Below are 57,671 nucleotides of genomic sequence, written 5' to 3'. Positions count from 1 at the left end.
TTTTGATATATCGAAAGAAAGTAAAAAACGTGTCATTGATATTTTTGAATTATTAATGGATACCGAAAGTTTTGTCCATCACACTCCTAAAAAACATGATATTCATTTCAATAAAATTGGTAGCATTGACGCTTTGATCGATATCACTAATATTTGCCTACTACTAGAAATATTAGATATTGAAACAATCGTGGCATCTTCAGTGAATACTGGTTACGGACAAGTTAAATACAATCAAAAAGTATTCTCCGTACCCGCTCCTGCAACAAAAAAAATTCTTGAAGACATTCCGAATTTTCATTCTGATATTTATGGTGAATTATGTACTCCCACCGGAGTCGCTGTCCTAAAAAAAATCACATCAGAATATATGAATTGGAATTACAGTAAAAATAACATTAAAAAAATTGGAATAGGATTTGGACAAAAAGAGTTCAATAAACCGACATTCGTAAAATGCATTCTTTACTAAAAAAGCGCCCCATATTTATTAGATAGACAAAAATCTAATAAATATGAGGCGTTTATTTTATATCTCTTTTTTCACGTGCTTTACATCATCATCAGTCGCTAAAAGTGCATCTGTCACAATATCTTTAAAATAAGAAGTTCCCATCACACCGACCATTGATCCCAATTCGGCGTCAATTTCATCGATGTAAGACCAATCATCAAAGTGACAATCTAGTAAACCATTACCATTCTTTGTTCGAACCATTCCAGCAATATCACTCGATTGACGAATTTTGGCCGTACCACCAAGTTTTTCGACTGCAGCGATAATTTGTGGCATAGCTAAGTCCAAAACTTCTAAAGTTAATTGAATATCTGGATTTAAAACTTTAGTGAAACGCATCTCTGGAGCCAAAATAATGTAGCGTTTGGACAAGTTAGCATAAAGTTTTTCAAAAACATGGATTCCACCATTACTCTTCAAAGCATTCAAATGATGATCCAAGCTGTCGCAACCATCGAAGGCTAAATCAAAAGTAGTTACCTCTTCCAATGAAGTTACTGGCAAATCCAACTCCTTGCATAGCGCTCTAGTGGCTTCAGAAGGACTAGCAATCTTAATATCTAATTGACTATCCTTAACTGCACGAATCAATCTACCAACCGTTCGTCCACCCCCAAAACTAACAGTCATCTTTGGTTCAATCATTTTTAAAGCTGAATCAATTAACTTTTCCATGATAATCTCCTTATTTTTTAATTCAGTTACATTTTACCAATTAGACGAAAAAAAAGCCTGCCAATAGGCAAGCTAATGTGATATTCATAAGTATGATAAATATCGCTTCTTTCTTTGAGAGTTACGGGGAATAACTCTGTAATTGACTTCATATCTATTAGGGGGGAGATATTTGAAGTTATTTTTAGGGGATTAAATTTTTATATATGTTTTAAGGGTTTATCTTCTATTCATTGTTTTCAATAATTATCTTTTTAAAAGGGTTATCTCTATTCAGGAAGTTATCTAACCATCCGGTCACCTCTTTGCTTTTTGACTATGGTTAAATAATAACTTACAAATACGAATAAATTTGTAATAAAATGTGAAGAATTCTTGAATAGAGGGTGGAGAGATACGGTCAGATGTTGAGTATTTGCCTAGCTATGGGAATTTCTCCATCAAAAAAGGACCACCCAAATAGGTGATCCAATGCGAATGATTTTAATTTTGAATGTATATTATAGAACCTTAACAGCGAATGAAGGCATGAAGTAACCTGAGATTGTTGAAATCTTAACTGATTCGCCTGGTTGTGGTGCAGCGATGTATTGGTTGTTACCTAAGTAGATAGCTACGTGGTAAGTTGAACCTTTGCTACCCCAGAACAATAGATCTCCGGCTGATGCTTGAGAAACAGCTTCTTGTGTACCAGCAGATTCTTGAGCTACTGTGTAACCACCGATGCTCTTACCAGTTGCTTGTTGGTATACGTATGATGTGAAACCTGAGCAGTCGAAACCTGAAGGTGTCTTACCACCCCATACATAAGGTGTACCTAAGTATTGCTTTGCAGTACTGATAACACTGTCAGAAGTTGAAGCAGTGTTTGTATTTGTGTCAGCAGCAGCTTGTGTAGTAGCTGTTTGTGCAGTTACGTCGCTACCCTTAACCCATTCGTTTGTAGCTACAAGGTACCACATGTTACCTTCGTCATCTCTAGCAGCTTCACCAACGCGCCATGAGCTGTTTGAAGCCAAAGCACGACCAGCACTCTTAGCTGCTGATGATGGTGATGTATAAAGCATTGACATGTTCTTTGTTGTTACAACTGAAGGAACGTTGTCTTTAACAATTTGTGTTGCGGCTTTAGTTGTAGTAGCGTTTGATAGACCTAAACCTGTAACTGCTAATGCTGCAGCTGCTGTAAATGAAACTAGACTTTTTTTAACGTTTGTATTCAAAATTGAAATCCCCCGTAATGGTTTACTTTTTTTAATTTTTAAGTTTTTATTAATTATTAATTTCTCTTATCACTCAACGATGAATATAATACTCTATGAATATTGCAGAATTGTTACAACAATTGTATAAGAATGTTACACTTTGTTATTCACAAAATAAAAAGCGCTAATCACTGATATATCAATGATTAGCGCTTTCTTGTGAAATTAAATATTAACCGATTTTTTCGATTTTTAGTATTTTGTTGACGTTTTCTTTGGTTTTTTCGATATTTTTGTTAATAATCTTATAGCATTTGCCTGATAATTCACTAGGAATTTGCAGATCTCGCTGGAATTCATCACTGTTGATTCGAGCCTTGAGTCGATGTTTTTCATCCCCACGACTCTCTAGACGTTTCGTCACAGTTTCCAAATCGACTTCTAAGAAAATCACTACTGCATCTTTGCCATACTTCTCTTTGTACGAGATAGCTCCCTTAGTGTCGACAACAATACTAGCTGCATCATATTTTTCCCAAGTTTTATTAAGACTTTCTTCTGAAGAACCATACCAGTTGCCACTATACTCGACTTTTTCTAGATAATGATTCTTTGCAAAACTTTCTTTTGTCTCAAAATAGTAGTCAATCCCACTTTTTTCGCCCGCACGTGGTAATCTAGTAGTGTGAGTAATAACACTTGGTATATGATAAGTATCTTGCAGATATTTACTAATGGTAGTCTTGCCGGTCCCGCTGGCACCCGTTATAACAATAATCTTTTTATCCATCTTGGACTCCTATAATTTGAAATATTTCTTCTACTATATTATTATACTAATCTGTTAATTAATTAATCCGAGGAGACTTTACATATGAAAATTGAAGACCTAAAAGTTGGTAATGTTTACGATTGCTCCGTTGATGAAGATATGGATTATCCATTCCAAGGTAAAGTTGAAAAGATCTATGAACATTCAGCTTTGATGGAAATTGTGAAAAACGATCCTAAAGACAACTCTAACAAGATGGAATTGAATAATAAGATTGTTGTCAGCATCAAAAAGATCAAAAAAGCTAAATAGTTAATACCTAGGCAGTGTTTCCATTTTGGGAATACTGCTTTTTTAGTCGCCTTCGTTTAAATCAAAGTCATCATAAGTATCATAATAATCGTCATCTCGGTCGTCTGCAAAATCATACGTCTTAGATTTCTCTTTGTTATCTTTTGATTGATGATATTCAGTAATTGAATCTGCAATCCCCATCTTTTTTAAAGCCTGCTCTTTGGGATTCTCCGCTAAATAATACAATTGATTCGTCAGATCATCTTTTAAACAAGTAGCTGATATTTTAGAAAAAGTAACCTCATGTTCAGCCGTAATATCATTCAGATTAAACGTTTTTAAAACATACTTCCTACTCTTAATCAAAATCTCTGGATGAAAATAACGTGGAAACTGTAGCGAACCGTCACTCTGAACTATTGCCTCGTAAGAATTTCGATATCCTGTATTGAAGCTAATATAATCGCGAAAATCCAAACTATTAACGTAATATTTATTATCCAAATCTTTGGGGGATAAACGCAAATCAACCGGCAAAGAGCCTAAGTGATACAATTCTTTATCTAAGATTTTTAGAGCCGTTTGATAATCATCATTACTATCGAATAACTCCAAATCCTGATTATCCAATAAACGAATTTTTTGAAACAGATTACCATTGTATAGTACATAAGTATTATTTTTCAAATGACGATATGAAACGTCAGATAATTCATCAGTTTCTTGACCACTAGCTAAGTCGTTGAGCAATATTTCATTATCTTTGATCGTCAATTCCGACAATTGGTCACTTTCATCTGAACGATTACTTTTAGAATATTGATAATAAGTATTTTGGAGTTGGTCTGGAATTCCCTTGGTAAAATTTAAAGTCTGCTCGGTACTCTTTTTAATGACCTGAGGTTTCTTTTGTGGATGATGCTTTACTTGCGAACATCCCCCAACAAAAAATACCGCAATCATTACTACTAAACCCCACTTCTTTCTCATTCAAAATCCCTCTCGCGTCAAGATAAACAATAGTCTAGCATGAGGTACGAGAATTTTTACCATAAATAACTATTTATATCAAAATCGAATAAAAATCCCACTAGAACACAATCTAGTGGGATTTCTCAATTATTTTTCAACTTCAATAAACGATCTGGCTGGAACCCTCAAAACACGATATTCCATCGCATAACGGTTAGCTTTCAAACCTAAACCATTAATGAAATTATTCTTATATTTAGCTTGTACAGTTATTACGTAAGCATATTGATATTTAGAATCTAGTTTTTTAATCTTCTTCATTGGCCAATCCAAATGGATACCTGAAACCGTAAATGGCAATGTAGCATCTGAAATAGTTGAATCACGACTAGAAACTGTATAAGTCGTATTGTTCAACCAATATTGATATACATCGGTACTGGAGTTGGATTGCTTCTTATCGATTTTTACATAGTAGCCTTGACCGTCATCAGTCGTCTGTACAATCATCGGATCATACTTGTAAGATACTGACACAGCTTCCTTATCAGTCAAATCAACTCTTGTAAATAAACTCGTATATAAGAGCCCACTGACCATTAAAATTATTACTACAATTTCTAGTAGATCTGTCAAAATCGTCTTCCAAGTAATTTTTCCCTTTTTAACAACTAAAATATTTAAATGACGATTTCTAATATTGAATACAACAAAAATTAAGAGCGCAATTACAATGATCCACGCTATAATTCCTACAAAATTCCAAGAATTCATAGTCTTCTCCCAACTAAAATTAATTGTCTTAAACACTTCATAACTTTATAATAGTCATTACGCTAATTTTACCACGAATCGAAAAAATAATTGAAATAGAGATGCAAAACGATACAAATTGTGTGGGCATACTAGTTTGCGCGTTTTTTGTAATGACAGTATAACCACGCTATATCGTGTATACATCCGTTACAACGAGCACAATATATTGTGTTTATATTTTTTAATGATTATACTAAATGAGAATATGAGAGGAAGTAATACTATGAACAACGTAATCGTCTATAGCAAAAACAATTGCATGCAATGTCGCATGACTAAAAGATATCTAAAGGAACATAACGTACCTTTTGAAGAAAGAAATATCAATCAAGATCCACAATATCTTGATTCCCTAAAGCAACAAGGTTTCCAAAGTGTTCCTGTCGTTATGAATGAAGCAATGGACCCAATCGTCGGTTTCCGTCCAGACAGCTTGAAGGAACTAGTTGGATAAAATGAACTTAGCTTACTACTCTATCACTGGCCAAACTAAGCGTTTTGTTGAGAAATTGGGAATAGATGGATATGAAATAACCGATGCCGATCCGTTTTATAAAATGGGTCGGTCATTTATTCTCATCGTGCCTTCTTATGACGACGACATGATGGACCCAGTGATCGATTTTCTTCAATATGAAGATAACGCCAAAAACTGCGTCGGCGTAGCTGGTGGAGGAAACCGCAACTTCAACACCCTCTACAACCATACAGCCAAAGACATCGCTGCCGCTTTGAATGTTCCTGTCGTCTTCGAATTTGAATTCAACGGAACAACTAAAGATGTCGAAAATTTTAAGAAAGTAGTGAATGAAATTGGGATTAAATAACCTCGATGCAACTAAACTAAGTTATTTCAAATTGAATAACGAAATCAACATCCCCGTTGATGGCAAGATTCCTTTGAATAAGGACAAAGAAGCAGTTCAAGCCTTCTTTAAAGAAAATGTTCAACCTAATACGAAAAAATTCGATACTTTCAAAGACCACATTGATTTTCTAATTGATGGCGACTACATCGAAAAGCCCGTCATTGATAAGTATCCTTTAGCATTTATCGAAGACTTATACCACGACTTATTAGATCAACATTTCCAATTTCAATCATTTATGGCAGCATACAAGTTTTACAACCAGTACGCTCTCAAAACAAATGATGGCGACCTTTATTTGGAAAATTACGAAATGAGGATTCTTTTTAATGCCCTTTTGTATGCCAATGGCGATCAAGATTTAGCCAAAGCCTTAGCCACAGAAATGATTGCTCAGCGTTATCAACCCGCTACACCTTCATTCTTGAATGCCGGCAGAAAGCGTCGTGGCGAATACGTCTCTTGTTTCCTATTGCAAGTAACTGACGACATGAACAGCATCGGTCGAACAGTCAACAGTGCCTTACAACTATCACGTATCGGTGGTGGCGTGGGGATTACTTTGTCTAACTTGCGTGAATCTGGTTCACCTATCAAAGGTGTCGAGAATTCATCATCCGGTGTCTTACCAGTCATGAAATTGCTCGAAGATAGCTTCAGTTACAGTAATCAACTAGGCCAAAGACAAGGTGCCGGAGCCGTTTATTTGAACGTCTTCCATCCTGATATCATCGACTTCTTATCTGCTAAAAAAGAAAATGCCGATGAAAAGGTCCGTGTTAAGACTCTATCCCTTGGCGTAATCGTTCCTGATAAATATTACGAATTAGTTCGTAACAACGCTGACATGTACTTATTTAGCCCTTATTCAGTCGAAAAAGTCTACGGTGTACCTTTCTCATACGTCGATATCACTAAAGAATACGACAACTTGGTCAACGACGACCGTATCAAGAAATATAAGATTCCTGCCCGTGAACTAGAAGACGAAATCAGTAAACTTCAACAAGAATCTGGTTACCCTTACGTCTTGAACATCGACACTGTCAATCGTGCTAACCCTATCGACGGTAAAGTTATCATGAGTAATCTTTGTACCGAAATTCAACAAGTCCAAGTTCCTTCTGAATTGAATGATGCTCAAGAATATTTGAAATTAGGTACTGATGTCAGCTGTAACCTCGGTTCAACTAACATTTTAAATATGATGGAAAGTCCCGACTTCGGTAAGTCAATCCGTTCCATGACTCGAGCACTTACTTTTGTCAGTGACGCCTCAAATATCACCGCCGTTCCTCCAGTTGAAAATGGAAATAAACTCAGTCACGCTATTGGTTTGGGTGCCATGGGCTTGCATACTTTCTTAGCTTGCCACCACCTTGAATACGGCTCACCCGAAGCAATCGAATTCATCAACGTTTATTTCATGTTGCTCAATTACTGGACTTTAGTTGAAAGTAACAATATTGCTAAAGAACGTCACGAAACTTTTGCTAACTTTGAAAAATCTAAATACGCTGACGGTTCATATTTCGACAAATATTTGGCTAACAGCTACGCTCCAAAATTAGATACAGTTAAGGACCTCTTCAAAGATATCTTCATTCCATCAACAGCTGATTGGGCTGACCTGAAGGAAAATGTTGCTAAAGATGGCCTTTACAACGCTTATCGAATGGCTGTTGCCCCAACTGGCTCTATTTCTTACATCAACAATACTAGTGCCAGTTTGCAACCAGTAACTCGTCTAGTTGAAGAACGCCAAGAAAAGAAAAATGGTAAGCTATACTTCCCAGCTCCTTTCTTAAGTAACGATACGATCAAGTACTACAAATCAGCTTATGACACTGACATGCGTGAAGTTATCGATACTTACGCCTCAGCTCAAGAACACATCGATCAAGGAATGAGTTTGACCTTATTCATGCGCTCTGAAATTCCTGCTGGTTTGTATGATTGGAAAGGCGCCACTGAAACTAAACAAACAACTCGTGACCTAAGTATTTTGCGTAATTACGCTTACTACAAAGGTATCAAGTCACTCTATTACGTCAGAACTTTCACTGAAAATAATGACGAAATCGGCAGCAACGAATGCGAAAGCTGCTCAATCTAGGAGGAAATTTTTAATGGTTGATACATATTACAAGTCAATGAACTGGAACAAGCTTGAAGACCAAATCGACAAGGAAACTTGGGAAAAGTTAACTTCACAATTTTGGCTCGATACAAGAATTCCTCTTTCTAATGATTTAGACGATTGGCGTACCTTAAGCCCTGCCGAACAAATAGTCGTTGGACATGTTTTTGGTGGTTTGACATTACTAGATACTTTGCAATCCCAAGATGGTATTCAAGCCATGTTAAAAGATGTTAGAACTCAAGCTGAGACTGCTGTTTTCAATAATATCGAATTCATGGAGTCCGTTCACGCTAAGAGTTATTCTTCTATCTTCAGTACTTTGAACAGTGCCGAAGAAATTGAAGAGATCTTCGATTGGACCGACCATAATGAATATTTACAAAAGAAAGCTAAATTCATCAATGACATCTATCAAAACGGCGATCCACTTCAAAAGAAAGTTGCTAGTGTTTTCCTAGAAAGTTTCCTATTCTATTCAGGTTTCTACACACCTTTGTACTATTTAGGCAATAATAAGCTAGCTAACGTTGCTGAAATCATCAAGTTGATTATTCGTGATGAATCCGTCCACGGAACTTACATCGGTTATAAATTCCAACTCGGTTTTAATGAATTAAGCGATGATAAAAAAGCCGAAATGAAAGACTGGATGTACGATTTACTGTATACACTTTACGATAATGAAGAAAAGTATACCCGTGACCTCTATAAAGAAGTTGGTTGGGTCGATGAAGTTATGGTTTTCTTGCGTTATAACGCTAACAAAGCCTTGATGAACCTTGGTCAAGAGCCACTATTTCCTGATGGAAATGCTGAAGACGTCAATCCTATCGTTATGAACGGTATCTCGACCGGAACTAGCAACCACGACTTCTTCTCACAAGTTGGTAATGGTTACTTGATGGGTAAAGTTGAAGCTATGAAGGATTCTGATTACGACATTGGAAGAACTGGCGACAACAAAACACCTAATGGTAGTTCTCTCTTTGATAAAGTTAAAAAATTAAAATAAAAATAACGTCACTCCTGCACTCACAGGAATGACGTTATTTTTTTAGTCAGTAATATTCTTAAACATTTTCTTAGATAGAGTTTCTAAAGTATTCCACTCTTCATCGGTGAATCCACTCTTTTCAATCATAATCTTAGGGAGATCATTAACGGATTCACGCTTTTTGATTCCCGTATCAGTCAAATGAACATTAACTACTCGTTCATCCGACTTGCTACGTTCACGAATTACTAGATTTTCTTTTTCCAAACGCTTCAAAAGTGGCGTTAAAGTCCCAGAATCCAAGGACAACAACGCACCTAATTTCTTAACTGTTAATTCTTTATATTCATACAGAGCCACTAAAACTAAATATTGCGGATAAGTTAGTCCATTCGCACTCAACCCATCATGATACAATTTCTGAATTGCACGTGATGTCGCATATAAAGAAAAACACAAGTGATCATTCAGAGGGATTGGCCGACTTACGTTTATATCAGGCATAACCACGCCTCCTTATCATTAATTTATAGTCCATATTCTATTCCTTTGTAAAGAAATTGTAAATAATTTGATTTGGTACAATTTAATTGTTCTCCAAAAAGTCATTTTATCAAAATATCAGTAAATAATTATTTTGTTTAACAATATAAATGATATATTTTTATACTTTTATTTAATATATTTTATATCATAATATAATGGTTATTTTATGCTAAAACAGTAACTATTATTCACAAACCTGTTACAATCTGAATGAATAATGACGAAATGTCTTTGATGTGAGGGTTTTATTATGAATAAGCATAAAATTAAATCAAATATACTTTATATTTCTTTATTTATTTTTTTTGAGGGTTTATTAATGATTTCCACTTTGAACCAAATTGTTTTTGCGGCTACCGACCCTACTGCCACTAACAGTGTCATCGATGCAGGTAATCAAGCTAACTATGAAAAAGCTCTAGAATCTACCCCTAAAGGGCTACATTGGAGTGATCAAGATTTTACCAAAGCCAATTTCAAGAATAATTCAGCCGAAATTGTTAGTTCAACTAATCCTGCTACTTTAAATACTAGTGTTATCAAAATGACTAATACCAACTATCAAGTTGGGGGGATTTGGAGTAATTTATCCGAAGATAATTTCTTCAATATTAATGAAAATCAAACTGCCTCTACGTGGCTTTATTTCGGTTCATACAAAAATTCAAACTATCCTGACAGTCTCTTCCCTGGTGATGGAATGGCTTTTGTCATGCACAATGATCCAAGAGGAACAAATGCTCATTCACTTGGAAAAGATAAAGATGGTACAATCGTGCCCGGTGATGGTGAAACTTTAGGTGTTTGGGGAACAGATTGGGACTGGAATGAAACTAACCCCGCTAACATTGCTAAAAATGCCGTCCAAAATAGTTTGGCGATTGAATTTGATACCTTCGTCAACAAATTAACAACTTATAAAGATATTTCTGGAGAAGGTGTCTCCTTTGATGCCCAAGGAATTAACGGTCAACACATCGCCATTGGTTATCCTGGGAATCCCTCTGATGGAACTTTTCCAATAAATACCTATTTTCATAACTCTATAAAAAAAACTGCTGGCGATACTAGCACTGGACCTGCAACTAAAAATTATTTTACTATGCTGCATCTGGCTGCAACCGATGGTCTAAATTTAGTCGATAACAATTGGCATCATTTAACAATTCAATGGACTAAACCTGCCACCAACAGCAACCTTGGAACTATTACCTACAAATATGATGATAAGAATCCTGACGGAACACCAACTAATTCGACTAAAACAGCTTCAACCGTTATTGACACTAATCAATTCAAGAGTACTGACGGCAAATTATATTGGGGTTTTACGGGATCAACTGGTAAATACACTGAAAACAATCTATTAGTCTTCGAATCTTTACCATCCTTCGTAGATGCTCAGGCAACTTCTGATATTCACAACGACACTGAAAACACCGAAGTAAAAGCTGGTGGTCACGTTAACGCCAATGATGATATTACTTACAATTACAATTTAAAATATATCGGTTGGACTAGAGAGTGGACCAATATCAAAACTAGAATGCAAGTACCTCAAAACATGACTTTTACCAGTGGCGAAATCAACTATGCCAATGGCAAAAAAGAAACCATCCCTGATAGCGTATTTGCTGATACTACTGATCCAGGACATTTAAATTACCAATTGCTCCAAACCTTAAATAAAGATAATCGAACGGCCACAATTTCTCTTCATGGTAAAGCTGCCAAAACTACAACTAGTACTTTAACCGTGCCATCTGCTCACGCCCACTTTGACGGGGATAATTTAATTACCGATACCGATGTACCTTCATTTGTTATCGATCCTAAATCTATCACGCTCGAAAGTTCTACCCCTTACATTATTAAGGTTAAAAAAGGTGAAGACGCCCAGATCAAAGCTCACGTTAATTATCTAGGATCAAGCACCGTTGACTTAACTAAACTTACCGTTTATCAAAAAATTGGTAGCCAAGATTACATCGCCCAAAAAGGACTTATCGATACAGCTGGAGATTTCACTCTAAACATCCCTAATTCCCAATTAAATGAATCCTCCACTCCCGTTTCATTTTACGTTAAAGATGATTCTGGAATTCTCGGTCAGACCAATACTTTGGAACGAACAATTCAATTTGGTGGAACAGTTTCTTTTGGAGAAGTTTCCAGCAATGTAAAATTCCAAAATATCAACTTTGGTAATAAAAATAAATTAGTGCCAAGAATCGACGATTGGAATGTCCATGTCATCGACAGCCGTGAAAAAGGAGCCAGTTGGATTGTTCAAGCCTCAGCCTCTCAACTAATCAATTCGGCCACTAAAAAACCTTTTGATGGCAATTTAATTTTTAAAGAAACACCTGACAGTCATCCTATAAATTTGAATAACGTTACAAATATTGCTCAATATACTAAAACTGATGATTCAACGGAGACAAACAACATCACCTTGCCATGGACTAATCAAAATGGAATCCTGTTATCCTTAGATAATAACGTAAGTCCCGCTGGTCAGTATAACGGCGTTATAAGTTGGATCTTATTGGATTCAATTGCTAATCAATAAAAAAATAAGTTATGCATTCTTCATCGCATAGCTTATTTTTTATACCTATTAATAAATATTATTTTTAAATAAATTTGTAATCATTTTATATAAAATTAAAATACATAAAATGGCTTTTTTTGCTGTTAAAAAAATATAAGCTTGTTAAACTTTGGTGGAGAAAATAGTATCCGACAAGTGGGGAAAATCATGAATAAAAAAATAGCTCACATCATCGTCTTCTTTATTTTTAGCTTACCTATTATAGTCATTTTTAATACCCAGCAAATAATTGATGCTGCTGAAAACAAAGATTTTGAACAGGCTCTTAAAACTGCACCTAAAGGTCTTCATTGGGACAATGCTTCCTTTAGTATAGCTGATTTTAAGCAAGCGGCTATAAATCGTTATGGTAAAGCGCCTAGTCCTGATGACTCCCTAAACCTTACTAACAATGCCAAAATTTTTGACGTTGATCCAACTGACCCCGAAAGCACTAGTGTAATTGAAATGACTAATGCTGGACATCAAACCGGTGCCGTTTGGAGCAATATGAACAATGAGAACTACTTCGATATTAGTAAAGATCAAATAGCTTCAATGTGGTTATACTTGGGTACAATCAATCATAATGAACCTGGTGATGGCATGGCTTTTGTTTTACAAAATGATAAAAATAAGAATAATTCAATTGCCTTGACTGCCGATGGAATTCCCGTCAATGGTGAATCACTAGGAGTTTGGGGAGCCGACTGGATTCATAATGACGACAATCAAGATCGACTAACGAAAGCAATTACAAGCTCCGCTATTCAAAATAGTTGGGCACTGGAATTTGATACTTTTATTGATAAAGAAGAAGCAAATTCTTCAACTAAAGAAGGTAGGTCATTCGATTATGATCCCTTTAAAACGCTCGAAAAACACATTGCTGGAGGCTATCCTGCCCTTAAAGACACTTATAAATTTGTAAGTTACTATCCTCATTACTTCACAATGAACCATACTAATTACCAAGCTGTTCCTGATTTAGCTGGTACTATTACGAAAGAAAAAGACGGTACTATATCTGATGTTATTAACAGATGGCGTCATGTAACAATCTCTTGGTCACACGAAAATAATCAACTGACTTACGCTTACAACGACAAAGATCCAAATACTAGTAAACCCATCACAGGATCTCAAAGAATCACTTCCACTTTCAATATTGATCCGAAAAATTTTGGCTTAACTGATGGAAACACCAAACTGTACTGGGGTTTTACCGGCTCAACTGGTAATTATTCCGAAAACAATCTACTGATTTTTGAATCCATCCCTTCATACGTTGATGCTCAAGCCACTACTTCAATTTATAATGATTCAACCAGTACAGCTGTTCCCGATGGCGGTTCTGTTGATGCCCTAGACGACCTTACTTACAATTACACTTTAACTTATAAAGGTTGGAATAAAACTTGGTCACAAATTAAAGCCAAAATGAAAATACCTAAAAATATAACCTTTACTAGTGGTGAAGTTATTTACTCTAATGGCGATAAAGAAGAACTTCCTACAGAAATTTTCAAAAATGCTACTGATTCGATTGACTATCAACTAAAAGAAACCTTAAAAACTGGAAACAATTCCGCCATTATTCAATTACATGGTCATGCCAATGCCCCTAGTAACAACCTAAAAGCCACTGTTCCCTCCGCTCATGCCCACTTTGCTGGTGATAATTTAATTACTGATACCGATACTGATTCTTTTACAATTATTCCCAGAACAATTACTTTGGACAGTGAAACTTCAAATCCGATTGAGATCAACAAAAATCAGGATGTCGATATTCCCGCAAAAATTTCCTTTCACGGCTCTAATTCAATTACACCAGACTTATCAAAATTATCTGTTTATCAAAAATTAAATAATCAATCCATGCCGACAAAAGTTAACATTACAATCAATTCCAATGGTGAATTCGTTCTCCATCTTGATAAATCTCAATTAAATCAATTTTCAACAACGATTTCTTTTTATGCTAAAGATGATACCAATACTACAAAAAATCTTGGTGAAACCAACACTATTTCACGAACTATTCAAATTGGTGGTAGTGTCTTCTTCAGTGAAATTTCTAATAACGTTTCTTTTTCTCCCATAAATAGTGTCAATGATAAACAATTAATAACTCGTTCTGGTAATTGGCATGTTAAAGTTACCGATACTCGAGAAAAAGGCAGTGGCTGGATAGTTTACGCTAAAGCATCAAAATTAATAGATAACTCTAAACACTATTTAAATGGCGACATCGTCTATCGTTCCGATTCCAACGACATCCTTCACGACTTACAAGAATCTACTAATATTGCTCAACATATCAAGCAAGATGATAACGATCAAAATACAGATATCACATTATGGACTCCACAAAATGGGATTCTTTTAGAAACGAACTCTGAAAATAATTCGGGACTTTATAAAGGCACTATTTCATGGAGCTTAATAGATTCGATTGATCAAAAAAAATAAACCTCAGAGACTTTTCTCTAAGGTTTATTTTTTAACTCCGATATCCCATAAACATGGCGAACATCAGAATAACTAAAACGATTGTAGTAATAATAACGTACAAATTATCGTGCTCTTTATAAAAAGCGTAAATTGAAACAACGACCCGCAAAACTGGTGTCAAAATCAATAGAAATACGCCAAACATAATTACAGCATAGGATTTACCAGCCATGATACCAGCAAAAATATCTGAAAATCTTCGTGGAAAATCAACCATAGCCTTACCATTTTGCATAACAGTCGGATAACCAGAACCATTCATAAAGTATAAGCCCATACCAATCAAAATAACGATGGCCGAAGCAACAACACCGATCCGCAAAATTTTACCAATAACTACTTCAACTTCTCGAGTCTCTTTATGTGTATCCATTAGATGTTCACCCCGAATCCTTTAAGAGCCATTTGCACTCCCATGTAGAGAATAATTGGAATAAAGATCATTCTGATTACTCTTGGTTTCAAAACTTGCATCAATCTAGCACCAATCGTAGCACCAACTAAAACACCGATTGCCAAAGGTGCCGCAATATCTGGACGAATTGAGCCGTTAAAGAAGTACACTGTAGCACTAGCAGCAGCCGTTACACCCATCATCAAATTACTAGTAGCACTAGATGGTTTCAAAGGCATTTTCATAATTGTATCCATAGCGATAACTTTAAAAGCACCACTACCAATACCTAATAATCCACTAGCTAAACCGGCAGCCCACATCATAATAAAACCACCAGGAACGTTCTTCATTGAATAGTCGATTTGCTTTTGTTCTGACTTATCATAATAAGTACTTGCCAGCTTAAACTTATCAACGATTGGATCATGACCAGTGAAAACTTGTTCACCTTTCTTATCAAACAATTTTCGAATCATATTGTAAGTTGAATACAATAAGAAAAATCCAAACAAAACATATAAGAAACTACTTGAAAATACTCCTACCAGCAAAGCACCCATAATTGCCCCAACGGTAGTAGCAATTTCCAAAAACATCGCAACACGCAAATTAAGCATGTCATCTTTCAAATAGGCAATAGTCGAACCGGAACTCGTTGCAATAACAGAAATGATACTAGCACCGATGGCATATTTGATGTCTAGACCCATCATAATAGTCAAAACCGGCGTGATGATCATTCCACCACCAATACCTAAAATTGCACCAAGAACTCCAGCTCCCACTCCCATTATTAAGAGTAGCAACATTGAATTCATTATTTTTCCTCTTTTTCTTCTTCCTTGTTATTAAAATTCTCTACGGAAGTTTCATAGTTACTTTTCATTATATCCATTGTATGTTTAATTTCAGCATTTTCAAGCAAGTTTTCTGAAATTAAATCGATATGGAATTTCGAGGCATTTAAATAATCACAAGCTGTTGAAAGATAAATTTTAGTATCCACTTCCGCGTCGTCATCGAAGAAATGAGTGACTTTCTTAGCATCATCGAATGGTAAATTAATAACACCAGTTTCTAGATAAAAGTTGATTTCAAATTCAGCATCAGCTACATGGATCAAAATTTGAGAAAGTTTATTATCGGTAGCATCCTTTTCCAATTGTTCCTTAGCCTTGTTCAAAGACCAAAGATCTTCTTGCAATAAATCATCCTTACTAATTTCTAAACTAGTTTGGTTGAATTTTCCTTCTTGAACGTTCTCGATAAAATCAGTAATTTTTATTTTCATTCTTCTTCTCCTAAAGATACTTTTTGAAAAACTTATCCACAGCCTGTTGGTAGTTTTTTGAATCAACATAGTAGCTGCGAATGTGAACACCTAGGCTTCCGTACGACATTTTTGGGAATTGTCCACATGTGGATAACTCATCTCTCATGTTGAAAGGTACCGTGAAATCATTTTTTCCATGCATGAACAATATCGGCAAATTATTTTTCTCCAATGCCTTGCGACAATCTGTCTGTCGATATGAAAAACCAGCCCTTAAACGGGACATCAATGAGATACCAGCAATTAATAATTTACCTTTAATATGGTATCGCTTTTGGCAGTGATAACTCAAAATATCTGCTGCACTAGTATAGCCAGAATCCTCGATTATTAGTTTAACATTTTTCGGTAAATCATTACCGGTTGTTAACATAACTGTTGCTGCTCCCATTGAAGCTCCAAACAAAACGATTTTATCAGTTGGATGTCTGCGTAAAACTTCTTGAATCCAATCTAATAAATCCTGACTTTCTATGTAGCCAAAGCCAAGATACTTCCCTTCGCTTTTTCCTGCTGCTTGGTCGTCGATTTGTAAAACATTGCAACCGAGTTTATCAAACAGCTGTGCATGAACATTCAACGAATTGTGATCAACACCAAAACCATGCACTAGAATAACAGTCGTTTGCGCATCATTATCAGTGAACCAACCATACAATTTGCTTCCATTATAGTGTGACTCTATTTGCCACTCATCCTTGTCCTTTGCTAAGAACCTAGCCGTACTCTCTTCTAGACCTTCATCCATCTTTACTTTGGGTGCTTCTGAACCTAAGGCCTTGGAACCCCTCTGCTGAATATACAAAAAAAAGGCGTTCAGAATTAGAACGACTAGCAATAACAATATCAACAAAATAATTATCATGATATTACCTCACTTATCCTAATTCTTTCACACCTACCATTGCGATAGCAACAATAATCATTGAAATAGTGATACCAACGAACAATGTTGAAAAAGACATTGCTGTGATGATCAAACTACCCGCATAAGGTCCAATCGCTCTTCCTAACGAACCAAAGATACTATAAAAACTTTGGAAAGTTCCACGATTTCGATTAGTTGACATCTTACTCAATAAAGCTGGAATAGTTGGGAAAACCATTGATTCACCAACAGTCAAAACTAGCATACTAATAATGAAAGCTAAGTAAGTCTTGGCTCCTGGAAGCAATAAGAATGATAATCCCATAATAATTGTTCCTAAGAAGATTTGATACTTCAATAGTTTGAAAACTCTTGAAACTACACGATTCATTACCGGTTGAATAATCAATAATGAAGCTGCATTTACTGTAAATACCAAACCATATTCACGAGTTGTATAACCTTGGTTCAACATATAAGCTGACAAGTTACTGTCCCATTGAGAATAACCTAGCCAAACGATAAAAATCGATGCACAGATCACAAAGATATTTAATCTAAAGCGATTTAATCCAATTTCAATTCTTGGATCTTTAACGTCACTACTTTCATAACGCTTAATATCCTCATCGTCTTGTTCATGAACGTGATCCAAGACGTTAGCTTTTAACAACAATATAACGGCACTGATTACAAATAATAACATTGGAATGAAGAAAGTTAAAAAGATACTCCACTTAAAGATAAATCCAACTGCCGTTGAACCAATAGCAATTCCGATATTAGCAGCTAAATACATGTTATTAAAAATCACTCGACTATTACCAGTCATTTGTTCCGCTATGAAGGCGGTATAGGCATTAACGGCCGTATAGACCAGTCCCATTCCAAATCCTAACGTGAACAACATAATCGCATATGTTGGCCACACATGATGTACTGACATACCTAATAACGATATAATTGATATCCCATAACCAATGTATAACGTTCCACGCTTGGAGAAACGATCAAACATAAATCCCCCCAAAGCATTTCCAACCATCATAAAAGCTGAATATACCATCAAGGCAAATCCCGCTGTTACCAATGATTCGTGTAGATTCTTGTGAATAAATATTGTATTCACTGGCAAAATAAATCCCATTACTAAATTAAATGTGATATTTAAAATTAATAGCCACAATCTTTGAGCGCGCATCCTTTTCACCTCTTCTATTTAATTTTTTCAATAAAAAAACCATGGCCAAAAAGATCAACCATGGTTTTAGTTGGTAGTACTCAGATGAGTAAATAGTTTGCTGTTCACATCAGCGCCCTATAGATATCCCTCACAATCCGGTGAGTAGTGCTTGATACCCTACCATCATAAGTGCCGTCCAAACTCGACGGCTCTCGACTCATCGCACAACCTGTATCATAATATATTCTGAAAATAGTTGCAACACTTTTCACTTAAAGATTTGGATTTTCAGTAACCTTTTCTTCAGTCCAGATCTTATAAATCAAGTTCAATAAGCCACCCATTTGACCATCAACGCCATTATACATCCAACGATAGATGCAGACATCTTTTTTCATTTCATCAGCTGGTGGGTTAGCACTATTAGCCGTTACAACGATATCAGCCTCTTTAGGATCACTAACGATCTTAGCATATGGCAATGATTGTAGAGTGACTGCCAAGTCTGAATATACCAAGAAGAATGATTCTAATTCCAAATAAACTTTAACTTGAATGTGCTTGTTATAAAGTGAGAAGAAACGATAAGCAATTGCATAAATCGCTTCTGAAATTTGTTTAGCTTTGCCATTTAATGATTGATACTTATCACGCAACATCAAATGTTGAACAGTTGAATAAATCTTGCTCTCTAGTCCTTCATCATTCAACTTGCTGATAGCATCTCCAAAGCCTGAGTACAAGTTCAAAATCTCAATGTAATTGTGATCTAGAGCTAGAACACCGATGATACATGTCGTCAAATTATACTTGTATCTCAAAAATTCACTATGTGACATAGCCATATCTGAAACAGTCTGTTCCACGTCAATTGGAATAAGTTCCAAGAAATCGTCGATGAAGTTGGCAAATAGTGGATTATATCTAACTAGTTGCTTAGAAACCGATTGTAAATAATCTTCTGAAACTTCAAAGGTTGCTGGTACACACATTAATAGGATGTAAAAGTCAGCTGATTGGAACATTTGCTCTTCATAACTGACATCTTCCTTAATGGCACGTTTCAATTCCCTTACCTTTTTACTACCAGTATCCCCTTCAAGCATTGAGCCAGCGCTCTCAAAAATATTAGGGAAAGGATAATTAATGACATTCAAAGCGTCCATGTTTTGAACGTGATTACCTTCGATAATTCGATACAAGTGAGCCATAACGACGTAAGCATAGAACATCTTCGTAATATGGTTAGTTGGTTTCAGACGATACTTGTCTAAAGCAATATCGACAACTTTGAAAGCTGTGCTTTGTGTGAAATCTTCAAATGGCCATACGTATCCCCTAGTAGCATTCCAATACAATGCTGCGATAGCCAAACGAATTGATTCCTCATCACCTACAAAACGCATTGGTTCGTAAGCAATTCTGACACCAAAGCGTTTCAAATAGCCTCTCATAGGCTTTAAATGACGTAAAACAGTTGCCTTGCTGCTTTCTAAGGTCTCATAGAAATGTTTAAAAGAAGTTTCCTTATTCTTAACAATAGCATCTAAGAACAAGTAACCATCAGAGTTAGTCGTCAAAAAGGCATGATAAGCATCCCTAGTAACATCAAACATCTCTTCTGTACTATATTCATCCTTATCTAGGATTCTCTTAAAGTCTTCTTGAATCCCCAAAAAAGTATTATAAACGCTGCCGTAACTCTTATTCATTTGATAAGCAGCCTTACGCAAATTGATATCCTTAACTTGAATATCACGATTACGATACGTTCCAATCAAATTAGCACTTGCCAATTGATTAGTTCTGATCAATTTAATCTTGTTAAATAGTTGTATCTTTTCTATTTCTGATTTTGAAAGAAATAAGTCAGTAAAGCTATCCAAGAACTCCACCCCCGTAGATGCGATTAATTCTATTATAATAAAATATATTCAAATATATTTTTCAACAATTATATTACAGCAAATTATTTTCTATATAAGTAACCTACCATATTTCATTACTTAAATAAATAGACAAGATATTTAGTAAAATATGAACATAATTTATTATCTATACCAATATGTTATTTTACGCCTTATTTAGAATAAGTATAGTCTTTTGGCATTCCTTAATTTGAAAAAAAACAAATTTCATAAAAAAGAAAAAAATAAACTGGATTTTTTAAAATTTATTTTCGATTTTATATAAAAAATTATATACGATATTCATTCTTTAAGATAGTAGATCAACTTAACCAGATTCTAGTTAATATTGGATTATGGTTATGAAAATATGCGTTAAGCTTTCATCATTTTGGGTGATCTCGTAGAGATTACTTTTTCTTAATTTTATTTTTTGTTACCGATATTTTACTCAATGTTTTTTTATTTTCATAAAATATATTAGTAATTAAATACTTTATTTACATAGAATAAAATATGAAGGCACAAAAAAAGGAATCAACTAATGTTGATTCCTTACGTTGCGTGGCAGCTCCCTATCCTCGCGGGTAGTTTCCCACCAACTACTTTCGGCGCGGAGAAGCTTAACTTCTGTGTTCGGCATGGGAACAGGTGTATCCTTCTCACTATCGCCACCACACTATTTTGCCTCGTACCTTCAAAACTAGATATTAATATCAATGATTTAAAACACTTCGAACTGCTGTAAACTCTTACTCGATTAAGTCCTCGATCTATTAGTACTGCTCAGCTCCATGTATCGCTACACTTCCACCCGCAGCCTATCTACGTCATATTCTCTAACGGATCTTACTTCCATAAAGGAATGGGAAATCTCATCTCGAGGGGGGCTTCACACTTAGATGCTTTCAGCGTTTATCCCTTCCATACGTAGCTACCCAGCGATGCGCCTGGCGGCACAACTGGTACACCAGAGGTATGTCCATCCCGGTCCTCTCGTACTAAGGACAGCTCCTCTCAAATTTCCTACGCCCGCGACGGATAGGGACCGAACTGTCTCACGACGTTCTGAACCCAGCTCGCGTACCGCTTTAATGGGCGAACAGCCCAACCCTTGGGACCGACTACAGCCCCAGGATGCGATGAGCCGACATCGAGGTGCCAAACCTCCCCGTCGATGTGAACTCTTGGGGGAGATAAGCCTGTTATCCCCAGGGTAGCTTTTATCCGTTGAGCGATGGCCCTTCCATATGGTACCACCGGATCACTAACTCCGACTTTCGTCCCTGCTCGACTTGTCAGTCTCGCAGTCAAGCTCGCTTTTACGTTTACACTCTGCGAATGATTTCCAACCATTCTGAGCGAACCTTTGAGCGCCTCCGTTACATTTTAGGAGGCGACCGCCCCAGTCAAACTGCCCACCAGACACTGTCCCTCATCGCGCTGAGCGATGTAGGTTAGAGCTTTCATATAACAAGGGTAGTATCCCACCAACGCCTCCTTCGAAACTAGCGTTCCGAAATCAACGGCTCCTACCTATCCTGTACATGTCACACAAAAACTCAATATCAAGCTACAGTAAAGCTCCATGGGGTCTTTCCGTCCTGTCGCGGGTAACCCGCATCTTCACGGGTATTATAATTTCACCGAGTCTCTCGTTGAGACAGTGCCCAAATCATTACGCCTTTCGTGCGGGTCGGAACTTACCCGACAAGGAATTTCGCTACCTTAGGACCGTTATAGTTACGGCCGCCGTTTACTGGGGCTTCAATTCTCAGCTTCGCAAAAGCTAACTGATCCTCTTAACCTTCCAGCACCGGGCAGGCGTCAGCCCATATACGTCATCTTACGATTTAGCATAGACCTGTGTTTTTGATAAACAGTTGTTTGGGCCTATTCACTGCGGCTGGCTGTTACACCAGCACCCCTTCTCCCGAAGTTACGGGGTCATTTTGCCGAGTTCCTTAACGAGAGTTCACTCGCTGACCTTAGGATACTCTCCTCGACTACCTGTGTCGGTTTGCGGTACGGGTAGTTTATTTCTAACTAGGAACTTTTCTTGGCAGTGTGAGTTATTGTGCTTCGTTACTAAAATTTCACTCCCCATCACAGCTTGTCCTTAGAGATATAAGCATTTGACTCATATCAAGACTTACTGCTTGGACGCGCATATCCATCAGCGCGCACACATCATCCTCCTGCGTCCTTCCATCGTTCAAACAAAATAAACTAGTACAGGAATATCAACCTGTTATCCATCGATTACACCTCTCGGTCTCATCTTAGGCCCCGACTAACCCTGGGAGGACGAGCCTTCCCCAGGAAACCTTAGTCTTGCGGCCGACCAGATTCTCACTGGTCTTTCGTTACTCATACCGGCATTCTCACTTCTAAGAACTCCACTGCTCCTCACGGTACAGCTTCAATGCTCTTACAACGCTCTCCTACCACACATCTTACGATGCATCCACAGTTTCGGTATCATGCTTAGCCCCGGTACATTTTCGGCGCAGAATCACTCGACTAGTGAGCTATTACGCACTCTTTGAATGAATGGCTGCTTCTAAGCCAACATCCTAGTTGTCTATGCGTTTCCACATCCTTTTCCACTTAGCATGAATTTTGGGACCTTAACTGGTGATCTGGGCTGTTTCCCTTTCGACGGTGGATCTTATCACTCATCGTCTGACTCCCGGGTATAGATCAATGGTATTCGGAGTTTATCTGAATTCAGTAACCCAAGACGGGCCCCTAGTCCAAACAGTGCTCTACCTCCACGATCCTAATCCCCGAGGCTAACCCTAAAGCTATTTCGGAGAGAACCAGCTATCTCCAAGTTCGTTTGGAATTTCACCGCTACCCACAACTCATCCCAGCATTTTTCAACATACACGGGTTCGGTCCTCCAATGCGTTTTACCGCATCTTCAACCTGGTCATGGGTAGGTCACTTGGTTTCGGGTCTACATCAACATACTTAGTCGCCCTATTCAGACTCGCTTTCGCTACGGCTCCAACTTTTCATTTTAACCTTGCATGTTAACGTAACTCGCCGGTTCATTCTACAAAAGGCACGCCATCATCCATAAACGGACTCTGACTACTTGTAGGCACACGGTTTCAGGATCTATTTCACTCCCCTTCCGGGGTACTTTTCACCTTTCCCTCACGGTACTGGTTCACTATCGGTCACTAGGGAGTATTTAGCCTTGGGAGATGGTCCTCCCGGATTCCGACGGAGTTTCTCGTGTTCCGCCGTACTCAGGATACTGAATGGAGTGGGTCAGATTTCGTTTACGAGGCTTTCACTCTCTTTGGCCAAGCTTTCCAACTTGTTCAACTATCGTTACCTTTTGTTCTCACAACATCAGTCCTACAACCCTATGAAGCAAGCTTCATAGTTTGGGCTATTCCCGTTTCGCTCGCCGCTACTCAGGGAATCGAATTTTCTTTCTCTTCCTGCAACTACTTAGATGTTTCAGTTCATTGCGTGTTCCTCTTGATTGCTATGTATTCACAAACAAGTAAATATCCATTACGATATTTGGGTTCCCCCATTCGGAAATCCCCGGATCAAAGCTTACTTACAGCTCCCCGAGGCGTATCGTCGTTAGTTACGTCCTTCATCGGCTCCTAGTGCCTAGGCATCCACCGTGCGCCCTTTATAACTTAATCTTGACAAAATATGGAAATACATCCACTTTTATCGCGCAGTTTTCGGTGTTTCTTTTAAATCATTAATTCTTAATATCCAGTTTTCAAGGTACGAGTTTGAGAGTAGACCTCTCAAAACTAAACAAAGTTTTAACGTTGTGTATTTCCGTTGGTGCTAAAGCACCATATCCTTAGAAAGGAGGTGATCCAGCCGCAGGTTCTCCTACGGCTACCTTGTTACGACTTCACCCTAATCATTTGTCCCACCTTAGGCGGCTAGTTCCCCGAAGGGTTACCCCACCGACTTTGGGTGTTACAAACTCTCATGGTGTGACGGGCGGTGTGTACAAGGCCCGGGAACGTATTCACCGCGGCATGCTGATCCGCGATTACTAGCGATTCCAGCTTCATGCAGGCGAGTTGCAGCCTGCAATCCGAACTGAGATCGGTTTTAAGTGATTTGCTTGCCCTCGCGAGTTCGCAACACGTTGTACCGACCATTGTAGCACGTGTGTAGCCCAGGTCATAAGGGGCATGATGATTTGACGTCGTCCCCACCTTCCTCCGGTTTGTCACCGGCAGTCTCACCAGAGTGCCCAACTGAATGCTGGCAACTGATAATAAGGGTTGCGCTCGTTGCGGGACTTAACCCAACATCTCACGACACGAGCTGACGACAACCATGCACCACCTGTATCCATGTCCCCGAAGGGAAAGACTAATCTCTTAGTTTGTCATGGTATGTCAAGACCTGGTAAGGTTCTTCGCGTTGCTTCGAATTAAACCACATGCTCCACCGCTTGTGCGGGCCCCCGTCAATTCCTTTGAGTTTCAATCTTGCGATCGTACTCCCCAGGCGGAGTGCTTAATGCGTTAGCTGCAGCACTGAAGGGCGGAAACCCTCCAACACTTAGCACTCATCGTTTACGGCATGGACTACCAGGGTATCTAATCCTGTTTGCTACCCATGCTTTCGAATCTCAGCGTCAGTTACAGACCAGAAAGCCGCCTTCGCCACTGGTGTTCTTCCATATATCTACGCATTCCACCGCTACACATGGAGTTCCACTTTCCTCTTCTGCACTCAAGTTTACCAGTTTTCGAAGCACTTCCTCGGTTGAGCCGAGGGCTTTCACTTCAAACTTAATAAACCGCCTACATTCTCTTTACGCCCAATAAATCCGGACAACGCTTGCCACCTACGTATTACCGCGGCTGCTGGCACGTAGTTAGCCGTGGCTTTCTGGTTGAATACCGTCAGTACGTGAACAGTTACTCTCACGCATGTTCTTCTTCAACAACAGAGTTTTACGATCCGAAAACCTTCTTCACTCACGCGGCATTGCTCCATCAGGCTTTCGCCCATTGTGGAAGATTCCCTACTGCTGCCTCCCGTAGGAGTTTGGGCCGTGTCTCAGTCCCAATGTGGCCGATTACCCTCTCAGGTCGGCTACGTATCATTGCCTTGGTGAGCTATTACCTCACCAACTAGCTAATACGCCGCGGGTCCATCCAAAAGCGATAGCAGAGCCATCTTTCAAGCTACGATCATGTGAAAGTAGTTGTTATGCGGTATTAGCACTTGTTTCCAAATGTTATCCCCCACTTTTGGGCAGGTTACCCACGTGTTACTCACCCGTCCGCCACTCACCAAGGTCTGAATCATGAAGCAAGCTTCAATCTTCAGGATGGTTCGTTCGACTTGCATGTATTAGGCATGCCGCCAGCGTTCGTCCTGAGCCAGGATCAAACTCTCATATTAAAAGTTTGTGACTCATAAAAAATTATACTAGCGAATTGACTTCGTTGTAAATCCAACAAATAAATGTTGGCCTACACAATTTAGTGTTAAAACTTTGTTCAGTTTTCAAAGGTCTACCAGCTGATTAAGCGCTTACGCTCATCAGCGACTTAATTATTTTATCAAGCTGACAATTTAATGTCAAGAACTTTTTAAAATAATTTTTCTAACAATTTAATGAAAGAATTCATCAAGTTGTTAGCTTGTTACCCTTACGAGTCAACTTAATTATTATAACAAGTTCATAACTCAATGTCAAGAACTTATTTAAAATAATTATTTCAACTTTTAAGCAAATGTCTTGCTTATCCGTTGAAGCTGTTGACCTCTCGTGACAACAGGTAATATCTTACCGTTTATGGTAAACCAATGCAAGTACTTTTTTCATTTTTTTTTGAAAATTGCTAATTTTCTTTTATCTTTTCAATATCCAAGACCTTATCGATCCAATCACTACTATAGAAGTCCTCTTCGTGGGTAACGAGAATCATTGATCCATCATAGTTTCTAAGCCCTTTACGTAGAGCTGCTTTACTCTCGTCATCCAAATGGTTCGTAGGTTCATCCATAAATAGAAAGTTAGTATTGTCGAACATCAAATCAGCAATTTTAACCTTAGTCTGCTCCCCACCGGATAGAGAACGTAATGGTGACATGATTTGTTGGTTAGTTAATCCAGTTCTGGCGAGAACACGTCTAACTTCTTTGCCACCTTCTTCAGAGTGTTGATCACTAATGTATTGGAATGGTGACTCCAGATTATTCTTCCAAACTAGATCTTGCTTGAAGTAACCAATCTTCACAGTCTCTGAGAATTCAAAGTTACCATCAATTGGTTTAAGAATATTCAATAATGTCTTGATTAAAGTAGACTTACCGATACCGTTGAATCCTTTGATAACCATCTTCTCGCCACTAACGATTGAGAAATTCAAAGCTTTATCAAAGAGAGCTTGCCCGTCATATCCAACTTTTAAGTTATTAACATCCAACATCATCCGTGAACTAGGCACTTCGACATATGGGAAAGCAAAACTTGCAGCTGTCTTATTCCCTGGGGGTGTTAAAACGTCCATATGGGCTAGTTGCTTCTCTCTACTCTTAGCACTCTTAGAACGAGAACCAGCCTTGAACTTTCTAATATAAGCCTTAGTCTTCGAGATCTTCTCTTGTTGTTTGACGTAGGCTTTCATATAAGTCTCTTTATTAGCAGCTTTTTGTTTGAGAGCTTGCTTCAAAGAACCTGTATATTTAGTGATCTTACCGAATTCAAAATCAGCCACACAATTAATGATTCGATCTAAGAAGTTATAATCGTGGGAAATAACGATAAAAGCACCCTTAAAGTTATTCAAATAATCTGCTAACCAGTCGATATGATTAGTATCTAAGTAGTTTGTGGGCTCATCCAATAAAATCATATCTGGCTGTTCAAGCAGAATTTTGGCCAAAATAATCTTAGAACGTTGGCCACCACTAAGTTTTGAGACGTCGTGATCATAGCCGATGGCATCTAATCCTAAACCAGTCGCAACTTGCTGAATTTTGGTATCTAACTCGTAGAAATCGTTGGCATCTAAGATTTCTTGGAGTTTTCCAGCTTTTTCAAGGTCCTCATCTGTCGGGTTGTTCATGTAAATCTCGTTGAGTTGGTCGCTTGTTTCATACAATTTTGAAAACGCTGTCTTTAAGTACTCGTAGATGGTCATCCCTGATGATAATTTAGCTTGTTGGTCCAAATAACCGATCGTTAAATGCTTCTTCCAAGTGATCTTTCCTTCATCCGGTTCAATTTGACCAGTTAAAATCTTAATAAAAGTCGATTTCCCGACCCCATTTTGACCAATTATTCCTAAATGGTCTTCCTTATTAACTTGTAGATTGGCAGAATCGTATAATTTCTTATCCAAAAACTGCTGACTTAAATCATGTACCTCTAAAACACTCATATTTATCTCCTTTATACATAAGAAAAGACTGAAACTATTTGTCCCAGTCTTTATCCGTTTATTCTGACGTTTGATTTCTTGTAAAGATTGTATAGTTTTGATTAGCGGTCCCACTATCAAATGAGAACCCTCTAGCTTCATTCAATGTATTTAATCTAGTTTCTTCATTATTCAGTTGTTCTTCAGAAAGGCCTAATTGCTTTCTCAGTTTGTTTGATACGCGACGTAGTTCTTTAGTTGGGGCTACTTCATAAGAAGAACCTTCGATCATTGAGCCATATCCTTGAACATGGTCAGAATCGATATTCTTAGCAGCTCCACGATAATTGAAGAAGACTGACTGCATATCACTAAAACTCAAATTAGTAGTCATTGAACTAGAAATACTATTCAAAACCTTTTGATAATGCGTAAACGTATTGGCACTAGCAGCACTCTTAATGATTGCCGTGATAACTTGACGCTGTCTCTTTTGACGGCCATAGTCACCTTCAGGATCTTCATAACGCATCCGTGAATAATCTAGCGCTTGTTTACCATTTAGATGCATCTTACCTTTCTTGAAGTGAGATTCTTTCTCACCAGTATCACCGTAAGAGAAACTAAATGGTACATTAACATCTACACCACCAACAGCGTTAACAATCTGCTTAAGTGAGTTAAAATCTACTTTAACATAGTAGTCAATTGGCACGTTCAACAATTTCTCAGTCGTTGCCACTGCACTACCTTCATTACCGATGTTGTAGGCTGAATTGATTTTTTGAATCTTTCTGGTGTTATTAGTGCTGCTCTTCCAAATTTGAGCCATTGTATCACGTGGAACAGAAACCATTGTTGTCTTATTAGTCTTAGGATTTACCGTTACAACGATCATTGTATCCGAATTCCCTCGATAATTAGTTTCAGTATCTCTAATTCCATTATCAGTCGTATCAACTCCCAATAGAAGAATCGAAATTGGCTGTTTGTTGTTGATTCGTGTTGAAACTTTTTTACCATCAATGGCTTTGTAAGTCTTACCTAATGAATTTTGGGCTTGAGCGTAAAGTCGAAAACCGTAAGCACCCATGACAAAGATCATAACTAAGAATACTAATCCTAGAATCTTAACGAAAGGACGTTTGATCTTCCCAACATTATTAGAAGCTAAGGCACTATTACGAGTTCTTTGCCGATGCTGCCTAGACATATTGTCGTTCTTATTGTTATCCATAAATAAACTCCGATTAGTTTGCTATCTACATTAAAAACAAATTCTCTCTATATTATAGTAGATAGGATGCAATTATACAGCTTAATTCAATTGAATTAAAATTAAATTTTAAATGGCCGCATTCCTAAATTATAATTTTTTGACACAATCTGTCAATTTTACAAAAAATATTTTAACAGATTATTAATTGAAACATAGTCAAAAATCTATCTCTTTATTTAAGCTTTTTTCTTGTATATTTCATGTATAATTTCTTCCGTAGGAGGATTTGAATAATGTCAGATGCAAGTAATGCAAAGACGTTTAGATGGTGGAATATTGCCCTATTAGGCTTTACCACCGTTTGGGGTCTTAATAATGTTATCAACAACTTTGCCAATCAAGGCTTAGCCGTCGTAACATCATGGATTTTAATCATGGTCCTTTATTTTGTTCCATACACCTTAATGGTTGGACAATTGGGATCTGCTTTTCAAGAGGCTGGTGGAGGAGTTAGTTCTTGGGTCAAAGCTCTCTCCAACAATAAATTAGCCTATTTTGCTGCCTGGACTTACTGGGTAGTACATGTTCCATACCTTGCTCAAAAACCACAAATCATCATGGTCAGTTTGAGCTGGTTATTCAAAGGCAATGGTTCATTCATCAAAACTGCTTCACCGTTAGTCGTACAAGGTGCAAGTTTAATTATCTTCTTGCTCTTTGTCTGGTTGGCTAGTAAGGGAACTGCTACTTTGAATAATCTTGGTAGTATTGCCGGTATTGCGATGTTTGCTATGTCAATGCTATTTATCATCTTAGGTGTCAGTGCTCCTTTTATCACTCATGTTCAAATTGCTACACCAAACATGACTGATATTCACACCTATATTCCTAAGTTTGATTTCCAATACTTCACGACGATTTCCATGTTAGTCTTCGCTGTTGGTGGTTCGGAAAAAATTTCACCTTACGTTAACAAAACTAAAAATGCTTCTAAGGAGTTCCCACTCGGTATGATTATCTTAGCCGTGATGGTAGCCGTTTCTGCAATCTTAGGATCATTTGCTATTGGTATGATTGTTAATTCAAACCACATTCCAGCTGATTTGATGGCTAATGGTGCTTACCAAGCTTTCCAATTTTTGGGTAATAGTTTCCATGTCGGTAACTTGTTCGTTTGGGCTTTTGCAATTACTAATACGATTGCTTCTGCTGCAGCCCTAGCAATTTCTATCGATGCACCATTGCGTATGCTTTTAGGTGATGCTGATAAGAAATACATCCCTAAAGGTCTTTTGAAGAAAAATAAACGTGGTGTTGCTATCAATGGTTACAAGTTAACTGCAATTTTGGTTTCTATCTTGATTATCGTTCCTGCCCTCGGAATCAACGTTATGAACGATCTATACAACTGGCTATTGAATTTAAACTCAATCGTTATGCCAATGCGTTACCTTTGGGTATTCTTAGCTTACATGATGCTTTGTCGTCAGTTAGACAAATTTAAGTCAGACTATATGTTCGTTAAAAATAGATATGTCGGCTTTGGTTTCGGACTATGGGCTTTCTTCTTAACAGCCTTTGCCTGCATCCTAGGTATGGTGCCTAAAATGAATATGGCAACTGACCCCTCATCATGGTGGTTCCAATTAGCACTTAATATCATCACACCAATTGCTTTGATTGCTTTGGGATTGATTTTACCTGCTATTGCTAAACGTACTAATAATGAATTAGACGAAATATAATTCTTATACCTCTGCACAGGTATATAAAAAGATCCCCTAGAAATCAATCTAGAGGATCTTTTTTTAGTCTGTATTCGAAGCAGAGCTGGAATTACCATTGCTATCAATCTTTAGGTCAGGAACATTTCCACCATAGCTTCTGATTTCATTCATAATATCGATCAATTTTTGTTTTTGATCTTCTTTATCAGAATCGTTGTTCTTGTAAGCATCTTTTACTTTTTGAAGCTGTGAATTGTACTGTGGCATTAATTTATCTACCATATTCTGACGTTTCTTCTCACGTTGTTCTTCAATCGCTTCTTTTTCAGATTCAAACTGAGCTACCTTCTTATTATCCTTAGCAGCCTGGAACATCGCTTGACTCAAATTTAAATCCTTTTGGAGCTGTAAAATCTGCTTGTTAAAGTCATTCTTAGCACTTTGACGTTTAACGTTACTATTCAAATAACGAATCTTTTGCAACTCGTCTAATTTCTTATTGTATTGCGATTCTTTAATAATTGGATTGTCGTTATACTTATCAATCGCCTTTTGAACCTTGCCTTCTCGCTTGAATTCTTCTTTCTTCGTCAAATGATAAATGATTCGATAGTCCAGATTATACAAGCGATTCTCATTCTTATCAGCTTGGTTAGTATTGTATTTAGAAAAGTCGTTGTCAATGATATCTTGAATACTTGGCTTTTCCGCTTTGGTATTGACTGACAAATTGCTGCCACTGACCGTTACAGTACTTGGTTTCTTGAAATCGACATCCTTTTGTTTCATTTCATCAACTAAGTACTCACCGACTGATTTAAAGGCCTTCATAGCCAACAGACGTTCTGAGGCATTCAAGCTATCTTCTTTCTTATCGTCACCAGTCCAGTTAGCAATCGTAAAGTCAGGCGTCATCCCTACGAAATATGAATCGTAGTTATCATCAGTCGACCCAGTTTTACCAGCGGTATATTTGTAATTATCCAAACTGGCATCTTTACCCAAACCATCACTGATTACTGATTGCATCGTGTTGATCATCATATAACTGGCGTTCTTAGTATAAACATCTTTCTTCATATGCGTGTTTTGGTAAATATAGCGATCATTATCGTTGTCATAAATACTAGAGATGTTGCTAGGATGAATGAACTGACCCCCTCGTGAAAATGAACTATACGCTGAAGCCATTTCTGTCGTCGTAACACCATTTCTAAAGGAACCAATTGCTAATCTTGGGTCCAATTTTTGGGTTGGCGACAATCGAGCAAATTCCATCTTGACCATATCGTCATAGTAAGTACCCTTAGTATCTTGAGCTGCCAACTTATAAGCAATGGTATTGATTGAGTTTTCTAGCGCGTGACGCACCGTTGTACTGCCAGTATAGCCGCTATACCAGTTATGAACGACCGGATTACCGACTGCCGAGTCAATTACTGTACTTTGTGGCAAATATCCTCGCTCAAAAGCAGGCGCATAAGCTACGATTGGCTTAGCTGTTGAACCTGGTTGATGATATCCATTTATCGTTCGATTAAATTGATCACCATCAGTCGTTCGACCACCAACCACCGCTATAACGTCGCCAGTTTTATTATCTACAACCGTACTAGAGACTTGTGGTGTTAGCTTTCCGTTAGCAGTCCGCCCAGTATAAGGTGCATAAACTTGTTTGATTAAATCTTCGACTTTATTTTGAACGTTCATATCGATCGTCGTTTGAATCGTATAGCCACCATCCATCAACTGACCATGAGCACGCTCATATTCTTGTTGATACTTCGTATCGTACGCTTGGCGATCATTGGCATCCTTAAAGTCATAACGCATCGTGAATCCAGATGATCTCATTAATTCTTCTGTTGCCCCATAGACTGCATAGCTCAAAGCATAATTATTAGACACATCATTATCATATTTCTTCTCATTAAGCTTCAACCCCAAAGGCTTTTCACGTGCTGCTTGATAAGTCTTTTTTGAAATCAAACCTCGTTGATTAAAGATATACAAAATCATGTTTCGACGTTTCTTCGTTCGCTCTGGATATTGAACTGGATCATAATAGACCGGATTATTCGGAATACCGACTAATAGGGCTATTTTATCGATTGATAAATCATTTTGATTCTCTGAGAAATAGTAATCAGAGGCGGCACTAAACCCGTATGAGCCATGCCCCATGTAGACGTTGTTAATATAAAACTCCAAAATCTGCGACTTAGTAAATTTTTTCTCTAACTGCTGAGCAATGACCATTTCCTTGAGCTTACGCGTTAGGTTCTGGGATTGATCTTGCAAAATAACATTCTTAACTAATTGTTGCGTCAAAGTCGACCCACCTTCAGTCCGACGATGTAACAAAGTTGAACCGACTGAACGCATGATAGCATAAAGATCGACCCCATGATGAATGTAGAAACGTTGATCTTCAACATCCACCAAGCCTTTACGGATTTTAGTATTGATTTGATTGATAGGCGTGTAATCTGAGCTCGATTGAGCCAGTTTCTTAATCACCTTACCGTTACGATCATATATAACGGTCGAATTACGGGGATGAAAGTCCGATTTCTTCAAACCTTGGCTGTATGAATATCCATCAGCAATCGTATTCTTGATCTCATAACCATACTTCCACCAAAAAGCTCCAACGCTTAAAACAATTAATAAGACTAACGTCAAAAGAATCCAGGGCCATTTTTTTCTTTTCTTGATTAATTTATGTTCCATCTTTTTCTTACGCATAATTACCCCTAATTAACAAAGAATGTCGTTCCTGTAGAAACTTGTGACATCAAATCGGACAAATCTGATGAACTAATTTGCATACCATTGTTATAACTAGTTGAACCGGCGTAAATGAAACCAATCGTTGAGCCGCTACCGAAGTAGATTGAACTAGTCAAAGCAGAATTATTCTTGAACCAGAAGACTGGCGTAGCTGAATTAAAGTCTGCTGTCGTATTATCTGGATTATCTAATCCCATCGAAGTTAATTCACTGACGCTGGCATTACTGATATATTGACCAAAATTACTACTATCGCTATCGGTCACGACGACGTCAGAATTATTGGCATCCACAAGTTTTTTAACAGTATACTTACCGGAACTTACTTTAGAACTAATGACATTGCTATAACCATCTTCAGCAACATACTTACCGGAGACTCTCGTCATCAAAGCTAAAGTATTCTTGCTTGAATTGTAATAAAGCACATTCTTGCTAGTAATACCAGCTTGATCCAAGGCATCCGATGCTCCCGTAGTCGAATTCATGCTTGAAACAATATCTACATTGGCAGGCGTGTATTTTTCTGTCAACGGTGAATTCTTTAGAGCTTCCAATTCTTCTTTAGCAGCAGCTACCTTAGAGCTCTCACCTTTGTTGTTAGCAAAATAATTGTCCATTTGACTGACTGCTTGCGTCCAATGATTTTTAGCCGTCTTATTTTTGATTAATTTGTAATACGTGTTGACCATTGAAATCTTCTTAAAACTCAAACTACTTTTATCAGAATTAAAGCCATCCCACGTTTTACTCAAATATTTGTCAGCATCTTGAGTTTGCTCGTACCAAATTTGAATCGTATCGAGCTTGTTGCGTAATTTCTGATAAACGTCTTGATTCTTTTCTTTCAATAAACTTTTATCTAAGTCATTGATCTTAGTTTCGGTAACATCATCTTTGTAGTGACTCTTACCGTCATAAAAAGCATTAACTTCCTTAGAACGGTCTTTTCTAGCTTGAATGTAAGCTTCAAGTTCTTGATACTTCTTCTCGTTATCAGGAGTAATGATGACTCCATCACTAACATCAATCAATTTACCAATGAAATCTAAAGTCTTATAATTCAAATCAGTTTTAAGAACTTCTAATTCTTTATCCTGATACTGACTAGATATTTTGGACGTAACAACCGCATTGACGACACCTCTTGAAAGCATAACAAAGAAAATGACGGCAGTAATTACACCGACAATTCCGGCACCCATCAATAAATATCGTTCAGATTTAGTTTTAGTCTTTAAATCTTTCTTATCTTTCATGATTTTCCCCAAATATCTAGTTCATCTTGTTATTATATATAGTAAATTATCCTGCAAATAAAGGGTGGAAATTTTGAAAAAATTAAACAAAACATATATAAAATGGATCGTTATTTTCCTACTTTTAATCGCCATTATTTTCTCATACGCCCTTAACTTAGGAAAAATCAAGGACAAAACTATCAATGGCATCGCCAGTTTGACCATTCCATTCTCTTTGATCGTTAATCCTAATAATATTGATGAAGACATCGCGCCTAAAGCCATCTCTTTGAAAGCTGACTTGAACAATTCTAAAACACAAGCTTTGAATTTAATCAGCTCTATCAATGATGACTATGATAATACAAAACAACTGTCATTTTTATCCAATGACCAAGAAGAATCTTTATTAAAGAAGGTTCATCAAAAGCCACACCGTTATATCGGTAAAATGACTTTGTTGAATTTTGGTAAAGACAGCCACGGAAAGTATATTACTGTCAGTTGCAATCGTTATGACGATACGAAAAATATCGTGAGTTACCGTTACCGCCTTTATTATCACGATGACACCGTCACTTCGGCTAAATACCTCAACACCAAGTCTAACAAATATCCACCAAAATACGTCTTTAAAGATATTGAATTAGGCAAGTTTGGTACGACTGAAGCAGATGCCTTCATGCAACGATTAAAGACTGCTATCATCAATTCTAATTTGACTGCCACCAACGCTAACGAACCTGGTAACTTTAACCAAATCTCTATCAACTTAGGTTTGAATCCCGACAAGAGCAACATCGGTTTGTATACCTTAGCAAAAAATTCTAATTCACGAGTCAGCAATTCGAGTATCGTCGGCTATCAAGTTTCTGATGTCCCTCGCTACACTAGAATCTACATTAAGCAATTAAATAAAGACAACAGTTATTACTATACGTTAACTTTCAGTCGTAATAGTGGACGTTTCATCAACTTACAACGTGGTATTATTTCAACCGACTCTAAAAACCAATAAAATAAGCCTGATCAGAATTTATTCTGACCGGGCTTATTTTATTTTTTCTTCTCATTATTGAGCAAAATTCCATCAATGATATCTTGCAAACTCACTTGTGACATGCTCTTTTCAGCATCGTTTTGTACCTTTTGATAAACTTCTCGTAAAGTATCTTGAATATTGCCACCAACGATACATTTAGGATTAGTTTTTTCATCAACGTGGAGTAAATTTTGATTATCTTCAATAGCTCGATAAACATCCAATAACGTTATCTCAGAAGGTTTTCTAGACAATTTGGGAGCAACTTTTCCAGGTGCGCTCTGTAACAATCCAGCTTTTTTCAATCTCGACATCATACGTCGCACTAAACTGGGATTGGACTCGATACTACTGGCGATTGCTGCACTTGAAAGATCACCATCTTTACAAATATCAACATAGGTCAAAATATGTACGCCATCACTCAATTTACTGGAAAATTTCAAAATCATCACTCCTTCACACTTCTTAATATCATAAGGTATAAAGTAGGTCTTTGACAAACATTATTTACCAATAACTGTTCCAAGTGCTTCTGACAATGGCGTCAATTCTCTACCTAAAACTTCTGGCAAATCAGTCGTAGTTTCTGCCAAATTGCCTTGAGTAATCAAATCTTGGAATGAAAGAATCATTTGAACTGTTCCTTCATCCATTCCAGACTTCTGCAATACCTTACCGTATTCAGCATCGCTTAATTTCGTAGCTGTAACCTTTAATGCATCAGCCAAATCTTGATAAGTTCGACTCTTTCCCGAAAATTCATAAACCTTTTTAGGATTGTCTTGAACCAAAACTAAAGCAGCGGCTTCTGAATATTCAGACTCCAAAGCCCATCCCGCTTTACCATCAGTTGAATATACTAATCCTTGTGTAACAGCAGCTTTTAATGAATCAGCCTCATTTTCCAAATACCAGTTATTACGTAAGAATGAATAATCAATTCCTGATTCTTTGAGCAACTTCTCAGTTAATTGATGATCATTTGCCAAAGGAGCTGTAGCTGTATCAGCATGTGGAAAACTTGTATAGGCAATGTACTTAACTCCAGCATTTTTAGCAGCCGTTAAGACATTTTCATGTTGAATAGCACGAGCGACTTCTCCACCAGGTTGTGATGAAACGAAGAGCAACTTGTCGATACCTTGAAGTGATTCAGTTAATTGTCCCACATCGTTGTAGTCACCTAAACGAACTTCCACGCCATTTGGTACGGTTGCTTGAGCTTTTTGAGTATTGCGAGCCAAAGCCACTACATCTGTAGCAGGAACCAATTCAACTAATTTCTTGAGAGCATTTTGACCAAAACGACCAGTTGCACCTGTAATTGCATATTTTGTCATAAAAAAATCCTTCTTTCTTAAACTTTTGATTTATATGTTACTTTATTATTAACTTGTATTTATTATAGTAACACTATCGTTTTTAAAAGCAAGGATTTAAATTTTTCATAAACAACAAAAAAAGCCACCGAACATTACGCTCAGTGACTCAGAATTTATAATTAGTTTTTCCAAACATCATTTACTTCAATAGTTTGTTCACGATCAGGACCAACTGAAACAGTAGCGTATTCAACGCCTAATTGGTCTTTGATGAAGTCTAGATAGTCTCTAGCTTGTTGTGGCAAGTCGTTGAGGCTCTTAGCTTGAGTCATGTCTTCAGTCCAACCTTTAAAGGTCTTGTAAACTGGTTTGCACTTAGCTAAAACATTTAAGTTAGCAGGATATTCATCGATGATCTTGCCGTTTAAGTCATAGCCGGTGCAGACTTTGATTTCGTCTAAGCCAGTCAAAACATCCAAGCAATTCAATGACAAGTGTGTCACACCAGCCACGTTACATGAATGCTTCAAAACAACTAGATCTAACCAACCAACACGACGAGGACGATGTGTAACAGTACCATATTCATGACCTGCTTCACGCAAGAAATCCCCAGTATCGTTTAGTTGTTCAGTAGGGAATGGACCAGCACCAACACGTGAAGTATAGGCTTTAACAACTCCAATCACGTTGTCGATCAATGGGGCACCAACACCAGCACCAGTAGTTACACCACCGGCAGGATTTGAAGAAGTAACATAAGGATAAGTACCATGATCGATGTCAAGCATGATTCCTTGTGCACCTTCAAATAGGACATTTTTGCCATTCTTTAGTTCTTTGTTCAAATAGGCAGAAGTATCGATGACACGATCTTTTAAGTCTTGACCAATTTGGTAATATTTTTCAAAAATATCATCAAACTTCATTGGTTCAGCACCGTAAATCTTAGTAAACAATGCATTCTTTTGTTCAAGGTTTTGTGTCAACAATTCTTTGAATAAGTCTTTATCAAGAATATCAGCCATTCTAATACCAACACGTGAAGCTTTGTCAGTATATGCAGGTCCGATTCCACGGTTAGTTGTACCAACTTTAGAATCACCCTTAGCTTGTTCTTGCAACTTATCTAGTTGAATGTGATAAGGCAAAATCAACTGTGCGCGGTTAGAAATCTTCAAATTAGTTGTATCTACCCCTTGTTCGTGGAGACGATTCAATTCTTCTTGAAGTGATTCGAGGTTTAAAACAACCCCATTTCCAATAACACTAGTTTTATCTGAATACAAAATACCTGAAGGAACAGATCTTAATTTGTAAACGTTGTTATCGATATTCAAAGTGTGGCCGGCATTATCTCCACCTTGGTAACGTGCAATAATATTAGCTTCACCACTGAAATAATCGGTAATCTTACCTTTACCTTCATCGCCCCATTGGGTACCTACTACAACAACTGTCGTCATTTCTTCTACACCTACACTATTTAATTTTCTGGAATATTCGCTATCGATGAAAACTTATTATAAGATTTCACGAACAATAACTTGGCCGTTCCACGTGGACCCGAACGGTTCTTACTGATAATTACTTCAACTTCACCGACATCTTGGTCTTCAGGTTCTTCCTCGTTATTGTCATCCCCATCTTCATCACGATAATAATCATCACGATAAAGAAAGGCAACGATATCCGCATCCTGTTCAATTGAACCAGATTCACGGATATCTGACAACATCGGTCTTTTGTCCTGACGAGCTTCGACACCACGGGAAAGCTGTGACAATGCGATTACTGGCACATGAAGTTCTTTCGCTAATTTTTTCAAATTACGTGAAATAACTGAAACTTCTTGTTGTCGATTTTCTTGACCAGTTCCTTCGATTAATTGCAAATAATCGATAACTACTAGGTCTAAATGGCCACTTTCTTTCAAAAGTCGACGACATTTAGATCTAATTTCTGCCATCTTGATACCAGGAGTGTCATCAATGTAAATGTTGGTCCGAGATAAACTTCCCATTGCTACTACCAAACTATTCCATTGATTCTCGTCCAATTTACCCGTTCTCAGAGCATTTGCATCGATACTACCCTCAGAACATAACATACGGTTAACTAACGACTCAGCACTCATTTCTAGCGAAAACATCGCTACCGTGGCATTGGATTTAGTAGCGGCATTTTGAGCCACATTTAAAACAAAGGCTGTTTTACCAACACCAGGACGAGCAGCCAAAATAATCAACTCATCTTTGTGCAAACCGGTCGTCATCGCATCAAGATCCTTGTAGCCAGTAGAAAGTCCAGTAACATCACTATCTTGGTCATACAATTTATCGATTTCTTCAAAAGAAGCCTTAACGACATCTGAGATACGACGGAAACCTTTATGATTTCGATTCTCAGATACGTCCATGATTTCTCTTTCGGATTGGTCGATGATACTGTCGATGTCTTCATCTTCATCAAAACTACGTTGAACGATACCAGTTGCGGCATTGATCAAACGTCTCAACGTTGACTTATTCTTAACGATCTTGGCGTAATAAGTCGTATTTGCAGCCGTTGGTACAGCATTAGCCAATTCAGCTAAATAACTAACGCCACCAATGTCTTCGATTTGATTTGCTCGATCCAATTCATTTTGAACTGTCACAACATCGACTGGTTCTTCAGCATCGTTTAAATTCATCATCGCTTGAAATACTAATTGATTGGCGTGTTGATAAAAATCATCAGCTTCAACGTATTCCATCGCTTCAATTAAAGCATCTTGACTTAGAAAAACCGCTCCTAATACGGCTTGCTCAGCATCCTTATCATTGGGCGGTATTCTTGAAGTTATATCATTATTCATTTATATCCTACTTCTTTTCAGCAACGTGAACTCTGATGGTAGCTTCGACACCTTCGAACAACTTCACAGGTACATTGATGTATCCCAGTGATTTAACGCCGTCAGAAAGTACCATCTTGTGCTTATCAACTTTGAGTCCATATTGTTTATTTAATTCTTCGGCAATCTTCTTAGTTGTTACTGAACCAAAGAGACGACCATCAGTACCAGCCTTGGCTGAAATCTCAACAACTGTCTTGTCATCTTCAATTTGGACTTTGATTTTTTTAGCTTCTTCTTTTTCAGCTTCGTAATCTTTAGCTTCACGATTTTGTTCAGCCTTTAATTTAGCAACATTTTGTTTAGTGGCTTCAATAGCCTTTTTATTTTTGATCAAAAAGTTTTGGGCATAACCGTCAGCAACGTTCTTTAGTTCACCCTTTTTACCTTTACCTCTTACATCTTCTAGGAAAATAACTTTCATTTCTAGTCCTCCTCTATTTCTTCTCCGAATCAGTCAAAACTGCAACTAATTGTTCCTTGGCTTCTTCTACCGTAGCATCAGAAATTTGTGTTGCGGCATCAGACAAGTGTCCACCACCACCAAGTTTTTCCATAATAACTTGTACATTAACATTACCCAAACTTCTAGCCGAGATCCCTACTCGACCATCGGGACGTTTGCTAATGACAAATGATGCTTCAACATTATCTAGTGACAACAATGTATCAGCGGCTTGGGCTACGATGACAGGATCATAAGTCTTGTCTTCTTCACCGAAACATACTGCCATATTACCATTGACCATCGTAATTGTTTCAATCAAATGACTCTTCTGAATAAATGAATCGACATTCTCTTTCAAAACATTTTGAATGATAGTTTCGTCAGCACCCACAGAACGCAAGTAACTAGCGGCATCGAAAGTTCTCGTACCAGTTCTAAGTGAGAATGACTTCGTATCGACGGTAATTCCGGCCAACAAAGCTGTAGCTTCGATCTTCTCGATAGCTTTCTTATTCTTAGGTTGGTACTCAAGCATTTCGGTAATCAATTCACTGGTTGATGAAGCATATGGCTCAATGTAGATCAACATTGGATTCTCTGGGAATTCCTCGCCACGTCTATGGTGGTCGATAACAACGACTTTATTATTGTCGCCATCGATCAAGTTAGGGTTGATTGAAATACTTTGCTTAGAATGGTCGACCATCACGATTAAAGTTTTTGGCGTTTTAAGAACAACTGACTCCTCTGGTGAAATGATATCCTTTTGAATATCCGGTTCTTCTTTAGCCATGGTCAAAAGTCGACTGACATCAGAATGCAAAGTATTGGGATTGATCACGATCTTACATGGTGTGTTATTCATCAAGGAAATTCGTCTAATACCTAAAGATGAACCTAAAACATCCATATCGGGATGCGAGTGTCCCATAACGATAACTTGGTCGCTATCCTTCAACAATTCTTGTAGAGCTTCACTGATCATTCTAGCCCGGACACGAGTTCTCTTTTCCATCGGATCAGTATTTCCACCGTAGAAACGAGCTTTCTCACCAATTTCTTTAACGACGACTTGATCGCCCCCACGACCTAGTGCTAGGTTAAGATTCTTTTGCGCTTCAGTGTTCAATTTATCCAAATCATCGACACCGTAAGAAAAGCCCATACTCAAAGTCAAAGGCACATTTTGTTGCGAAGTATATTCACGAATCGTATCAAGAATTTTAAAACCATTTTTCTCCATTGTAAAGATTTTACCTGTGTAAGCCATAATGAAGAAATGGTCATCATCAATTCTCTTCAAAAACATTTGCTGATCAAAGGCCCAATTTGACAATTCGTTAGTAACGTAGTTGTCCAAATTAGAAATATCACGATCACTCATTGATTGAGTAATTTCGGCATAATTATCCAAATAAACTTGGCCAATGACCGAACGATTATCTTCATATCTTTTTTCAATTTTTGAATAATGTGTAATATCAAACAAATAGATTACTTTTAATTCTGGTTGAATTTGCACCAAAAAATCTTTGTCATCTATTTGAATAGTACGATTATCAGCATGACCCACGTCATCGACCAAACTTGATAATTGAGCCGAAACGTCCGCAATCGTCATACTGTTGGATGGATTAAAGCCTGTCTTTTCGACAAAGTAAGGATTTACCCATTGAATCTGTTTATCAGTATCGTACAAAAGTATGCCCAAAGGATACTCAACGAAACTGTTGTCTGTTCCCCGATCAATTCGATATTGCAAATTGTTAGTATATTTACCTGCCTTCTCACCTAATAAAAGGAAGAGATAAACAAATAAAATCAACGAAATAATCACTAAGATGGCTTGGATATACCCGGCAATAGAACCGTGAATCAAGCCGACGATTAAAATCGAAAACAACATCACAATCAAAGAGACCGCTGTTAATTGAGTTGAATGATCAACTCGAGAAAGGAAGAATTTCAGATTAGCTTTTATCTTTTTCATATTAGTCCCCTCTTAGATATACCCTTTAATTTTATCACAGCCGACTTCTTCTTTCTTCTATATATTACATCGAAAATCAAGTCTTAAAATCATTAGCTTTTGGAAATAAAAACACCAGAATTCCCGATATACTTTGAGAATCCTGATGTTGATTACTTATTCATCATCTTTGATAGTTTTTACATGCATTCTTTCATAAAGAGACATAAAAATTGTGAAAAAGGTTGTGAAAATCAAAGCTGAGATTATCTCTTTAAAACTGAATAAGATTTTAAAATAGCCTTCATTAAAATAGAATAAAGAATGCACTACCCAAAAGCCAACAAATTCAAGTGGTGCTATTCTGACCCAACTGTGTTGTAGTCCTTTGACAAATTCCTTTTTATCTTCTGGACTGACTTCTTTTACGAGGAGTCTTTTCTTACCCATGGGGATGATCATGAATCCATAAATGAGAATGAGTGCCCCAATAGCTTGAACAAAGGTAGCTATGTAAAATAAGGTTTCAAAATCTGTGGTTTGAGTATTGGATGCATAAACACTGATTCCAAAGCCAAATACTAATTCAAAGACAAACAAAACAAATACCGTTCTCGTAGCAAAGATGCCGACTTCTTTTTGGATTCTTTCATCCACGAAGACGTTTTTCCCAATGAACCATTTGATGAGTTTTTTATCTAGCTTTTTCATGCGTTCCATCCCCTTAATTTTAGGTATACTTTAACTTTCCTCTTTATCTCTCCAAAACAACGTATTTAAGTCTGTATCCAACACCCAGGCTAATTTCAAACATAAATCTAATGATGGGTTGTATTTATCATTCTCAATCAGATTGATTGTCTGACGAGCTACACCGACTTTTTCCGCCAGTGCCATTTGCGATAACTTCTTGGCACGACGATATTCACGAACGTGATTCATAACTACACCTTTTTTCTTTCAAAAAAATGTCATATATATTTTACATTTATAGTATACAATTTGATTATTTGTTTTGTCAAATATATGTGACATATTTTGGTAAGCGGTATCATTGGCGATAACTGATAATTATTTTGGGGATAGAAAAGACACCATTTTAGATTGAGATTATTCTCTTTCTAACATGATGCCTATCGTATTTATAAATTGATCTGCAAGATGACCTTTGGTCGCTTGCATAATGCGTTCTAAGCGGCAAAGCCGCAAAGAGCGCATAAAAAAAAGACCACCATCAAAGTGATCTTTAATTAACTGCGAAGAATTAGTCTTCAGCAACGAATGGTAATAGAGCCATGATTCTTGCTCTCTTGATAGCTACAGTAAGCTTACGTTGGTTCTTAGCACTTGTACCTGTAACACGTCTTGGCAAAATCTTACCACGTTCTGAGATAAATCTCTTAAGTAATTCTGTATCTTTATAATCGATGTATTCGATATGGTTAGCAGCGATGAAGTCAACTTTACGTCTTCTACGTCCGCCTCTTCTTTGTTGGGCCATTATAGATTGCTCCCTTCTATATTAAAATGGTAAATCATCATCAGAAATGTCAATCGGCTTGCTGTTGTTAGCAAAAGGATCGCCATTATTATTGTTAGAATTGTTAGATTGATTATTGTTATTAGAATTGTTGTTACTATTATCGAAATTGCCGTTGCCAGCGTTATTTCCATAATTGTTGTTATTATTATTTCCAAATGGAGACTGACTTGATTGATTGTTGTTGTTATTATAGCTAGGTGCTTGATTGGAACCAGCACCGGAATTTCTCTTTTCACTTTCGGCACGAGATTCTAACAAGGAGAAGTTTTCTACAACTACTTCTGTTACATATACTCGTTGTCCTTGTTGGTTTTCATAGTTACGTGTTTGAAGACGTCCATCAATACCTACAAGAGAACCTTTGTTAGTGAAATTAGAAAAATTCTCGGCAGCTTTTCTCCAAATGACACAATTGATAAAATCGGCTTCACGTTCACCTTGAGAATTAGTAAATTGTCTGTTTACAGCAACTGTAAAACTGGCAACCGCTGCTCCATTAGCAGTGTATCTTAATTCAGGATCACGTGTCAGGCGTCCAACTAAAACTACTCGATTAATCATTTATCTGCCTCCTTAAATTGTTTCACGTGAAACAAGATTAGTCTTCGCGTCTAACGATCATGTGACGAAGAATGTTATCTTCAATCTTTGAAAGACGGTCGAATTCGTTAATTGCTTCATCGTTTTCAGCATCTGCGTTAATAATGTGGTAGATACCTTCTTTATAATTAGCAATTTCGTATGCTAAACGTTTCTTTTCCCAGTCTTTTGAGTCGATTACTTTGGCGCCGTTGTCAGCAAGAATCTTGTCGAAACGTTCGATCAATGCCTTCTTTGCGTCTTCTTCCATATCAGGTTTAATGATATATGTGATTTCGTAATGTGCTTCAGCCATGACTGTACACCTCCTTATGGTCTAATGGTTCTCTCTTTTCGAAAGAACAAGGAGCATAAATTAACTACATTTTATACTCACGAAGTATAAGTTTATCATAAACTTTCTCCAATTACTAGAACTAAAAACAAAAAAATCGTTTCTGCCTGACACGCATCCCTATTTGGATACATAATCAAATTACGCAGAAACGATTATTTTTTAATCTTCTTTGTTTTCAGTAGTTTCATCTGTTGATTCAGTTGAATCTTCATCGCTTGATTCTGACTCATCTTCAGCAATCTTAGTCATTGTTGAAACGATTGAATCATCGTCAACTTTAATCAATCTGACACCTAAAGTTGCACGTCCAGTTTGTGAAACGCTTTGAACATCAAAACGAATCATAACACCTTTATCCGTGATCAACATGATATCTTCATCACCATTGACGACCATCAATCCAGCAATTGGACCATTCTTTTCGGTAACGTTGGCGGTCTTGATACCTTTACCACCACGACCTTTAACTGGATATTCTTCAACTGAAGTTCTCTTACCATAACCTTTTTCGGAAATAGTTAGCACTTCTTGACCAGTTTCAGCAATCGATGAACCAATAACGTAATCTTCGTCACGCAGTTTAATACCACGAACACCAGCAGCAGTTCTTCCCATTGGACGAACATCGCTTTCCTTGAATGTCACGGCATAACCCTTGTGAGTACCAATAACGATAACTTTTTCACCATTAGTTAAGAAGACATTAGTTAACTCATCCTCGTCCTTTAGAGTAATGGCACGAAGACCAGAATGTCTAATATTAGCGAAATCAGTTACTGGTGTACGTTTAACAGTTCCTTGCTTAGTAACGAAGAACAAGAAGGACTTCTCTGGATCAACATCTTTATCGACATTGATGACGGTTTGAATCTTCTCGCCTTTTTCGATATTCAACAAGTTGATAACTGGAATACCTTTGGCTGTCCGTCCATATTCAGGAACTTCGTAACCTTTGATACGGTAAACCTTACCAGCATTAGTGAAGAACAAGAGACGGTCATGAGTTGATGTGTAAATCATTTGTTCAATGAAATCATCATCATGCACACCCATTCCTTGAACACCACGGCCACCACGATTTTGAACACGGAATTCATCCGCTGACAAACGTTTGATGTAGCCATTGTGTGTCAAAACAACCAAGATGTTTTCTTCTTCAATCAAATCTTCATCTTCGATGTTGGCAACTTCACTAGCACGGATTTCAGTTCTTCTGTCATCCCCGAATTTTTCTTGAATTTCAAGCAATTCGTCGTAGATGATTTTATCAACACGTTCAGGTGTAGCCAAAATATCTTTGTAGTCAGCAATTTTTACTAACAAATCTTGGTATTCGGCTTCAACTTTGTCACGTTCCAAACCTGTCAAACGAACCAAACGCATATCTAGGATAGCTTGTGATTGTTTGTCAGATAACTTGAACTTGTCCATCAAAGTTTGCTTAGCTACAGCTGAGGTTTGAGAGCCACGGATGATCTTGATGATTTCATCAATGTGATCCAAAGCAATTCTCAATCCTTCAAGAATGTGAGCCCGAGCTTGAGCACGTCTTAATTCATATTCAGTTCTTCTTCTGATAACAACTTCTTGGTGCTTCAAGTATTCAACCAAAACGCCTTTTAGTGAGAAGACTTTAGGTGTCTTACCAACGATAGCAACCATGTTGATACCATAAGAAATTTGAAGTTGCGTCAATTTATAAAGATTGTTCAAAACAACTGAAGCACTCATATCACGGCGAAGGTCGATAACGATACGCATACCTTCACGATCGGATTCATCGTTTAGATCAGTAATTCCTTCAATCTTCTTTTCACGTGCTAAATCAGCGATTCTTTCAACCAACTTAGCTTTATTGACCATATATGGAAGTTCAGTAACGATGATTTGTTCAGCGCCACTCTTCTTCGTTACAACGTCAACTTTGGCACGCAAGATAATTGTTCCACGACCATGTTCATAAGCTTTTCTGATACCAGAACGACCCATGATGATACCACCAGTTGGGAAATCTGGTCCGGGAATTGCTTTCATCAAGTCAGCGACTGTTGCATCTTTGTTTCTCATCAAAATGTGCAAAGCATCGATAACTTCTTTTAAGTTGTGTGATGGAATATTAGTTGTCATACCAACAGCGATACCGGTAGCTCCGTTAACCAAAAGATTAGGGAATCTAGCTGGCAAAACAGTCGGTTCTTTTTCTTCACCATCGTAGTTAGGAATAAGGTCAACAGTATCTTTGTTGATATCACGCAACATTTCCACTGCCATCTTACTCATTCTAGCTTCGGTATAACGCATAGCAGCAGGTGGATCACCATCGATTGAACCAAAGTTTCCGTGTCCATCAACTAATGGATAACGGTAACTGAAATCCTGCGCCATTCTAACCATTGATTCATAAATAGCGGAGTCACCATGGGGGTGATACTTACCCATAATGTCACCAACGAAACGAGCACTCTTCTTGTATGGTTTATCAGGTGTAACACCTAATTCATTCATACCATAAAGGATACGACGATGAACTGGTTTGAGGCCATCACGAACGTCTGGTAGCGCACGTGACACAATAACACTAGCAGCGTAGTCAACGAAGGAATTCTTCATGACTTCTGTCAAGTTAACATTTTCTATTCTATGATCTGCCATTAAATTGCCATCCTCCTTAATAATCTACTTCTGCATAACGTGCATTTGCTTCAATGAATTCTCTTCTAGGTTCAACTTTATCACCCATCAACATTGAGAAAATCTTGTTAGCTTCAATTGCATCATCCAAGTTAACACGGTCCAATCTTCTCTTTTCTGGGTCCATAGTTGTTTCCCACAATTGATCCGCATCCATTTCACCAAGACCCTTGTAACGTTGGATCTTTGGTTCTGGCTTTGGTGGCAATTGTTCAACGAAGTCATCTTTTTCTTTATCAGTATCAAAGTATCTCATCATCTTACCTTGACGAACTTGATACAAAGGTGGCTTGGCGATATAAACATATCCTGCATCAACGACCGGACGCATGTATCTGTAAAGCAATGTCAACAACAAGGTTCTAATATGCGCACCATCGACATCGGCATCGGTCATGATGATAACTTTGTGATATCTAGCTTTAGAAATATCGAAGTCTTCTCCAAAACCAGTACCCATAGCTGTAAAGAGGGTTCTGATTTCTTCGTTAGCCAAAATCTTGTCCATTGAGGCTTTTTCAACGTTCAAAATCTTACCTCTGATTGGCAAAATAGCTTGAGTCAAACGGGAACGACCAGTCTTAGCAGAACCACCGGCAGAATCACCCTCGACGATGAATAATTCAGAAATTTCTGGATCTTTACTTGAGTTATCAGCCAATTTACCAGGAAGATTACTGATTTCTAGACCATTTTGTTTTCTAGTTACTTCACGAGCTCTCTTAGCAGCTAAACGAGCTTTGGTAGCAAGTGAACCTTTTTCAACAATCTTCTTAGCAACGTCAGGATTTTCCATCAAGAACTTAGAGAAATGTTCACTGAAGAGACGATCAGTGATAGTTCTAGCATCAGAATTTCCTAATTTTGTCTTAGTTTGACCTTCAAATTGTGGGTCTGGGTGCTTGATAGAAACAACGGCAGTCATTCCTTCACGAACATCTTCACCGGACAATTTTTCAGTGTCTTTTAATAGTTTATTTTTGTGAGCGTAATCGTTAATAACACGAGTCAAAGCTGTCTTGAAACCAACTTCGTGAGTACCACCTTCATAAGTGTGGATGTTATTAGCGAAAGTCATCAAATTAGTATGGAACTCGTCAGTATATTGCAAGGAAACTTCGACTGTGATTCCGTCTTGAACACCTTCAAGATAGATTGGTTGGTCGAATAGAACGTCTTTTTCCTTGTCCAAATATTCAACGTAGCTTCTAATTCCACCCTCATAGTGGAAAACTAATTTTTCAGCTGTATCGGCTCTTTTATCTGTAAATGTAAGTTTCAATCCCTTATTTAAGAAAGCCAATTCACGAATTCTAGTTGTTAAAACTTTGTCATCGTAAACAGTTGTTTCCGTAAAGATATCTGGATCGGGTACGAAATGAACACGAGTTCCATGTTCAAATTCACCAGCGTCTCCTAAAACGTGCATTGAATGTTTAACTTTTCCACGTTCAAAGTCGATTCCATAACGTTTGCCGCCACGGACAACTTGAACATCTAGTTCACTACTCAACGCATTAACTACAGAGGCACCAACACCGTGCAAACCACCAGAAACCTTGTATCCGCCACCGCCGAATTTACCACCGGCATGCAAGATAGTATAAACAGTTTCTAGAGCAGGCTTACCTGTCTTCTTTTGAATATCGACAGGAATACCACGACCATCATCGGTTACGGTAATGGAATTATCTGGTTCAACAGTTACTTCGATTTTTGTAGCAAAACCAGCTAAAGCTTCATCAATACCATTATCAATAATTTCCCAAACAAGATGGTGTAAACCTTGTTTACTAGTCGACCCAATATACATACCGGGACGTTTACGAACAGCCTCTAGTCCTTCAAGAACTTGAATTTGACTCGCGTCGTATTCTTCGACTTGTTCTTCTCTTTTTTCTAGCTCAGCTTTTCTGTCTTCAGCCATTAAATCTCCTCCTGTTGAACTTTGCCATTATTAATATTTAAAATATTAGGATTTTTAACTAATTCTGGATCGACATCGTCAATTGAAGTCGTTGTAATGAAGGTTTGAATACCTTCTTTAATTGACGACAACAAATGCGTCTGTCTCTTATGATCTAGTTCCGATAGAACATCATCCAATAACAAAATCGGATAATCTCCTACCTGATCTTTGATTAACTCGACTTCGGCTAGTTTCAAACTCAACGCAACTGAACGTTGCTGACCTTGAGAACCGAAATCTTGGACATTCTTCTCATTGACTAAGAATTTAATATCGTCACGATGTGGCCCAAATAAGGTCACGCCGCGTTTGATTTCTTTTTGATAGTTTTGTTTGAAATTATCTTTGAAAACATCATATATATTTTCAAGAGTTTTCCCGTCTGTATTGAAAAAGGTATTGTAAACAATTTTGAGTTTTTCATTATCTTCAGTTATGTTTGCATGAATCTTTTCAATATGGTCTTGCAGTTTTTGCAAAAATTGTAAACGCGAAAAAATAACTTCAGCACAGTAAGCCGAAAATTGATCCGACAAGACGTCTAAATAAATCATATCGTTTGCTTGATGATGCTGAAGTTTTTTTAAATAAGCATTTCTTTGCTTTAAAACAGCTTTGAATTGGCTCATTGTCTTCAAATATTGCGCAGACATTTGACCAAATTCCATATCAATGAACTTGCGGCGAATTCCGGGATTGCCTTTAACAATCGAAAGGTCTTCTGGCGAAAAAAGAACAACATTCAAATTACCGATATAACTGGATAACTTACGTTGTTCTAAATTATTCAATTTCGCTTTTTTACCTGACTTGCTGATAACCAAATCTAGTTTCAAACGACTGGAATTATCTTTGATCACCGTCCCAGAAATTCTGGCAAAATCACTACCCCATCTAATTAAATCCTTGTCATTGCTAGTCCGATGACTTCTCGTCAGAGCTAAAAAGTACATAGACTCTAATAAATTGGTCTTGCCTTGAGCATTCTCTCCCAAAAAAACATTGATTGCGGGTGAAAAATTGACGTTTAAGGATTCGTAGTTGCGATAATTTTGAAGTTTTAATTCTTTAACAAACATTTATTCAATTTCAAAAGTTTGCTCACCAACAACGACGACGTCTCCAGAGCGCAACTTTTTACCACGGCGATCTTCAGGACTGCCATTAAGTAATACTGAATTTTCTCGTAAAAACCACTTGGCTTGACCGCCAGTAGCAATGACTCCGGTATCTTTCAATAATTGACCTAAAGTAATGAATTCAGTTTCTAGCTTAATTTTTTCAGACATAGTAACACCCTATTTATTAGATTTATCCATTAATGACATAACAATATTATAGTTGTTTTCACAATAAAAGACAACTTAGAACGAAATATCAGGCGATTTGAGCAATTTTTGAAATAATGAGTATCCACCCACTAAAATTACTTTAAAAAAGTCCAATCGCTAATATACCGGCTTTAAATTTAAAACAACAAAAAAAATAGACCAAACCGAAAGTTCAGTCTATTTTGAGTTATTCACATTAAAATGTTCGTACTGGGGTGATAAGTTGAACGAAATTATCGCGATCTTCCACCGGTCTTAAAGTAAATGGGTGTAATGGAGAAGTAAAACTCATTTCAATATTTGTGTTACTTCCGAATGATCTTAAAGCATCCTTTAGATAATCAGGGTTGAACGAAATTTCCAAATCGTCGCCTTCGATATTTTCGCAATCAAGAACTTCTTCTACGGTACCAACTTCTGGTGAATTTCCGTAAAGAGTGGCTTTTTTATCAACAGCCTTGATTTCTAACTTGATAACGTTGTTTCTACTTTCATGAGAAAGAAGTGAAGCACGTTCAACTGAAGCTAGAAAACTTGATGAATCAAAAGTCAAACGAGTATTGGATTCATCAGGAATCAAGCGGTCAGTTTCAGGATATCTTCCATCAAGCAATCTTGAGTAGAACATAATATTGTCAAAACTGAATAAAACTTGGTTTTCTGAAATCGACATTGAGATTTCTTTGACTGTGTCGCTGATAGTTCTAACTAATTCAGTCAAACTCTTACCAGGAATGATCAAGTTGTAGTCTTCATCGCTAGTGATGTTGATCTTTCTTTGTGAAAGACGGTGACTATCAGTTGCAACTGCTGTTAGGCCTTCGCTTGTGATCAAGAAGTTAACACCAGTTAGAACTGGACGACTTTCTTGAGTTGAAACAGCGATAACAGTTTGGTTAACAACTTCTTTGAAAACATCAGTTGGTAAAACTAATTGATTATCAGTTTCTACTTCGGGAAGATGTGGATAATTTACAGCATCTAAGCCGTTAATTGTAAATTCTGAAACTCCAGATTTGATTAGAGTTTGATTATTGTTCAAAACTTCTAATTCAAAATTGTCGCCAGGAAGTTTTTTGATGATTTCATTGAAAAATCTAGCTGGTAAAACAATTGAACCAGTACTTTCGATTTTCAAGTCGTTATCGTTATCATCTTTCGAAATAAATGATGTGATGGAAATATCTGAATTGCTTCCTGTAATTGTTAAGCCTGATTCCGAAAGATCTAATTTCATTCCTGTCAAAATAGGAATAGTTGTCTTTGTCGAAATTGCTCGTTGAACGTTACTAGTTTGATTAATGAACTTTGATCGATCAATAGAAAATTTCATAGGTAACTCCCTTTTTTAATTAATTAATATAAAGATAGAAGTAGTAGTAGGCACTGTTAAAACTGTGGAAAACTCTTCTGATGGTTGATTCTTATAGAAAAATACATGTTATTAACAGCTGTGGATAACTGTGGGAAAAACTCAAAGTTGTTAACATGTTAATTTCTGAGGTCATCTTTTAGTTCGTTGACTGAGCGTTTCAAGTCAGCATCTTTAATGAGCAATTCGGATATTTTATCACAAGAATGCATTACTGTCGTGTGGTCTTTACCGCCAAATTCCATTCCGATTTGTGGTAGAGACTTATCAGTTAGTTCTCGAGATAAATACATCGCGATTTGTCGTGGAACAACGATTGATTTTACCCGCTTCTTACCTTTGATATCTTGAACGGTCACGTGATAAAATTTGGCAACTTTACTTTGAATCTTGCTGATCGAAAGTCCGTTGCGGTCGTTAGTTCGTTTGAAATCTCTCAAAGCATCAGCGGCGACTGATTTAGTAATATCAGTATTTTGAGTCGTCGAATAAGCTTGAACGCGAATAAGTGCACCCTCAAGTTCACGTACATTCGTGTCAACTTGCGCTGCAATGTAAGATAGTGTGTCATTTGGAATTTCTAGGTGTTCAGCTTTAGCTTTGTTGCGCAGAATGGCAATTCTAGTTTCAAGATCCGGTGCTGTAATATCAGCTGAAAGACCGCTAGTAAATCGAGAAACTAAACGTGCTTGCAATTCTGGGATTTCTTTAGGCAAACGATCTGAAGTCATCACGATTTGCTTGCCATTTTCGTAAAGCTCGTTAAAAGTATGGAAGAATTCTTCTTGAGTCCCCTCTTTTTTAGCGAAAAATTGAACGTCATCTATTAATAGTAGATCGACGTTTCGGTATTCTTGTCTAAATTCGTCTTGAGTTCTCGTTTGAATTGAATTGATAAAGTCATTCGCAAAGGTTTCGCTAGTCACATATTTAACTTTGGCCAATGGATCTAGTTTGATCATTTGATGACCGACGGCTTGCATTAAATGTGTTTTCCCTAAACCAACGCCTCCATAGATGAAGAGTGGATTGTATACTCCACCTGGATCTTCAGCAGCCGCAAGTGCAGCCGCATGTGCCATCTGATTACCGCTACCAACAATAAAAGAAGAAAAAGTATATTTCGGATTTAAATGCGAATTATGAAAAACATGTTTAGGCTGAGCAGAAGTAGTTTCTGGTTCAATGTGGGGAGCAATAGTTTGCTCCTCTTTTTTTGTTTTGTCTTCATCGTTTTCAATTATTGGATTTAGTTCAGTTCCATTAAATTCATATGAGTAAATAGCAATTTTTTCTGTGTAGTTACGTTCCCAATAATCTTTGTGAAGCTTGGTTGGTACAGAAATATAAATGTTATTTCCATCAATGCATAAGGGATCAGCACTTTCAACCCAAGTCGAATAGCTGACTGAAGTTAATTGAGATCTTAACTTATTAGTAAAGAAATCCCAAAATTCAGTCAGCTTTGGATCTGTTGAGTTATTAATATTTTGCAATTATTTCCCCCCAATCTGTAGTTGTGGATAATTTTTTCCCTAAAATGACAGTTTATAGTTTATCATTCTAAACAATAGTTTTCCACAGAACACACGTTTAAATTTAGAAGAAATAACAACGGGTAATTTCTTAATCCACATCTCTGTGGAAAATATAGGCTGTGGATAATTATTAACACAGTTATCCACAATTAACAGTCAAGAAAAAGCCTTTATTTCAGCTGTTACAAAGAAAAAACAAAAAATAAACAATCCTGTGGAAAACTAAAACACAGTAAAAATCCACAGGGCAAAACTCTGTTAAAACGTCTGTGGATAAAAAAGGTTATGAAAGTTTTATTTTTTTATCCACAATTGAAATTGCGAAAAACTTTCTAAAAAAAACTTGTATTTATAGGAAATTAGTTATTTAAAAAATCGTCATAACATGATATGCTAGTTAAGCAATTGTCTGAAGAAGTGAATTTTAATTAAATATAAGAGTCAGGAGGTTTACTGATGACTACAAAGAGAACATTTCAACCAAAGAAGCGTCACCGTGAACGCGTCCATGGTTTCATGAAGAGAATGAGTACAAGTAATGGTCGCAAAGTTTTAGCAAGACGCCGTAAAAAGGGTCGTAAAGTATTATCAGCTTAGTTTTGAAGGATCACTAAACATTTGGTGGTCTTTTTTTATTACAAAACGAGAGTAGACTGGTGACATATGAGAAAAAGCTATCGAATAAAAAAAGAAAATGAGTTTCAATATGTCTATTCCAACGGGGCTTCAGTTGCAAATCGCAATTTTGTCTTATACAAGATGCCTAAAGAGGGACAAAAACATTTTCGTGTAGGACTTTCAGTCGGAAAAAAAGTTTCACATACAGCAGTTGGTCGTAATCGTATTAAAAGATACGTACGCCAATCACTATTAGAATTGAAGCCAGAGCTTCCTGCTGAATTGGATTTCTTGATTATAGCTAGAAAACCGGCAGTAGATTTAGATATGTTTGAGACGAAAAAAAATATTGTACATTTATTGAAATTAGGTAATGTATTAAAATAGAGTTAAAAAATATGACTAATAGGTGTAAAAGTGAATAAAAAAAGCTTAAAGAAATACATAGGTGTTGCTCTATTACTTAGTGTTGTCTTGGTTTTAGCTGGATGTTCAAACCTAAACGAGCCAATCACAAGTAATAGTACGGGATTCTGGGATCATTACGTTATTTATAGTTTTTCTAGATTCATTCTTTGGTTAGCTTCATTAGTGAATAATAGTTATGGATGGGCAATCATCATCTTCACTATTTTAGTGAGAGTTATCTTGTTGCCACTTAACTGGTACCAAATCAAGAGTATGAATAAGCAAATGAAGATCCAACCTCAAATGCAGGCTCTTCAAAAGAAATATTCTGCTAAAGATGTGGACACTCAACAAAAACTACGTGATGAGACACAAAAACTTTATAGTGAGGCGGGAGTAAACCCAGTAGCTGGATGTTTGCCATTGGTAATTCAACTACCAGTTATGTTTGCTTTGTATCAAGCTATTTATAAGACAACTCAACTTCGTAATGGTAGTTTCTTATGGATGCAACTTGGTAAGGCCGATCCATATTACATTATGGCTATCTTAGCGGCTGTATTTACTTTCTTAAGTACTTACATTTCTAGCTACTCACAGCCAACACAAAATTCGACGACAAAGATCATGACTTGGGTTATGCCAATCTTTATCTTCGTACCAGCATTAACTTTCCCATCAGCTATTACAATTTACTGGGTAATAACTAATGCGTTCCAAGTTCTCCAGACATTGGCTTTCCAAAATCCGTTCAAGTATCGTCGTGAACAAAGAGAAGCTGCGGAAGCTGAGAAAGAAAAACAACGTCGACTTAGAAAAGCTAAGAAACGTGTTTACAAGAATCGAAAATAATTGACAATTTCAAAAAATCTCGTTAAGATGTTTTTTGAAATTATTCATATATCGTATATAGAAAAGTAGTCAAGGTGCTTTTCCGTCAAACATTGGCGGATTATGCACTTTTTTTATGCTCAAAAACAAGGAAGGAAATATTTTATGCCAAGTTCAGTAACCGAATATGACACTATTGCTGCAATTTCGACGCCTCCTGGGGAAGGTGCTATCTCAATCGTCAGGATGTCAGGAGATCAAGCAGTTGATGTTGCCAAAAAAGTTTTCAAGGGACGTGATTTAGCTAAAGTTGCCAGTCACACAATCAACTACGGTCACATTTACGACCCTAGCGATAATTCATTGATCGATGAAGTTATGGTCTCTGTAATGCGAGCACCAAAGACTTTCACACGAGAAGATATCATCGAAATAAATACCCACGGGGGTATAGTTGCTACTAACAAAGTTCTGCAATTATTGTTAGCTTATGGCGCTAGAATGGCCGAACCAGGTGAATTTACTAAACGTGCCTTTTTGAATGGTCGAATCGATTTAACGCAAGCTGAATCAGTGATGGATTTGATCCGTGCCAAAACGGACAAAGCTATGCAAGTAGCTGTTAATCAATTGGATGGAAATTTGCATCATTTGATCTCTAATTTGCGTCAAGAAATCTTGGATTCATTAGCTCAAGTAGAAGTAAATATTGATTATCCAGAATATGATACTGACCAGATGACTACGAAGATGCTTTTAGAAAAAGCCAAGACTGTCAGCAAGAGTATCGACAGTTTATTAAAAACTGCTGATAGTGGTGAAATTTTACAACACGGATTAGCTACCGCTATTGTCGGAAAGCCAAATGTTGGTAAATCCAGTTTGTTGAATCGCCTTTTGGATGAAGAGAAAGCAATCGTAACTGATGTTGCCGGGACAACTAGAGATGTGGTTGAACAATACGTCAATATCGACGGTGTGCCTTTGAAATTGATCGATACGGCTGGTATTCGTGATACTGAAGATAAGGTTGAAAAAATTGGTGTTGAGCGTTCTAAGGCAGCTTTAAAGGGTGCAGATTTGGTCATTCTAGTCTTAGATTCTAGTCGTGAATTAGAAGAGGACGATTTGGAATTACTCGATGCTACTCAAGATAAACGTCGAATCGTAATCTTTAACAAAGTAGATTTGATGCCTGTGATTACGCCTGAATCAGTGGTGCAATTGAAAGCTGACGATGTGATCTTGAAGACTTCAGCAATCAAGAATGACGGAATTGAAACTATCAAACAAACAATCAGTAAATTGTTCAATGCCGGAATCGAAGATAACAACAGCAGCAACGTCATTATTACTAGTGCTCGTCAAGCAGGTTTGCTCCGTAAAGCCAAAAATAGCCTCAATGACGTTATTTCTGGAATTGAAGCAGGAATGCCTATCGATCTAGTACAAATCGATATGACGGCTTGCTGGGACACTCTCGGAGAAATTACCGGTGAAAGTTATCAAGATGAATTGATTACACAACTATTCTCACAATTTTGTTTAGGAAAATAATTATATAGGTGAATGAAGAAATGGATATTAAGGAATTTGATTCAGAGACTTATGACGTCATCGTTGTAGGTGCCGGTCACGCTGGTTCAGAAGCTGCTTTGGCTGCTGCCAGAATGGGCCAAAAAACACTTTTAATTACTATCAACTTGGATATGGTCGCTTTTATGCCATGTAATCCTTCCGTTGGTGGACCCGCTAAAGGAATCGTTGTTCGTGAAATCGATGCCTTA

At 37.3% G+C, this 57,671-nt stretch carries 48 protein-coding genes and 3 rRNA genes (2 of these 51 cut by a window edge); 15 read left to right on the top strand and 36 right to left on the bottom strand.

What is annotated here, in order from left to right; genetic code table 11:
• Positions 1 to 472: the 3' portion of a nickel pincer cofactor biosynthesis protein LarC gene (gene larC / locus LF20184_RS00520; protein ID WP_133278246.1), read on the top strand. Its footprint begins 305 nt before the window's first position; only the last 472 of its 777 coding nucleotides appear in the window; its start codon lies beyond the left edge, outside the window; the stop codon is at positions 470 to 472.
• 57 nt (positions 473 to 529) lie between these two features.
• Here larC and rpiA read toward each other — a convergent pair whose 3' ends face one another.
• The 3 genes from rpiA to LF20184_RS00505 all read right to left on the bottom strand — a co-directional run bounded on the left by rpiA (position 530) and on the right by LF20184_RS00505 (position 3,187).
• Positions 530 to 1,192 (bottom strand): ribose 5-phosphate isomerase A, encoded by a 663-nt coding sequence (rpiA, locus tag LF20184_RS00515; RefSeq protein WP_010019051.1) that lies wholly within the window; start codon positions 1,190 to 1,192, stop codon positions 530 to 532.
• Between the two features lie 500 nt (positions 1,193 to 1,692).
• Positions 1,693 to 2,415 (bottom strand): C40 family peptidase, encoded by a 723-nt coding sequence (locus LF20184_RS13120; protein WP_010019052.1) that lies wholly within the window; start codon positions 2,413 to 2,415, stop codon positions 1,693 to 1,695.
• Between the two features lie 214 nt (positions 2,416 to 2,629).
• Positions 2,630 to 3,187, bottom strand: a complete 558-nt coding sequence (locus tag LF20184_RS00505; protein WP_010019053.1) for a guanylate kinase — start codon at positions 3,185 to 3,187, stop codon at positions 2,630 to 2,632.
• Between the two features lie 84 nt (positions 3,188 to 3,271).
• Here LF20184_RS00505 and LF20184_RS00500 point away from each other — a divergent pair, with 84 nt between their 5' ends.
• Positions 3,272 to 3,481 (top strand): hypothetical protein, encoded by a 210-nt coding sequence (locus tag LF20184_RS00500; RefSeq protein WP_010019054.1) that lies wholly within the window; start codon positions 3,272 to 3,274, stop codon positions 3,479 to 3,481.
• A gap of 42 nt (positions 3,482 to 3,523) precedes the next feature.
• On the opposite strand, the gene LF20184_RS00495 is transcribed toward LF20184_RS00500, so the two are convergent.
• Both LF20184_RS00495 and LF20184_RS00490 read right to left on the bottom strand, forming a co-directional pair.
• Positions 3,524 to 4,453, bottom strand: a complete 930-nt coding sequence (locus LF20184_RS00495; RefSeq protein WP_056945215.1) for a hypothetical protein — start codon at positions 4,451 to 4,453, stop codon at positions 3,524 to 3,526.
• A gap of 129 nt (positions 4,454 to 4,582) precedes the next feature.
• A complete protein-coding gene (locus LF20184_RS00490) occupies positions 4,583 to 5,209 on the bottom strand; it encodes an LVIS_2131 family protein (protein ID WP_010019057.1) in 627 nt (208 codons plus the stop codon).
• 265 nt (positions 5,210 to 5,474) lie between these two features.
• Here LF20184_RS00490 and nrdH point away from each other — a divergent pair, with 265 nt between their 5' ends.
• Genes nrdH through nrdF form a run of 4 tightly spaced genes read left to right on the top strand, consistent with a single transcriptional unit; the run spans position 5,475 to position 9,275 of the window.
• On the top strand, positions 5,475 to 5,705 hold the full coding sequence (gene nrdH, locus LF20184_RS00485) for a glutaredoxin-like protein NrdH (RefSeq protein ID WP_010019058.1): 231 nt from the start codon (positions 5,475 to 5,477) through the stop codon (positions 5,703 to 5,705).
• Between the two features lies 1 nt (position 5,706).
• On the top strand, positions 5,707 to 6,078 hold the full coding sequence (gene nrdI / locus LF20184_RS00480; protein WP_029606469.1) for a class Ib ribonucleoside-diphosphate reductase assembly flavoprotein NrdI: 372 nt from the start codon (positions 5,707 to 5,709) through the stop codon (positions 6,076 to 6,078).
• Positions 6,059 to 8,236, top strand: coding sequence for a class 1b ribonucleoside-diphosphate reductase subunit alpha (gene nrdE, locus LF20184_RS00475; RefSeq protein ID WP_099240369.1), 2,178 nt, complete (start codon positions 6,059 to 6,061; stop codon positions 8,234 to 8,236). The genes nrdI and nrdE overlap by 20 nt, the downstream gene beginning before the upstream one ends.
• Before the next feature lie 13 nt (positions 8,237 to 8,249).
• Entirely contained in the window at positions 8,250 to 9,275 is a 1,026-nt protein-coding gene (gene nrdF / locus LF20184_RS00470; RefSeq protein ID WP_056945214.1) for a class 1b ribonucleoside-diphosphate reductase subunit beta, read from the top strand.
• Between the two features lie 42 nt (positions 9,276 to 9,317).
• Here nrdF and LF20184_RS00465 read toward each other — a convergent pair whose 3' ends face one another.
• The gene (locus tag LF20184_RS00465; protein WP_010019064.1) at positions 9,318 to 9,761 is read right to left on the bottom strand and encodes a MarR family winged helix-turn-helix transcriptional regulator; all 444 of its coding nucleotides are present in this window, start codon (positions 9,759 to 9,761) and stop codon (positions 9,318 to 9,320) included.
• 361 nt (positions 9,762 to 10,122) lie between these two features.
• On the opposite strand from LF20184_RS00465, the gene LF20184_RS00460 reads away from it, so the two are divergent.
• On the top strand, positions 10,123 to 12,375 hold the full coding sequence (locus LF20184_RS00460) for an L-type lectin family protein (RefSeq protein ID WP_056945213.1): 2,253 nt from the start codon (positions 10,123 to 10,125) through the stop codon (positions 12,373 to 12,375).
• Positions 12,376 to 12,564: 189 nt separating this feature from the next.
• Entirely contained in the window at positions 12,565 to 14,871 is a 2,307-nt protein-coding gene (locus LF20184_RS00455; RefSeq protein ID WP_010019070.1) for an L-type lectin family protein, read from the top strand.
• 31 nt (positions 14,872 to 14,902) lie between these two features.
• On the opposite strand, the gene LF20184_RS00450 is transcribed toward LF20184_RS00455, so the two are convergent.
• From LF20184_RS00450 to LF20184_RS00400, 11 genes are all read right to left on the bottom strand, one after another.
• A complete protein-coding gene (locus LF20184_RS00450; protein ID WP_010019072.1) occupies positions 14,903 to 15,286 on the bottom strand; it encodes a DUF1634 domain-containing protein in 384 nt (127 codons plus the stop codon).
• Positions 15,286 to 16,128, bottom strand: coding sequence for a sulfite exporter TauE/SafE family protein (locus LF20184_RS00445; RefSeq protein WP_010019073.1), 843 nt, complete (start codon positions 16,126 to 16,128; stop codon positions 15,286 to 15,288). The genes LF20184_RS00450 and LF20184_RS00445 overlap by 1 nt, the downstream gene beginning before the upstream one ends.
• Positions 16,128 to 16,601, bottom strand: coding sequence for a hypothetical protein (locus LF20184_RS00440; protein ID WP_010019074.1), 474 nt, complete (start codon positions 16,599 to 16,601; stop codon positions 16,128 to 16,130). The genes LF20184_RS00445 and LF20184_RS00440 overlap by 1 nt, the downstream gene beginning before the upstream one ends.
• Positions 16,602 to 16,611: 10 nt before the next feature.
• Positions 16,612 to 17,508: an alpha/beta hydrolase gene (locus LF20184_RS00435; RefSeq protein ID WP_010019075.1), complete on the bottom strand. Its 897-nt coding sequence runs from the start codon at positions 17,506 to 17,508 to the stop codon at positions 16,612 to 16,614.
• Positions 17,509 to 17,521: 13 nt separating this feature from the next.
• The gene (locus tag LF20184_RS00430) at positions 17,522 to 18,712 is read right to left on the bottom strand and encodes an MFS transporter (protein ID WP_010019077.1); all 1,191 of its coding nucleotides are present in this window, start codon (positions 18,710 to 18,712) and stop codon (positions 17,522 to 17,524) included.
• A gap of 254 nt (positions 18,713 to 18,966) precedes the next feature.
• Positions 18,967 to 20,589: a helix-turn-helix domain-containing protein gene (locus LF20184_RS00425; RefSeq protein ID WP_235806601.1), complete on the bottom strand. Its 1,623-nt coding sequence runs from the start codon at positions 20,587 to 20,589 to the stop codon at positions 18,967 to 18,969.
• Positions 20,590 to 21,163: 574 nt separating this feature from the next.
• A 5S ribosomal RNA gene (rrf, locus tag LF20184_RS00420) occupies positions 21,164 to 21,280 on the bottom strand.
• A gap of 77 nt (positions 21,281 to 21,357) precedes the next feature.
• A 23S ribosomal RNA gene (locus tag LF20184_RS00415) occupies positions 21,358 to 24,275 on the bottom strand.
• A gap of 174 nt (positions 24,276 to 24,449) precedes the next feature.
• Positions 24,450 to 26,016 (bottom strand): 16S ribosomal RNA (locus LF20184_RS00410).
• Together the 16S, 23S and 5S rRNA genes form the textbook arrangement of a ribosomal RNA operon.
• A gap of 443 nt (positions 26,017 to 26,459) precedes the next feature.
• Positions 26,460 to 28,004 carry an ABC-F family ATP-binding cassette domain-containing protein gene (locus tag LF20184_RS00405; RefSeq protein WP_010017894.1) on the bottom strand — a complete coding sequence of 515 codons (1,545 nt, stop codon included), beginning with the start codon at positions 28,002 to 28,004 and terminating at the stop codon, positions 26,460 to 26,462.
• A gap of 58 nt (positions 28,005 to 28,062) precedes the next feature.
• Positions 28,063 to 29,196 (bottom strand): LCP family glycopolymer transferase, encoded by a 1,134-nt coding sequence (locus LF20184_RS00400; RefSeq protein ID WP_029606413.1) that lies wholly within the window; start codon positions 29,194 to 29,196, stop codon positions 28,063 to 28,065.
• Between the two features lie 299 nt (positions 29,197 to 29,495).
• Between LF20184_RS00400 and LF20184_RS00395 the strand changes: the two genes are divergently transcribed.
• The gene (locus tag LF20184_RS00395) at positions 29,496 to 30,947 is read left to right on the top strand and encodes an amino acid permease (protein ID WP_010017897.1); all 1,452 of its coding nucleotides are present in this window, start codon (positions 29,496 to 29,498) and stop codon (positions 30,945 to 30,947) included.
• 63 nt (positions 30,948 to 31,010) lie between these two features.
• On the opposite strand, the gene LF20184_RS00390 is transcribed toward LF20184_RS00395, so the two are convergent.
• Both LF20184_RS00390 and LF20184_RS00385 read right to left on the bottom strand, forming a co-directional pair.
• Positions 31,011 to 33,677 (bottom strand): transglycosylase domain-containing protein, encoded by a 2,667-nt coding sequence (locus LF20184_RS00390; protein WP_010017898.1) that lies wholly within the window; start codon positions 33,675 to 33,677, stop codon positions 31,011 to 31,013.
• Between the two features lie 8 nt (positions 33,678 to 33,685).
• The gene (locus LF20184_RS00385; RefSeq protein WP_010017899.1) at positions 33,686 to 34,981 is read right to left on the bottom strand and encodes a hypothetical protein; all 1,296 of its coding nucleotides are present in this window, start codon (positions 34,979 to 34,981) and stop codon (positions 33,686 to 33,688) included.
• Positions 34,982 to 35,054: 73 nt separating this feature from the next.
• Between LF20184_RS00385 and LF20184_RS00380 the strand changes: the two genes are divergently transcribed.
• Positions 35,055 to 35,981, top strand: coding sequence for a hypothetical protein (locus LF20184_RS00380; protein ID WP_010017900.1), 927 nt, complete (start codon positions 35,055 to 35,057; stop codon positions 35,979 to 35,981).
• A gap of 38 nt (positions 35,982 to 36,019) precedes the next feature.
• On the opposite strand, the gene LF20184_RS00375 is transcribed toward LF20184_RS00380, so the two are convergent.
• The 17 genes from LF20184_RS00375 to dnaA all read right to left on the bottom strand — a co-directional run bounded on the left by LF20184_RS00375 (position 36,020) and on the right by dnaA (position 53,985).
• Complete coding sequence (locus tag LF20184_RS00375; RefSeq protein ID WP_010017901.1) at positions 36,020 to 36,451, bottom strand: Rrf2 family transcriptional regulator; 432 nt, start codon at positions 36,449 to 36,451, stop codon at positions 36,020 to 36,022.
• A gap of 60 nt (positions 36,452 to 36,511) precedes the next feature.
• Positions 36,512 to 37,348: an NAD(P)H-binding protein gene (locus LF20184_RS00370; RefSeq protein WP_010017903.1), complete on the bottom strand. Its 837-nt coding sequence runs from the start codon at positions 37,346 to 37,348 to the stop codon at positions 36,512 to 36,514.
• Positions 37,349 to 37,509: 161 nt separating this feature from the next.
• Positions 37,510 to 38,796: an adenylosuccinate synthase gene (locus tag LF20184_RS00365; RefSeq protein WP_010017905.1), complete on the bottom strand. Its 1,287-nt coding sequence runs from the start codon at positions 38,794 to 38,796 to the stop codon at positions 37,510 to 37,512.
• Positions 38,797 to 38,816: 20 nt separating this feature from the next.
• On the bottom strand, positions 38,817 to 40,190 hold the full coding sequence (gene dnaB / locus LF20184_RS00360; protein WP_010017907.1) for a replicative DNA helicase: 1,374 nt from the start codon (positions 40,188 to 40,190) through the stop codon (positions 38,817 to 38,819).
• Between the two features lie 7 nt (positions 40,191 to 40,197).
• Positions 40,198 to 40,653, bottom strand: a complete 456-nt coding sequence (rplI, locus tag LF20184_RS00355; protein ID WP_056945185.1) for a 50S ribosomal protein L9 — start codon at positions 40,651 to 40,653, stop codon at positions 40,198 to 40,200.
• Positions 40,654 to 40,666: 13 nt separating this feature from the next.
• On the bottom strand, positions 40,667 to 42,667 hold the full coding sequence (locus LF20184_RS00350; protein ID WP_010017912.1) for a DHH family phosphoesterase: 2,001 nt from the start codon (positions 42,665 to 42,667) through the stop codon (positions 40,667 to 40,669).
• Between the two features lie 156 nt (positions 42,668 to 42,823).
• On the bottom strand, positions 42,824 to 43,357 hold the full coding sequence (locus tag LF20184_RS00345; protein ID WP_010017913.1) for a hypothetical protein: 534 nt from the start codon (positions 43,355 to 43,357) through the stop codon (positions 42,824 to 42,826).
• Between the two features lie 30 nt (positions 43,358 to 43,387).
• Complete coding sequence (locus LF20184_RS00340) at positions 43,388 to 43,588, bottom strand: helix-turn-helix transcriptional regulator (protein ID WP_010017914.1); 201 nt, start codon at positions 43,586 to 43,588, stop codon at positions 43,388 to 43,390.
• Between the two features lie 322 nt (positions 43,589 to 43,910).
• A complete protein-coding gene (gene rpsR, locus LF20184_RS00335; protein ID WP_010017915.1) occupies positions 43,911 to 44,147 on the bottom strand; it encodes a 30S ribosomal protein S18 in 237 nt (78 codons plus the stop codon).
• Between the two features lie 21 nt (positions 44,148 to 44,168).
• On the bottom strand, positions 44,169 to 44,750 hold the full coding sequence (ssb, locus tag LF20184_RS00330; protein ID WP_010017917.1) for a single-stranded DNA-binding protein: 582 nt from the start codon (positions 44,748 to 44,750) through the stop codon (positions 44,169 to 44,171).
• A gap of 37 nt (positions 44,751 to 44,787) precedes the next feature.
• A complete protein-coding gene (rpsF, locus tag LF20184_RS00325; protein WP_010017918.1) occupies positions 44,788 to 45,084 on the bottom strand; it encodes a 30S ribosomal protein S6 in 297 nt (98 codons plus the stop codon).
• A 201-nt stretch (positions 45,085 to 45,285) separates the two neighbouring features.
• A complete protein-coding gene (gene gyrA, locus LF20184_RS00320) occupies positions 45,286 to 47,778 on the bottom strand; it encodes a DNA gyrase subunit A (protein WP_010017919.1) in 2,493 nt (830 codons plus the stop codon).
• Positions 47,779 to 47,794: 16 nt separating this feature from the next.
• Complete coding sequence (gene gyrB, locus LF20184_RS00315) at positions 47,795 to 49,744, bottom strand: DNA topoisomerase (ATP-hydrolyzing) subunit B (RefSeq protein ID WP_010017921.1); 1,950 nt, start codon at positions 49,742 to 49,744, stop codon at positions 47,795 to 47,797.
• Complete coding sequence (recF, locus tag LF20184_RS00310) at positions 49,744 to 50,865, bottom strand: DNA replication/repair protein RecF (RefSeq protein ID WP_010017923.1); 1,122 nt, start codon at positions 50,863 to 50,865, stop codon at positions 49,744 to 49,746. The genes gyrB and recF overlap by 1 nt, the downstream gene beginning before the upstream one ends.
• A complete protein-coding gene (gene yaaA, locus LF20184_RS00305; protein ID WP_010017924.1) occupies positions 50,866 to 51,075 on the bottom strand; it encodes a S4 domain-containing protein YaaA in 210 nt (69 codons plus the stop codon).
• Between the two features lie 238 nt (positions 51,076 to 51,313).
• Positions 51,314 to 52,450 carry a DNA polymerase III subunit beta gene (dnaN, locus tag LF20184_RS00300; protein WP_010017925.1) on the bottom strand — a complete coding sequence of 379 codons (1,137 nt, stop codon included), beginning with the start codon at positions 52,448 to 52,450 and terminating at the stop codon, positions 51,314 to 51,316.
• A 158-nt stretch (positions 52,451 to 52,608) separates the two neighbouring features.
• Complete coding sequence (dnaA, locus tag LF20184_RS00295) at positions 52,609 to 53,985, bottom strand: chromosomal replication initiator protein DnaA (protein ID WP_010017926.1); 1,377 nt, start codon at positions 53,983 to 53,985, stop codon at positions 52,609 to 52,611.
• 498 nt (positions 53,986 to 54,483) lie between these two features.
• Here dnaA and rpmH point away from each other — a divergent pair, with 498 nt between their 5' ends.
• The 5 genes from rpmH to mnmG form a co-directional block, all read left to right on the top strand.
• Entirely contained in the window at positions 54,484 to 54,624 is a 141-nt protein-coding gene (rpmH, locus tag LF20184_RS00290; RefSeq protein WP_010625561.1) for a 50S ribosomal protein L34, read from the top strand.
• Between the two features lie 66 nt (positions 54,625 to 54,690).
• Positions 54,691 to 55,032 carry a ribonuclease P protein component gene (gene rnpA, locus LF20184_RS00285; RefSeq protein WP_010017928.1) on the top strand — a complete coding sequence of 114 codons (342 nt, stop codon included), beginning with the start codon at positions 54,691 to 54,693 and terminating at the stop codon, positions 55,030 to 55,032.
• Positions 55,033 to 55,062: 30 nt separating this feature from the next.
• The gene (gene yidC / locus LF20184_RS00280) at positions 55,063 to 55,905 is read left to right on the top strand and encodes a membrane protein insertase YidC (protein WP_010017930.1); all 843 of its coding nucleotides are present in this window, start codon (positions 55,063 to 55,065) and stop codon (positions 55,903 to 55,905) included.
• Between the two features lie 144 nt (positions 55,906 to 56,049).
• Positions 56,050 to 57,441, top strand: coding sequence for a tRNA uridine-5-carboxymethylaminomethyl(34) synthesis GTPase MnmE (mnmE, locus tag LF20184_RS00275; RefSeq protein ID WP_010017932.1), 1,392 nt, complete (start codon positions 56,050 to 56,052; stop codon positions 57,439 to 57,441).
• A 20-nt stretch (positions 57,442 to 57,461) separates the two neighbouring features.
• Positions 57,462 to 57,671: the 5' portion of a tRNA uridine-5-carboxymethylaminomethyl(34) synthesis enzyme MnmG gene (mnmG, locus tag LF20184_RS00270; protein WP_010017934.1), read on the top strand. The gene runs 1,698 nt beyond the window's last position; 210 of the gene's 1,908 nt are visible here — the first part of the coding sequence; its start codon is at positions 57,462 to 57,464; its stop codon lies beyond the right edge, outside the window.

The organism is Companilactobacillus farciminis KCTC 3681 = DSM 20184, assembly GCF_002706745.1.
In the GTDB taxonomy this organism is placed as follows: domain Bacteria; phylum Bacillota; class Bacilli; order Lactobacillales; family Lactobacillaceae; genus Companilactobacillus; species Companilactobacillus farciminis.
Note: the sequence above shows the minus strand (reverse complement) of the source record. Positions and strands in the feature narration are given on the sequence as shown.

Coding starts and splice junctions, on each gene's coding strand:
- dnaB (WP_010017907.1), bottom strand. CDS start 40,190: ATGAATAATGATATAACTTCAAGAATACCGCCCAATGATAAGGATGCT.
- LF20184_RS00505 (WP_010019053.1), bottom strand. CDS start 3,187: ATGGATAAAAAGATTATTGTTATAACGGGTGCCAGCGGGACCGGCAAG.
- dnaN (WP_010017925.1), bottom strand. CDS start 52,450: ATGAAATTTTCTATTGATCGATCAAAGTTCATTAATCAAACTAGTAAC.
- LF20184_RS00455 (WP_010019070.1), top strand. CDS start 12,565: ATGAATAAAAAAATAGCTCACATCATCGTCTTCTTTATTTTTAGCTTA.
- LF20184_RS00365 (WP_010017905.1), bottom strand. CDS start 38,796: ATGACGACAGTTGTTGTAGTAGGTACCCAATGGGGCGATGAAGGTAAA.
- ssb (WP_010017917.1), bottom strand. CDS start 44,750: ATGATTAATCGAGTAGTTTTAGTTGGACGCCTGACACGTGATCCTGAA.
- mnmE (WP_010017932.1), top strand. CDS start 56,050: ATGCCAAGTTCAGTAACCGAATATGACACTATTGCTGCAATTTCGACG.
- gyrB (WP_010017921.1), bottom strand. CDS start 49,744: ATGGCTGAAGACAGAAAAGCTGAGCTAGAAAAAAGAGAAGAACAAGTC.
- rpsF (WP_010017918.1), bottom strand. CDS start 45,084: ATGGCTGAAGCACATTACGAAATCACATATATCATTAAACCTGATATG.
- LF20184_RS00345 (WP_010017913.1), bottom strand. CDS start 43,357: ATGAAAAAGCTAGATAAAAAACTCATCAAATGGTTCATTGGGAAAAAC.
- LF20184_RS00370 (WP_010017903.1), bottom strand. CDS start 37,348: ATGACAAAATATGCAATTACAGGTGCAACTGGTCGTTTTGGTCAAAAT.
- rpsR (WP_010017915.1), bottom strand. CDS start 44,147: ATGGCCCAACAAAGAAGAGGCGGACGTAGAAGACGTAAAGTTGACTTC.
- LF20184_RS00400 (WP_029606413.1), bottom strand. CDS start 29,196: ATGTCTAGGCAGCATCGGCAAAGAACTCGTAATAGTGCCTTAGCTTCT.
- LF20184_RS00430 (WP_010019077.1), bottom strand. CDS start 18,712: ATGCGCGCTCAAAGATTGTGGCTATTAATTTTAAATATCACATTTAAT.
- LF20184_RS00450 (WP_010019072.1), bottom strand. CDS start 15,286: ATGGATACACATAAAGAGACTCGAGAAGTTGAAGTAGTTATTGGTAAA.
- LF20184_RS00390 (WP_010017898.1), bottom strand. CDS start 33,677: ATGCGTAAGAAAAAGATGGAACATAAATTAATCAAGAAAAGAAAAAAA.
- LF20184_RS00495 (WP_056945215.1), bottom strand. CDS start 4,453: ATGAGAAAGAAGTGGGGTTTAGTAGTAATGATTGCGGTATTTTTTGTT.
- LF20184_RS00440 (WP_010019074.1), bottom strand. CDS start 16,601: ATGAAAATAAAAATTACTGATTTTATCGAGAACGTTCAAGAAGGAAAA.
- LF20184_RS00465 (WP_010019064.1), bottom strand. CDS start 9,761: ATGCCTGATATAAACGTAAGTCGGCCAATCCCTCTGAATGATCACTTG.
- nrdF (WP_056945214.1), top strand. CDS start 8,250: ATGGTTGATACATATTACAAGTCAATGAACTGGAACAAGCTTGAAGAC.
- nrdI (WP_029606469.1), top strand. CDS start 5,707: ATGAACTTAGCTTACTACTCTATCACTGGCCAAACTAAGCGTTTTGTT.
- gyrA (WP_010017919.1), bottom strand. CDS start 47,778: ATGGCAGATCATAGAATAGAAAATGTTAACTTGACAGAAGTCATGAAG.
- LF20184_RS00405 (WP_010017894.1), bottom strand. CDS start 28,004: ATGAGTGTTTTAGAGGTACATGATTTAAGTCAGCAGTTTTTGGATAAG.
- LF20184_RS00350 (WP_010017912.1), bottom strand. CDS start 42,667: ATGAAAAAGATAAAAGCTAATCTGAAATTCTTCCTTTCTCGAGTTGAT.
- nrdH (WP_010019058.1), top strand. CDS start 5,475: ATGAACAACGTAATCGTCTATAGCAAAAACAATTGCATGCAATGTCGC.
- LF20184_RS00385 (WP_010017899.1), bottom strand. CDS start 34,981: ATGAAAGATAAGAAAGATTTAAAGACTAAAACTAAATCTGAACGATAT.
- LF20184_RS00435 (WP_010019075.1), bottom strand. CDS start 17,508: ATGATAATTATTTTGTTGATATTGTTATTGCTAGTCGTTCTAATTCTG.
- LF20184_RS00490 (WP_010019057.1), bottom strand. CDS start 5,209: ATGAATTCTTGGAATTTTGTAGGAATTATAGCGTGGATCATTGTAATT.
- LF20184_RS00500 (WP_010019054.1), top strand. CDS start 3,272: ATGAAAATTGAAGACCTAAAAGTTGGTAATGTTTACGATTGCTCCGTT.
- yaaA (WP_010017924.1), bottom strand. CDS start 51,075: ATGTCTGAAAAAATTAAGCTAGAAACTGAATTCATTACTTTAGGTCAA.
- LF20184_RS00445 (WP_010019073.1), bottom strand. CDS start 16,128: ATGAATTCAATGTTGCTACTCTTAATAATGGGAGTGGGAGCTGGAGTT.
- recF (WP_010017923.1), bottom strand. CDS start 50,865: ATGTTTGTTAAAGAATTAAAACTTCAAAATTATCGCAACTACGAATCC.
- rpmH (WP_010625561.1), top strand. CDS start 54,484: ATGACTACAAAGAGAACATTTCAACCAAAGAAGCGTCACCGTGAACGC.
- LF20184_RS00460 (WP_056945213.1), top strand. CDS start 10,123: ATGATTTCCACTTTGAACCAAATTGTTTTTGCGGCTACCGACCCTACT.
- rpiA (WP_010019051.1), bottom strand. CDS start 1,192: ATGGAAAAGTTAATTGATTCAGCTTTAAAAATGATTGAACCAAAGATG.
- nrdE (WP_099240369.1), top strand. CDS start 6,059: ATGAAATTGGGATTAAATAACCTCGATGCAACTAAACTAAGTTATTTC.
- rplI (WP_056945185.1), bottom strand. CDS start 40,653: ATGAAAGTTATTTTCCTAGAAGATGTAAGAGGTAAAGGTAAAAAGGGT.
- LF20184_RS00395 (WP_010017897.1), top strand. CDS start 29,496: ATGTCAGATGCAAGTAATGCAAAGACGTTTAGATGGTGGAATATTGCC.
- LF20184_RS00340 (WP_010017914.1), bottom strand. CDS start 43,588: ATGAATCACGTTCGTGAATATCGTCGTGCCAAGAAGTTATCGCAAATG.
- rnpA (WP_010017928.1), top strand. CDS start 54,691: ATGAGAAAAAGCTATCGAATAAAAAAAGAAAATGAGTTTCAATATGTC.